The 57,671-nt window shown below is 41.7% G+C and carries 54 protein-coding genes and 1 other annotated feature (2 of these 55 cut by a window edge); of the genes, 8 read left to right on the forward strand and 46 right to left on the reverse strand.

What is annotated here, in order from left to right:
* From SLH55_RS08765 to SLH55_RS08795, 7 genes are all read right to left on the reverse strand, one after another.
* Nucleotides 1-533 carry the 5' portion of a SprT family zinc-dependent metalloprotease gene (locus SLH55_RS08765; RefSeq protein ID WP_320323222.1) on the reverse strand. It extends 175 nt beyond the left edge of the window, so only the first 533 of its 708 coding nucleotides appear in the window; the start codon lies at nt 531-533; the stop codon falls past the left edge of the window.
* Nucleotides 534-536: 3 nt separating this feature from the next.
* Nucleotides 537-1,046, reverse strand: coding sequence for a DUF1456 family protein (locus SLH55_RS08770; RefSeq protein WP_219168667.1), 510 nt, complete (start codon nt 1,044-1,046; stop codon nt 537-539).
* A 169-nt stretch (nt 1,047-1,215) separates the two neighbouring features.
* Nucleotides 1,216-2,412, reverse strand: a complete 1,197-nt coding sequence (locus SLH55_RS08775) for a HAMP domain-containing sensor histidine kinase (RefSeq protein ID WP_320323223.1) — start codon at nt 2,410-2,412, stop codon at nt 1,216-1,218.
* 184 nt (nt 2,413-2,596) lie between these two features.
* Complete coding sequence (locus SLH55_RS08780; protein ID WP_320323224.1) at nt 2,597-3,214, reverse strand: HAD family hydrolase; 618 nt, start codon at nt 3,212-3,214, stop codon at nt 2,597-2,599.
* Between the two features lie 35 nt (nt 3,215-3,249).
* Complete coding sequence (gene lepB / locus SLH55_RS08785) at nt 3,250-3,798, reverse strand: signal peptidase I (RefSeq protein WP_320323225.1); 549 nt, start codon at nt 3,796-3,798, stop codon at nt 3,250-3,252.
* A gap of 218 nt (nt 3,799-4,016) precedes the next feature.
* Nucleotides 4,017-4,907, reverse strand: a complete 891-nt coding sequence (locus tag SLH55_RS08790) for a cupin domain-containing protein (RefSeq protein ID WP_320323226.1) — start codon at nt 4,905-4,907, stop codon at nt 4,017-4,019.
* Nucleotides 4,908-5,000: 93 nt separating this feature from the next.
* The gene (locus tag SLH55_RS08795; RefSeq protein WP_320323227.1) at nt 5,001-6,302 is read right to left on the reverse strand and encodes a D-serine ammonia-lyase; all 1,302 of its coding nucleotides are present in this window, start codon (nt 6,300-6,302) and stop codon (nt 5,001-5,003) included.
* A gap of 125 nt (nt 6,303-6,427) precedes the next feature.
* Between SLH55_RS08795 and SLH55_RS08800 the strand changes: the two genes are divergently transcribed.
* Nucleotides 6,428-7,201 (forward strand): putative hydro-lyase, encoded by a 774-nt coding sequence (locus tag SLH55_RS08800; protein ID WP_320323228.1) that lies wholly within the window; start codon nt 6,428-6,430, stop codon nt 7,199-7,201.
* Between the two features lie 206 nt (nt 7,202-7,407).
* On the opposite strand, the gene SLH55_RS08805 is transcribed toward SLH55_RS08800, so the two are convergent.
* On the reverse strand, nt 7,408-14,955 hold the full coding sequence (locus tag SLH55_RS08805; protein ID WP_320323229.1) for a carboxypeptidase regulatory-like domain-containing protein: 7,548 nt from the start codon (nt 14,953-14,955) through the stop codon (nt 7,408-7,410).
* A 140-nt stretch (nt 14,956-15,095) separates the two neighbouring features.
* The gene (locus tag SLH55_RS08810; RefSeq protein ID WP_320323230.1) at nt 15,096-15,977 is read right to left on the reverse strand and encodes a TetR/AcrR family transcriptional regulator; all 882 of its coding nucleotides are present in this window, start codon (nt 15,975-15,977) and stop codon (nt 15,096-15,098) included.
* Between the two features lie 214 nt (nt 15,978-16,191).
* Between SLH55_RS08810 and SLH55_RS08815 the strand changes: the two genes are divergently transcribed.
* The 3 genes from SLH55_RS08815 (at nt 16,192) to SLH55_RS08825 (ending at nt 21,527) form a co-directional block, all read left to right on the forward strand.
* Nucleotides 16,192-19,251 carry an efflux RND transporter permease subunit gene (locus SLH55_RS08815; protein WP_320323231.1) on the forward strand — a complete coding sequence of 1,020 codons (3,060 nt, stop codon included), beginning with the start codon at nt 16,192-16,194 and terminating at the stop codon, nt 19,249-19,251.
* Between the two features lie 194 nt (nt 19,252-19,445).
* Nucleotides 19,446-20,882, forward strand: coding sequence for an MDR family MFS transporter (locus SLH55_RS08820; RefSeq protein WP_320323232.1), 1,437 nt, complete (start codon nt 19,446-19,448; stop codon nt 20,880-20,882).
* A 150-nt stretch (nt 20,883-21,032) separates the two neighbouring features.
* The gene (locus SLH55_RS08825; RefSeq protein ID WP_320323233.1) at nt 21,033-21,527 is read left to right on the forward strand and encodes a DinB family protein; all 495 of its coding nucleotides are present in this window, start codon (nt 21,033-21,035) and stop codon (nt 21,525-21,527) included.
* Between the two features lie 116 nt (nt 21,528-21,643).
* On the opposite strand, the gene SLH55_RS08830 is transcribed toward SLH55_RS08825, so the two are convergent.
* The 9 genes from SLH55_RS08830 to SLH55_RS23230 all read right to left on the reverse strand — a co-directional run bounded on the left by SLH55_RS08830 (nt 21,644) and on the right by SLH55_RS23230 (nt 30,860).
* Complete coding sequence (locus SLH55_RS08830) at nt 21,644-22,438, reverse strand: ABC transporter permease subunit (protein WP_320323234.1); 795 nt, start codon at nt 22,436-22,438, stop codon at nt 21,644-21,646.
* Between the two features lie 14 nt (nt 22,439-22,452).
* Nucleotides 22,453-23,244: an ABC transporter permease subunit gene (locus SLH55_RS08835; protein ID WP_320323235.1), complete on the reverse strand. Its 792-nt coding sequence runs from the start codon at nt 23,242-23,244 to the stop codon at nt 22,453-22,455.
* Between the two features lie 6 nt (nt 23,245-23,250).
* Nucleotides 23,251-24,135: an ATP-binding cassette domain-containing protein gene (locus SLH55_RS08840; RefSeq protein ID WP_219168684.1), complete on the reverse strand. Its 885-nt coding sequence runs from the start codon at nt 24,133-24,135 to the stop codon at nt 23,251-23,253.
* A gap of 18 nt (nt 24,136-24,153) precedes the next feature.
* Nucleotides 24,154-24,765, reverse strand: a complete 612-nt coding sequence (locus SLH55_RS08845; protein ID WP_320323294.1) for a TetR/AcrR family transcriptional regulator — start codon at nt 24,763-24,765, stop codon at nt 24,154-24,156.
* A 275-nt stretch (nt 24,766-25,040) separates the two neighbouring features.
* Nucleotides 25,041-25,394, reverse strand: coding sequence for a fluoride efflux transporter CrcB (gene crcB, locus SLH55_RS08850; protein WP_320323295.1), 354 nt, complete (start codon nt 25,392-25,394; stop codon nt 25,041-25,043).
* A gap of 5 nt (nt 25,395-25,399) precedes the next feature.
* Nucleotides 25,400-25,798 (reverse strand): fluoride efflux transporter CrcB, encoded by a 399-nt coding sequence (gene crcB, locus SLH55_RS08855; RefSeq protein ID WP_320323236.1) that lies wholly within the window; start codon nt 25,796-25,798, stop codon nt 25,400-25,402.
* 131 nt (nt 25,799-25,929) lie between these two features.
* The gene (gene mgtE, locus SLH55_RS08860; RefSeq protein ID WP_320323237.1) at nt 25,930-27,288 is read right to left on the reverse strand and encodes a magnesium transporter; all 1,359 of its coding nucleotides are present in this window, start codon (nt 27,286-27,288) and stop codon (nt 25,930-25,932) included.
* Between the two features lie 108 nt (nt 27,289-27,396).
* Nucleotides 27,397-30,561: a DEAD/DEAH box helicase gene (locus tag SLH55_RS08865; RefSeq protein ID WP_320323238.1), complete on the reverse strand. Its 3,165-nt coding sequence runs from the start codon at nt 30,559-30,561 to the stop codon at nt 27,397-27,399.
* A 218-nt stretch (nt 30,562-30,779) separates the two neighbouring features.
* The gene (locus tag SLH55_RS23230; protein ID WP_226674494.1) at nt 30,780-30,860 is read right to left on the reverse strand and encodes a putative holin-like toxin; all 81 of its coding nucleotides are present in this window, start codon (nt 30,858-30,860) and stop codon (nt 30,780-30,782) included.
* A gap of 339 nt (nt 30,861-31,199) precedes the next feature.
* Between SLH55_RS23230 and SLH55_RS08870 the strand changes: the two genes are divergently transcribed.
* Nucleotides 31,200-31,817 (forward strand): acetate uptake transporter, encoded by a 618-nt coding sequence (locus tag SLH55_RS08870; protein WP_219168689.1) that lies wholly within the window; start codon nt 31,200-31,202, stop codon nt 31,815-31,817.
* A 169-nt stretch (nt 31,818-31,986) separates the two neighbouring features.
* Nucleotides 31,987-32,694: a DUF421 domain-containing protein gene (locus SLH55_RS08875; RefSeq protein WP_320323239.1), complete on the forward strand. Its 708-nt coding sequence runs from the start codon at nt 31,987-31,989 to the stop codon at nt 32,692-32,694.
* Nucleotides 32,695-32,759: 65 nt separating this feature from the next.
* On the opposite strand, the gene SLH55_RS08880 is transcribed toward SLH55_RS08875, so the two are convergent.
* The 22 genes from SLH55_RS08880 to SLH55_RS08985 all read right to left on the reverse strand — a co-directional run bounded on the left by SLH55_RS08880 (nt 32,760) and on the right by SLH55_RS08985 (nt 51,255).
* Complete coding sequence (locus SLH55_RS08880; RefSeq protein ID WP_320323240.1) at nt 32,760-33,635, reverse strand: ferritin family protein; 876 nt, start codon at nt 33,633-33,635, stop codon at nt 32,760-32,762.
* A gap of 73 nt (nt 33,636-33,708) precedes the next feature.
* On the reverse strand, nt 33,709-34,668 hold the full coding sequence (locus SLH55_RS08885; protein ID WP_320323241.1) for a GNAT family N-acetyltransferase: 960 nt from the start codon (nt 34,666-34,668) through the stop codon (nt 33,709-33,711).
* 14 nt (nt 34,669-34,682) lie between these two features.
* Nucleotides 34,683-35,687: a serine hydrolase gene (locus tag SLH55_RS08890; RefSeq protein WP_320323242.1), complete on the reverse strand. Its 1,005-nt coding sequence runs from the start codon at nt 35,685-35,687 to the stop codon at nt 34,683-34,685.
* Nucleotides 35,688-35,756: 69 nt separating this feature from the next.
* Entirely contained in the window at nt 35,757-37,007 is a 1,251-nt protein-coding gene (gene tyrS, locus SLH55_RS08895; RefSeq protein ID WP_219169334.1) for a tyrosine--tRNA ligase, read from the reverse strand.
* Nucleotides 37,008-37,146: 139 nt separating this feature from the next.
* Nucleotides 37,147-37,357 (reverse strand) — a binding site (T-box leader).
* Between the two features lie 58 nt (nt 37,358-37,415).
* Entirely contained in the window at nt 37,416-38,072 is a 657-nt protein-coding gene (locus SLH55_RS08900) for an O-methyltransferase (RefSeq protein WP_320323243.1), read from the reverse strand.
* Nucleotides 38,073-38,135: 63 nt separating this feature from the next.
* The gene (locus SLH55_RS08905; protein ID WP_320323244.1) at nt 38,136-39,017 is read right to left on the reverse strand and encodes an SMP-30/gluconolactonase/LRE family protein; all 882 of its coding nucleotides are present in this window, start codon (nt 39,015-39,017) and stop codon (nt 38,136-38,138) included.
* A 169-nt stretch (nt 39,018-39,186) separates the two neighbouring features.
* Nucleotides 39,187-39,483, reverse strand: a complete 297-nt coding sequence (locus SLH55_RS08910) for a putative quinol monooxygenase (RefSeq protein ID WP_320323245.1) — start codon at nt 39,481-39,483, stop codon at nt 39,187-39,189.
* 24 nt (nt 39,484-39,507) lie between these two features.
* Entirely contained in the window at nt 39,508-40,143 is a 636-nt protein-coding gene (locus SLH55_RS08915; RefSeq protein ID WP_320323246.1) for a nitroreductase family protein, read from the reverse strand.
* Between the two features lie 27 nt (nt 40,144-40,170).
* Nucleotides 40,171-40,605 carry a MarR family winged helix-turn-helix transcriptional regulator gene (locus SLH55_RS08920; RefSeq protein ID WP_226673894.1) on the reverse strand — a complete coding sequence of 145 codons (435 nt, stop codon included), beginning with the start codon at nt 40,603-40,605 and terminating at the stop codon, nt 40,171-40,173.
* Nucleotides 40,606-40,754: 149 nt separating this feature from the next.
* Nucleotides 40,755-41,528, reverse strand: a complete 774-nt coding sequence (locus SLH55_RS08925) for an HAD-IIB family hydrolase (RefSeq protein ID WP_219168699.1) — start codon at nt 41,526-41,528, stop codon at nt 40,755-40,757.
* 76 nt (nt 41,529-41,604) lie between these two features.
* The gene (locus tag SLH55_RS08930; RefSeq protein WP_219168700.1) at nt 41,605-41,796 is read right to left on the reverse strand and encodes a hypothetical protein; all 192 of its coding nucleotides are present in this window, start codon (nt 41,794-41,796) and stop codon (nt 41,605-41,607) included.
* A 402-nt stretch (nt 41,797-42,198) separates the two neighbouring features.
* Nucleotides 42,199-42,660 (reverse strand): DinB family protein, encoded by a 462-nt coding sequence (locus tag SLH55_RS08935; protein ID WP_320323247.1) that lies wholly within the window; start codon nt 42,658-42,660, stop codon nt 42,199-42,201.
* A gap of 42 nt (nt 42,661-42,702) precedes the next feature.
* Nucleotides 42,703-42,987 (reverse strand): hypothetical protein, encoded by a 285-nt coding sequence (locus tag SLH55_RS08940; protein ID WP_219168702.1) that lies wholly within the window; start codon nt 42,985-42,987, stop codon nt 42,703-42,705.
* A 21-nt stretch (nt 42,988-43,008) separates the two neighbouring features.
* Nucleotides 43,009-43,443, reverse strand: coding sequence for a hypothetical protein (locus SLH55_RS08945; RefSeq protein WP_219168703.1), 435 nt, complete (start codon nt 43,441-43,443; stop codon nt 43,009-43,011).
* 33 nt (nt 43,444-43,476) lie between these two features.
* Nucleotides 43,477-43,842: a hypothetical protein gene (locus SLH55_RS08950; RefSeq protein WP_219168704.1), complete on the reverse strand. Its 366-nt coding sequence runs from the start codon at nt 43,840-43,842 to the stop codon at nt 43,477-43,479.
* Between the two features lie 77 nt (nt 43,843-43,919).
* A complete protein-coding gene (locus SLH55_RS08955) occupies nt 43,920-45,284 on the reverse strand; it encodes an NAD(FAD)-utilizing dehydrogenase (protein WP_320323248.1) in 1,365 nt (454 codons plus the stop codon).
* 15 nt (nt 45,285-45,299) lie between these two features.
* A complete protein-coding gene (locus SLH55_RS08960) occupies nt 45,300-46,148 on the reverse strand; it encodes a DUF2785 domain-containing protein (RefSeq protein WP_320323249.1) in 849 nt (282 codons plus the stop codon).
* 67 nt (nt 46,149-46,215) lie between these two features.
* Nucleotides 46,216-47,436 carry an MFS transporter gene (locus SLH55_RS08965; RefSeq protein WP_320323250.1) on the reverse strand — a complete coding sequence of 407 codons (1,221 nt, stop codon included), beginning with the start codon at nt 47,434-47,436 and terminating at the stop codon, nt 46,216-46,218.
* A gap of 16 nt (nt 47,437-47,452) precedes the next feature.
* Nucleotides 47,453-48,496, reverse strand: a complete 1,044-nt coding sequence (locus SLH55_RS08970) for a metalloregulator ArsR/SmtB family transcription factor (protein WP_320323251.1) — start codon at nt 48,494-48,496, stop codon at nt 47,453-47,455.
* Nucleotides 48,497-48,950: 454 nt separating this feature from the next.
* On the reverse strand, nt 48,951-50,021 hold the full coding sequence (rlmN, locus tag SLH55_RS08975) for a 23S rRNA (adenine(2503)-C(2))-methyltransferase RlmN (RefSeq protein ID WP_219168708.1): 1,071 nt from the start codon (nt 50,019-50,021) through the stop codon (nt 48,951-48,953).
* A 156-nt stretch (nt 50,022-50,177) separates the two neighbouring features.
* The gene (locus SLH55_RS08980) at nt 50,178-50,816 is read right to left on the reverse strand and encodes a FusB/FusC family EF-G-binding protein (RefSeq protein ID WP_219169338.1); all 639 of its coding nucleotides are present in this window, start codon (nt 50,814-50,816) and stop codon (nt 50,178-50,180) included.
* Nucleotides 50,817-50,988: 172 nt separating this feature from the next.
* Nucleotides 50,989-51,255, reverse strand: a complete 267-nt coding sequence (locus SLH55_RS08985) for a CD3324 family protein (RefSeq protein WP_219168709.1) — start codon at nt 51,253-51,255, stop codon at nt 50,989-50,991.
* A gap of 335 nt (nt 51,256-51,590) precedes the next feature.
* Here SLH55_RS08985 and SLH55_RS08990 point away from each other — a divergent pair, with 335 nt between their 5' ends.
* On the forward strand, nt 51,591-52,136 hold the full coding sequence (locus SLH55_RS08990) for a GNAT family N-acetyltransferase (protein WP_219168710.1): 546 nt from the start codon (nt 51,591-51,593) through the stop codon (nt 52,134-52,136).
* A 57-nt stretch (nt 52,137-52,193) separates the two neighbouring features.
* Here the strand turns inward: SLH55_RS08990 and SLH55_RS08995 are convergent, their stop codons facing one another.
* The 6 genes from SLH55_RS08995 to SLH55_RS09020 form a co-directional block, all read right to left on the reverse strand.
* Nucleotides 52,194-52,877 (reverse strand): serine hydrolase, encoded by a 684-nt coding sequence (locus SLH55_RS08995; protein WP_320323252.1) that lies wholly within the window; start codon nt 52,875-52,877, stop codon nt 52,194-52,196.
* Entirely contained in the window at nt 52,867-53,688 is an 822-nt protein-coding gene (locus SLH55_RS09000) for a hypothetical protein (protein WP_219168712.1), read from the reverse strand. The genes SLH55_RS08995 and SLH55_RS09000 overlap by 11 nt, the downstream gene beginning before the upstream one ends.
* Nucleotides 53,689-53,782: 94 nt before the next feature.
* Nucleotides 53,783-54,349 carry a GNAT family N-acetyltransferase gene (locus SLH55_RS09005; RefSeq protein WP_219168713.1) on the reverse strand — a complete coding sequence of 189 codons (567 nt, stop codon included), beginning with the start codon at nt 54,347-54,349 and terminating at the stop codon, nt 53,783-53,785.
* 88 nt (nt 54,350-54,437) lie between these two features.
* On the reverse strand, nt 54,438-54,560 hold the full coding sequence (locus tag SLH55_RS09010; protein WP_257475115.1) for a hypothetical protein: 123 nt from the start codon (nt 54,558-54,560) through the stop codon (nt 54,438-54,440).
* Between the two features lie 183 nt (nt 54,561-54,743).
* Nucleotides 54,744-55,484: a class I SAM-dependent methyltransferase gene (locus tag SLH55_RS09015; RefSeq protein ID WP_320323253.1), complete on the reverse strand. Its 741-nt coding sequence runs from the start codon at nt 55,482-55,484 to the stop codon at nt 54,744-54,746.
* Between the two features lie 47 nt (nt 55,485-55,531).
* Nucleotides 55,532-56,230 carry a Type 1 glutamine amidotransferase-like domain-containing protein gene (locus SLH55_RS09020; protein ID WP_320323254.1) on the reverse strand — a complete coding sequence of 233 codons (699 nt, stop codon included), beginning with the start codon at nt 56,228-56,230 and terminating at the stop codon, nt 55,532-55,534.
* 284 nt (nt 56,231-56,514) lie between these two features.
* Here SLH55_RS09020 and SLH55_RS09025 point away from each other — a divergent pair, with 284 nt between their 5' ends.
* Nucleotides 56,515-57,671 carry the 5' portion of a M4 family metallopeptidase gene (locus SLH55_RS09025; protein ID WP_320323255.1) on the forward strand. The gene runs 475 nt beyond the window's last position, so the window shows 1,157 of its 1,632 coding nt (coding positions 1-1,157); it begins with the start codon at nt 56,515-56,517; its stop codon lies off the right edge, out of view.

A 57,671-nucleotide genomic window follows, 5' to 3' on the forward strand; every position in this document is an offset into this window, starting at 1 on the left:
CAGTTAAATGAAAGCTGTCTTCTTCCATCACAAGTTCCCCAGGTCGTCTGGCTGTCCGAAATGCGAACAGCCCGGGGCTTGGTATTAAAATAAGGTTGATGATTAGAAATGCTACTCTCAACGATCGCCTTACACCTTTGGTAGTAAAAACGCTTTAACGCCTGCTTAATTTGTTCACCCTCTACTTCTTTCACTTGGACGTTAAGAATATTTCCCTTCAATGTCACATGGTCATGCTCGATATCTGGATTTTGATGAACTTCAATGGGAAAACTCCTGCCGAGATACAGGAAGGATTCTCCAGGTTGATAAGTCTTCAACTGCGGTCCATTTAAGCGTTCCTTTATTTCATTGGATTTCAAAAGGATGTTATCCCAATTTTCCTCCAGAAGACGAATGACAGATTCTTCATCTGTGCCTTTGGGAGCCAGGACTTCAAGATTGCCGTAACGGTCCAGATGTATGCCAATTGATTTCCGGTTTTTATAAGTTAATTCAAAATGAATCGTTTCGCCTGAGTGTGTATGCTTCATCTCTTAACCCCTAAATTTGATTGCTAATCCCTTTAAGAAATTGCGCGCATACCGATCTCCACACACACGATAATTCTTATGGCCTTCCCTTCGGAAAATCGCACCTAATTCTCCTTTTGTAATATGAACGTCAGCGTATTCTAAAATTTCAATCATATCCTCACTTGTTAACGATAGTGCTATCTTCACTTTTTTAAGAAGAAGATTATTTACATGTTCATAAGTGATTGCGGGTTTTTCCGGCTGTCCAGGCTTCGGTTCCTGCCTTCCTCTTTTGAACGTAATGAGTCCATTTAAAAAAGACTCGAGCATTTCATCGTCACATGGGATATGCTCATCGTTTTCTACATCTGAATCAAATTCGTCATCTTCCATCGACTTCGTGAGGACCTTCAGTACCTCTTCTTTTGACAATTCAACTCCGCCCAGATTGAAAATCTCCACCATCTCTGTATTTTTTATATCGAGAGCGTATCGCAATCGAATTAGGATATCATTATTATCAATATTCATTTTTATGCCTCCTGGGATTTTGCCCTTTACTAAATCATTAGCTTATCATTTAAAGAACAGAAAAAGAAGCTTGTATGAAACACAAATAAAAAAATCCCCCTGTAATTTTCTCTTACTGTCTCTTCCTTACTTAAAACAAAGGTCCGTCCCTCAAAAGGACAGACCTTTTTTAAGCGTGTATGAGTGGGAATAGGAGGGTTACGGTTGTTCCTTTGCCAGATTCACTTTGGAAATTTATTTCCCCGTTGTATTTCTCAACGATGTTGTAACAGATCATAAGACCTAGTCCGGTCCCTTTACTTTTTAATGAATAAAAGGGGGTGCCGAGGCTACGTATTTCTTCATCCGACATGCCCCTCCCATTATCCGAAATTCGGATGACGGCATTTCCTTTCTCTTGGTTAGCCGTTATAGATACAGATCCGGTTTCTGGAGATGCTTCGATTGCATTTTTGATGAGATTAATGAACAGCTGCTTCAATTCAATTGAATTGGCAGACACAAGACATTCCTTTTCTACATGCAGTTGTAAACTGTTATCATTTAACAACCCGTACATACTCAGTAGCTCTGTTACATCCTTAAGGACAACTTCTACGTCGACATTTTGCACCCTTCCTTCGCGATCAGGCTTGGATATGGACAAGAATTGAGAGATAACATGCTCTGCCGTATCTAACTCGTTAATCATCAGAGGGAAATTTTGTTTCGTTTTGAGTGTCTCGTCTTCTGCATAGTATTGTAGAAACCCCTTCACGACAGTAAGGGGATTCCTGATTTCATGGGCAACGGCTGCAGCCAGTTGCCCCGTCGTTTTCATGCGTTCTGCCTGTTGGACTTGTTCATAATAAACACGCTGCTTCTGCATCCTGAGATCTGTTAAGTGAAAAATGAAATAAAGGAGAATCTGACTCGCAATGAAATTCACAATGTTTCCGGTAAGGTCTTTATAGATATAAGGGTATAGCACACCTTTATCCATCCAAACGATGTAACTGAATGTAATTCCGATGAAAAGCACATTCAGCACTAACGAGAAATAAAATAGCCATTTATCAAAAAACAGAATTGAAAAAGCTGGAATGAAACAAAGCAGAACGAAATCCGACCATGTTTCCGGGTAAAGAAAAAACAACGTATAAAAAAAGCCTGTGGAGGATATCACCGTCATATATCTTATATAAGCATTCTCATAGAGGGGATACAATAGAAGGCAGGTGGATATGATGAAGACCATCGTACCATGGATCACGAATCCCATATCAATCTGATTATCGATCATAAGACCCGCTGTCATTAATAGGATGATAAACGAAATGATAAGGTAATAATACTTTTTATGCAGCCGTTCATGGAATTCTTTCATGTCTAAACTCCTAGTAGTAATCTACAATTCTCCCATTCAATGTCAGGATATTGTAACTATCTTACAAATGGTTGCGAAAGTCAATGCTCTTTCAATTGCCAAGAGGGAGCATTGCATTCTTTTGAAATAAATAAATCAAAAAAGTCAAAGAAACGACCGCGTTTCTTTGACTCTTTTACACTACTCAAAATAGGTTCATCAACTCATCGAAAGACTGTATCGAATGGTCATATGCAACGGCTGTTCCAAAACCATAGGATGCATATACAAATGGGATCCCCGCTTCTTTGGCTGCTTTTCGATCCCCTTCTGTATCTCCGATATATACTGGATCTTTCAGGTTGTTACGTTCCATAATGAGACGAATGTTCTCTCCTTTTGAAAGCCCCGTCCTGCCTGGATTTTCAAAATCGATAAAATACTTATCCAATCCGTGGTAATCATAGAAAGCCTCGATATACCCATCCTGACAATTGCTGACGATGAATAGCCTATAATTCTTGGATAGTCCCCCTAATACCTTATCGACATTTTCATATAAATTCCCTCCATGTTTACTTAAATGGGGAATTTCATGACGGGAAAGATCTTTCAATAACTGCTCACGTTCTTCCTCATCCAATTCTGGAAATAAGATTTCACCTATCTCTTTCATTTGAAGACCCATGGTCCCCTCGAGATGCTTCCGAGTAATACCATCTATACGACTACTATTCTTCAAGATTACCTTATTCCAGGCTTCAAGCACAGACTCGATCGGGTCCCAAAGAGTCCCGTCGAGGTCAAAGATGATACTGTCCATTCTTAATCCCCCTATCTTTCAGAAACCCATCGTCTTTAATGTTGTTTCTTTATTATTTTCATTTCCTTAACAGGCCAATAAACAATATTTGTCGTCCCCACTACCTCATCAATCGGGATCGAACCGATCTGACGGCTGTCCTTACTGTATCTTCTGTTATCTCCCATGACGAATAGTTCACCTTCCGGAACAGTGAGCTGCTTTACCGGCGTATCCATTAATGTGAAGTCAGGGGTGAGGGATCCAACCACTGATGTTTTTTGTTTGTCCAGGTAAGGTTCTGCATATGCTTTCCCGTTTATGTATAGTATATCGTTCTTATATTCAACCTTATCTCCTGGCAGGCCAATTACCCGTTTAATATAGTCTTCCGTTTTGGTTGCGTGAAACACGACAATATCAAAGCGTTCCGGCTCATCCATTTTATTGACGATCATACGGTCCTGGTCAAGTAAAGTTGTATTCATTGAAGCTCCCTCTACCACAATCGGGATAATGATAAAGGAACGAATAACAAATGCCAGCAGTATTCCGATAATCATAGGCTGAAGCCAACCCCATATTTTTCTTTTATTTGTCTCCATGTACGTCACCCTTCCGTATAACACTCTCCCCACCGATCTATTTTAGCATAAAATTCCTAATTTTTCGTTATATCTAAAAAAGATGTAGAATATGACATTACACATTGTAAAATATATCAATAGAATGGGCAGATTCAAAGATGAGTGTATTCAAGTGAAAAGATGCGAAATACTTTGATTTCGCATCTTCAAGAAGTTTGATAAGATAAAAGGCTACTCTATTCCTTTTCCGCGGCTACCGCATCCGCCTTTGTGACATGTACAGTTCCACGTGGATGTTGGGGTGGTGCATAGATGGAGTATAACTTGATAGGGGTATCGCCGGTATTGACGAGATTATGCCAGGTTCCTGCGGGAATCATGATAGCAAAGTCTTGTTTCACTTTTTTCTCATACGTTAAATGATCTTGACGGTCACCCATTCGGACAATCCCTTCTCCTTGTTCCAGACGGAGGAATTGATCCAGATTCGGATGGATTTCAAGACCAATATCTTCTCCTGGATTTATGCTCATCAACGTTACTTGTAAATGTTCTCCCGTCCATAATGCTGTGCGGAAAGTGTCATTATTCACAGTAGCTTCATCGATATTCAATGCATATGGTGAAGGTCCGAAATCTTTTGCCATCATACGACTTTGTTCAGCTGCTCCCAATTCACTTAACGTTCGTGCGTGCTCCCACTCATCCCTGCAAGTATTCACCAGAACCTCATATACGACCGAGTGCTGCGCCTGCATGCTGCAGAGTCGAAACTGCTCATAATCTGCAAGCTCTGCTTCATAGGCCCTTTCGAGTCCATCAAGATAAGAATGAAAAGGAATACTCTCAACTTGATAAACGGGGTGAGAGTCTGTTAATGAGGTGTATACATTCGTTAAATCCCACCAGTGCCTTTGCTCATCTTCCAGCATACGCATTAGGTAATATCGTTCTTCCTGACTCGGAGCCATATTTGCTAGTCGGTGATAAAAATCAACGGTTGTAGCCTTTTTTTGGATTCCACTCAGCAGATTGTTCACCAATTGTCCTGGAGTTCCTTCTGTTCCCGCCATGGATGATGGATAGGTATGAGGATGATAAGAATACCCGTTCGGTACATTATACACACTGGATCAATCCCTTCAGTTTTTTACCAAGATATCATATGCTTAGAAAGGATAGGTGTGCTCATGCCTAATGAACGATATAAATTACCGTCATCATTCAAGATAGCTATTCCCTGTTTCAATATACTCTTTCATAATCTGAGGGGGAACAAGATTTCCTCCAGTTGCCCAAACTAAATGAGTTGCATGCGATAACCCGACTCCAAGCGATGAAAGATGCTCCTGCACACTAGGAAGAACCGGACCAATCATTCCAGCCAATGCGGACGGCTCCAATGAAATGGATTCTGAAACATATAGTTGGGCCAGTAATTTGAATAGCGTCTCATCACTCGTTGTGAAAACACCGTTTAGCATTTTTTCAATCATCCTCCCTGCCAAGGCAGAGGGGCTTGCTACAGCTAGTCCATCTGCTTCCGTGCGATTAGTTAAACCAATATCCCGAACAGAAATCCCTTCATGCTTCCCGGTTGCAAGCCCCAGCAGCATGCATGGAGATTGCACAGGCTCGGCAAAATAACAATGAACATGTTCACCATATACTTGCTTCAATCCATAAGTAACACCTCCAGGACCACCACCCACCCCGCATGGCAAGTAAACAATCAATGGATGTTCCCCATCTACTTTTATCCCCTCGCTTTCAAACTGTTCTTTAAGTCTTAGAGCAGCGACTGAATAGCCTATAAATAAATCTTTAGAGTTTTCATCATCTATGAAGAAGCCTTTAGGATCTGATTTACTCAACCTCCTGCCCTCGGCGACGGCGTGCGAGAAATCTTTTTCATGCTCCACAACCTTGACCCCCTTCTTCCGCAAGAGATCCTTTTTCCAAAGCTTTGCATCCCTGGACATATGAACGGTTACTTTAAAACCAAGCGTTGCCCCCATCATACCGATACTCAATCCCAGATTCCCTGTAGAGCCGACAGTAATGGTGTACCGGGAATAGCACCCTTTAAATCGTTCAGATCCAAGTATTGAATAATCGTCTGATTCGTTTATCCAGCCTCTTTCGATGGCGATAGTTTCAGCGATCTTTAATACCTCGTAAATGCCGCCCCTTGCTTTGATCGATCCTGCAATAGGAAGCTCATGATCACATTTCAGGATTACCTGACCCTGTACAGGCGATCTGTAATAGTCCTCGAGTATTCTTTGCATGTTCACCAGGCGTTTTATCGGTGACTCGATGATCCCGTTTACCGTTTCGGGGAATAACGTTTTCAGTAAAGGTGCAAAACGGGCAAGTCGCTCCTCAGCATCGACAATCTCCTGATGACCGGATTTTGTCATACTATGAAAGTTCAAGGAAGGATTCCCCCAGAAAACTTCCCGACCTGATTGCAGTGCTGATAATAAATCCTTATTCAATTTTTGTATATGTTCATTCATGTGTGACGCCCCTTTCTTGACTAATTTGATGGTCGCTAGAAAGTCAAAGATTCATGTATGGAATATATGATAAAATAGATGATATTCTTCAGAAAATTATAACAGATAAAGGAGATCCTGATTTTATGTTACCTACCAATTTTAGAGCAAACATTCGATCCGGAAAGCATCAAACCCATACTTCAGGGTTCTGTCAAAATTATGTACAAGCAAATCTGGTAATCCTTCCGAAAGAATACGCTTTTGACTTTTTACTATTCACCATGCGTAATCAGAAATCCTGTCCGGTCGTCGAAGTGATGGAGGCAGGACAATTTCAATCCAAGTATGCCAAGGATTCAGACATCCGAACAGACATCCCTATGTATCACATCTATGAACATGGTGATCTTGTCGGAAAGAATTTGAATATTAAAGAAGTGTGGAGAGATGATTTTGTCAGCTTTCTCATCGGTTGCAGTTTCACATTTGAAAGTCAGCTGATCAGAGGGGGCATCCCCCTTCGCCATATTGAGGAAAACAAAAATGTGGCCATGTATACAACGAATATCGAGACAGAAAAAGCGGGGGTATTTGACGGACCCATGGTTGTTTCTATGAGACCCGTCCCCGATTCACTCGTGCAGAAAGCAACAGAGATCACCTCATTATTCCCTAAAATGCATGGGGGACCCGTCCATATCGGTGATCCTGAAAAAATCGGCATCCAGGATATCACCAAACCCGATTTTGGAGACTACGTGGGAATCAAAGAGGGGGAAACGCCAATGTTCTGGGCCTGTGGCGTAACCCCTCAGGCAGTGGCGAAGCACGCCAACATCCCATTTATGATCACCCACTCCCCAGGCTGTATGTTCGTTACAGATTGGAAAAACGAAGACTATCTTCATGAGGGTTAATAAATGAGGAACGGACCTTGCATATGCAAGGTCCGTCCCTCTCTATTATGCATTTTCTCGTACCTTGACCGGGCAAGCTGGGAATCTTCGACTGCCATCCATATCGCCTAAGCATTTACCCATACCTGACATTGCACATAACCAGTTACGACGCCTGTTGCCTAAAATAAATAAGGTGCCCTCTCTCGGAGAACACCTTATTCCTCTTAACACATATCGTCTTCTTCTTCAACATGCTCTATCACGGTTCTTGGTGCGCAGAATGTTCCAAGCACTTCAAGAACAACAGGATACAGTACTTCAATTTCCAAGCAAGCAATGAATTGGATTTGGAGTTTGTCCCGTGTGAGTATTCCTGCCTTTTCCCGGCATTTTACATCAAAGATGGAACAATGGATATTACTTCCATCCATGCCTTTAGGTAAGCAAACCGCAACTTCCTTATCAAAGAAGATGGGTACTTCCATCACACAGGAATCGTCTTCATTATTCGGAGATCCAATTGATACAAGTAAAACAGCTTCTCCACGTATCTCGACATAGCCGGGTATCCCTACTTCATATGAAATGAGAGAGCAATCTACAGGCTTGACCTGACATTGAATGCTTATTCCCTCTCCTCTTGCAAGTAATTCATCCACCAGTTCCCTGCATTCCCCAGATAAACCGAGGTCAAGAGTTGAATGATGGGTGGCAATGACCCAATCATATACTTTTTCTACCGCTATACATTCTGGCCTTAAATTTGAAGGCGGTGGAGGGATGATATTTCCCAGTTGGACATTCAGCTGCAGGGCCTCTCCTTCTTCTATAACGATGGTTACTTCTTTAACCGGATAACCTGAAGATGTGAATCTGATAACGTACGTACCAGGTGGTAACCCAGTCAAGATATAGAATCCATTCGGATCGGTTAACGTGGAACGGATCGGGACTTGTGAACCAATTGGGAAGATTTGCACGAGAACTTGAGAAATAGGTTGCCCCGTTCGAATATCTGTCACTGTCCCGCTGACACTTGCCGGATTGTCTTCTAATTGGAAGTCGAGGTTGGTTGTATTTCCCCTGATGAGTGTGACCACTTGTGATTGACTTTGGTAACCTGACGCTCTAACGATGACAACGACTGTTCCTCCGGGCAACCCTGATATCGAGTAGTTACCATTAATATCTGTAAGTGTTGTACCCAACAGTCTTCCATCAGGAGTGAAAACTTGGATGAGGGCATTTACAATGGCCGTTTGTGTATTCGCATCCCGCACATTTCCACTTATCGTTGCCGGGTTGGGTTCCAGTGCCACATTGAGTGTCGCCGTTTCATTCTGGCTTAGGGTAATCATGACGTTCTGACTGACATAACCGTCCGCAGAGAAGATAACATTATAATCTCCAGGTGCAATACCTGTAAGAATATAATTCCCGTCCTGATCTGTCAATGTAGAGGCAACGACAATGCCGCTTCCACTGATGACCGTAATCACACCCGCGCTTTGGATAGGGTCTCCTGTATTCGAATCGGTCACACGACCTCTAATGGCAGCAGGCTGACGGCCGAGGCCCACATTTAACGTCCTGGTTTCTCCATTGTTCAGGAATATCCTGAATACTTCACTTGCATATCCATCTGCCGAGAAGACCACCCGATATTCCCTTGGGTCTAGTCCAGTAAACTCATACTCTCCAGATCCATTTGTGAGAACAGAAGCAACCGGAATCGATGTTCCGATCCTGAAGACTTGGACCAGGGCGGATTGTATAGGCTGATTATTGACTTCATCCCGTACTGTCCCCCTTAGTGTTGCGATTTGGTTTGATAAGCTGAAATTCAGGTTTTCCGTTTCACCAGGAGATAATGTGACAATAGCGATCTGATCTCCGAAACCATCTGCACTTGCAATGACGGTGTACTGACCTTGAGTTAAACCTGAGATTGTATAAAAACCATTGTCATCTGTAAGAGTACTGATAATAAACACTCCGTCAGAATTAAATACTCTGACTAACGCTCCCTGGATGCCTGTAGTCGTTTGTGTATTCAATACGAAACCTGTAATTCCAGCCGGATTTGGATCCAAATCGACATTTACTGTTTCTATCTCATTCGGAGCAAGTATGACAGGAACGACTTCGCTTGCATAGCCGTCTGCAGTAATCACGACATTGTAACTGCCCACAGGTAAATTTCCTAATGAATACATACCATCACTCGAAGTAATGATGCTTCCTACAACAATGTCTGTATTCGGTATGACTACTTTTACAAGAGCACCGCTTATCGGAACCTGTGTAGCAGAATCCCTTACCGTACCCTCGACCGTTGCAGGGAACGGGATAAGTGCGATATTCAGCTCCTCACTTTCACCTGGAGATAAGAACACTGTATTGACACTGATTGCATAGTCTTGAAGTTGAGCCTTTATATCAAAAGTACCTTGAGGAAGGCCCTCAATTAAATAATCTCCATTTTCATCTGTGAGGACTCGCCTTACCAGAATATCTGTTCCACTGATATAAGCTTCAATGATGACACCTGTCAGAGGAGACCCTGTGATTGCGTCTATGACCGTTCCACTGAGTGTGGCTGGATTCGCCAATAGGTTAAAGTCCAGCACTGTGGTGTTATTCGGCTGTATATTCACCTGTTGAATCAAGGATTGATATCCAGTATTGATAGCTGATACGGTATAGCTTCCTTCTGTCAAACCAGTGATGAAATACATTCCATCTAGAGTAGTTTGAACAGTAGCTACCACTGTTCCCTGGTTATTAATGACCCTTACTAAAGTGTCCGATAATGGTTGCAAAGTCTGTGCATCCCTTACTGTGCCCGTTAAAGAGCCTGGATTTGGGGTAAGAAGAATCTCTACATTGGTTACGCCGCCACTCATTACTTCTGCTGACACAGCGTTGGATCCAAAATCTGGACTGCTTCCTACTAACACATATACTCTTGGGGACAGGGTGGTTGTCTGAAAGAATCCATCCGAATCCGTGATTGTAGTGAAGATAACGGGACCCGTTCCGGAAAGTTCCCTAACTACCACCGTGGCTCCGACTATAGGATCCAGGGTAACCGAATCCCTTACATACCCTTGGACGATCCCTGGATTCGGGCTTAATGCGAAGCTCAGGAAGCTCGTTTGATTGGAGGTGACAATGGCTCCCGCCGTCTCAGGACCAAAGTCAGTTGCATTTGCAATGACAGTATATACTCCATGTGTTACTCCAGAAAAAGTATATTCCCCATTTTGATTAGAAAGAGTAGCTTGGACAAGTACATTTGTAAAATCATAGAGCTGGATGACTGCGTTAGGAATGGCTTCTCCATTTGCAAGATTTGAAATAAAACCCTGAATTTGTCCAGGATTTGGAGCAAGGCTCAATCCGGCAAACAGGATATCGCCAGGTCCCCCGATGACCGATTTGGTATCTCTCCCAAATGATGAGGCATCTGCTGTAATATTCAGTGTCCCTATCGGCAACGAGTAAAATGTTACATACCCGTTCACATCTGTAATTCCGGTTGCAATCACAATGTTATTGGAGTGCCGAATTGTGACTGTGGTTCCTTCAATCGGAGTTGGGGTATTTTCAATGACGACTTGCACCGTCAGCGTGACGGGATTTGCAGCTAATACATTGGTAACAATAGTGGTTTGATTTGATTGCACAATGGCAGATACGGTAGACGATGAGTAATTCGGAGCAGTTGCGGTTATGAAATATGTGCCAGGTGCAAGGGAAGAAATTGAATACGTTCCATCAGAGTTTGCTAAGAAGCTTACAACCAGTACATTATTTTCATTGAATACAGAGACTTGAATCCCATTCCCCGTAATCGGATTTCCGTTGGTATCTTCCACATTCCCGGTTATGCTTCCCGGGTTTTCCCCTAACTCCAGGTCGGCTCGTGTAGCTGAATCGCTTAGAACAATGGCGCCGATTTGCTCCGTAGTGAAATTCATCTTTGAAGCGGAAACGATATACGATCCTGGTGCCAAGCCACTGACCGAATAGTTTCCGAATACTGAAGTAGTTGTGGTTGCTACCGGGATTTGGGAAATGCCGTCAATAATGACTACCGTAGCCCCGGAAATCGCAACGCCTGTCGTAATGTTTGTAATCTGTCCATTGATGATGCCAGGATTAGGGATCAAAGAAATATTTACTCCGGTTAAAACTTCTCCGACACCAAGGTTTATCCCAGTGATGACCTGTCCGAAGCCCGGCGAGTTGACCACCACATTGAAAGATCCACTTGGAAGATTACCGACAATATATTGACCTGATGAATCTGTGAATCCGGAACCAATCAAAATATTATTTTGATCGAAAATCTGTACGATTGCGTTCACAATCGGGTTTCCAAGATTATCGGTTACGATCCCGGATACAGAACCTGGGTTGGGAACAAGAGTCAAATCCACTGTTGACGTCTGGTTTGCGAGGACCGACACCCCTGCCTGAGCAGTTGAATAGCTCGGGGCTGATGCCAACACTGTGTATGTGCCAGGTGTCAAATTGTTAAATGAGAACGTACCATCCTGGTTGGTCACAACTGAATCAATCAGTACATTATTTACATCCCTTAATTGGACGATCGTGTTTGAAGCCAGGGGACTGACCGTACCTGTGATAAAGCCTGGATCAGGATTTAACACGACCGATACAGGTGTCGTTTGACCGGAAGATACGAGAGCGCCGACCATCCCGTTTTGAAAATTATTCGCCATCACGTTCACAGTATAATTATCAGGCGCAAGCCCTTCCACCATGAAGACTCCATCCATATCTGTGAGCACGGACGTAATTAAGTTTCCTGAACTGTTCACAATACTGACAACCGCACCTGAAATAGGATTGCTTCCAATACTGTCGACCACAGTACCTGTAATCTGTCCTGGATCAGGCTGAAGTGCGATGCTCCCATCTGATGTTTGATTGGACGATACCTGAACGGTTGCCGCATTCGTCTGAAAATCAGGTGCTGAAACCACAATGGTGTAGACTGCAGGGGCTAATCCATTTACAACATATTGCCCATTCTCATCTGTTAAAACCGATGCTATCACAGTACCACTTGAATCCAAGATTCTCACCTGTACATTTGCACCGATGACCGGCGTTCCGGTTTGCGCATTTGTTATAATTCCAGATACCGATCCGGGATCTGATGCCAGGTTAAAGTTCAGTATTGATGTCGAGTTAGATGAAATCGTAACCCCTTGAGTGGCAGCTTGAAAATTGGAAGCTGCTGCTACTACTGAATAATTTCCCGGAGCTAAATTAGGAACCGTATAGGATCCGTCCGGTGCCGTGACCGCTGTAGCTACAATGATTCCCGTACCAGTACTGATTTGTACCGTTACACTTCCCCCAGGTATCGGAACATTATTCGTGTCCCTTACAAACCCGGTCAGGGTACCCGGATATTCATTTAGGGTTACGTTAACAGTGGTTGTTTGACCATTTACGATCATTGCTGCGACAGATTCCGTTGTATAGTTTGGCGCACTGACCACAACTGTATAGCTTCCTGGAGGCAGTCCTGACACCATGTAGTTCCCAGTTGAATCGGTGATGACTGATCCGATTTGAATATTATTCTGGAAAATCGTCACCGTTGCTCCGGCAATGGCGACAGCATTTGGATCCTGAACGATACCTGCCAGGGCACCAGCCAGTCTGTTTAACGATGCATCGACCGTTGTAATAGCATTGGACATCACAACACCCCCGAGGGTTTGACTCCCATAGCCATTAGCTGTAAAGATAAGTGAATACGATCCCGGCAGTAGACTGCTAAAAGAATATTGACCACTTCCATTCGTCGTCGTGCTCGCCACAACAACATTTTGGCTATTTACAGCTTGAACAGAAGCACCTGAAATAACCAGCATGGTTTCACCGTCTCTTACCGTACCTTGAATAGAACCTGGGTTCGGCTCAAGGAAGATGTTTGTGATGGTTGTATTTCCTGCGGTGACGGTTGAAGCTACGGCCGTTGTACTAAAGTTGGTGGCAAATGACCTCACCTGATAATTTCCAGGGGCTAAATTATTGAAGCTGTATTGCCCGCTTCCATTAGCAGAAGTGCTCGTAATGGGTACCCCATTCGAATCCAATAATTCAACAGTTGCAAGTGGGATGGCCGCATTATTGGTGGAATTACGGACAGTACCTGAAATCGAACCGGGATTTGCGACCAGTGTGAAATTGACCACAGATGCCTGATTCGGCTCTGTCATGACGGATTTGGTTTGCGATTGAAACCCTGATGCAATAACAGTGATATTGTAAAGACCAGGAGTAACATTAACGAAAGAATAATTTCCGGCAACATTTGTGGTTGTAGTAGCTACTACAGTACCGGAGTTATTTAGAAGTTGTACGGTGGCATTGTTTATGGCGCCTCCATTTGATACATTTCCAGAAATGGTACTCGGCTGAGGAACGAGTGCAATATTCGAAGTAGTGGATGTCCCCCCTACAGCTGTTACATTAGCTGTTCCTGTCACATAGTTCGTTCTGACAGCCTGTACAGTATAGTTGTCTGGCACTACATTCGTAAACGTATAAAATCCACTTGCATTCGATTGGGTGGTTGCAATTAAGCTCATGCCCTGGAAGAGTGATACCGTTGTATTCGGAAGGACCAACCCGGTGGATTGATCAGTGATCGTTCCATTGATAGTGGCGGTTTGTTGGACGTTGATGGTGACGACGGACGTGTTGGACTGAATAGCGTTACCAGAGGAAGAATCAAACCCTGTAGCTTGTACTCTGTCTAAATTACGTGAACCACTGGTAGTAAATGCACCATTCAATGTGAAGGTTAAGGTTGCGGCACTTCCAGGATTCAGGTTTCCAACGTTCCATGTCAACAATTTAGTGGCTGGATTATACGAGGTTAAACCTTGTGAAGTTGTGTTGACGACAAATGAATTGACTTGATCAGGACCGATGATGTCATCAAGAAAGACTGAGGTAGCTTGTGATTTTCCGGTATTTGTTACGGTTACTGTACCTGTCCAAGTTGCCTGCTGACCCAGGACAACGGTTTGAGGTCCGGAATTCCTCACTTTGTTCGTAGCGAGTTTCGCCCTGATGTCCGCTTGATCTGGAGTGACGGGATCAGTAAAGGCGTTAGCGAAAGAAAACCCTTCACTTGTCCTTAATGAATCCTTGTTGTAATTGTTTGCATTTGCAGACGAAAAGTAAATGGCACGAATGGCTGATGATGCATTGATACCCAAGAAAGAGAAAACTGTGCTCGCCGGGAGGAACCAATCCAGGAAAAAATCCTGATCTCCGCCGATGCTGGAATCGGCAGGTGTTACCCTGGCAAAGTCAAAATTGGTAATCGGCTGGGCAAAGTTCGGGTTTCCCCCTCCCGTCCCTTCAGCAGGGTCATTCCAGGAATTGACCAATTTAACCGTATTTTGAATTAAACTCACTCGATTATTCAACCCATCAACGTTGAATAACCAATCATACGTTCCTGCAACACCTGATGTGTTAATTAAAACCCCCCATGCAAAATTCCTAAAGCCTGTTAATTGATTGTTTCTAGGATCCCCATCCAATCTTAATCGAAAATAAATATTCGTCCCATCATATGCGAAGAATCCTGCCGGGAAAGTTGAATTCCCTACAATGTCCGTCGATACGGGGCTTTCATCTCCTAGAACGTCAAATAAAGGTGATCCTCCTACTAATACCGGGGTATATTGCGCATTACTGGGAAATGCCACATGAAACCCTCCTTTAAATGATATTGTCTTTAATATGGTATTTAAAGCGAAGGAAATATGACTTACCAAATGTCTAGTAAACTAGTAATCCAACGAATTTTTTTCAGTGCTTTCATGTGGAACATAAAAAAACCCCTTCCCTATTTAACGGGAAGGAGCTGCTTTTCTAATTCTTCAGCTTCTACTTTAATATTCTTTTCTTCCATTAACAATCTGAAAAGCCCTTTAATGATCAACTCGTCTGGATCGGTTTCACGGCATTGCTCTGAAATCCGGTTCGCTATGTTCATGAGGTAGGTAACTTGAGTTGCACTCAGTTCCTTGATTTTGTCATACAACGCCTTCCACGCATTCTCCCTTTTCTCAAAGGAAATGAAGGCTCCTTCCTTGTCCATACTGACAGTAAAAGGCTTCATCAGATCATCATCCAATAATGGAGAGCTGTGCCCATTTAGAAAATCATTTGCGAGGAGGGTAATCTGTCTGACGATATGTGTACCGAGGATTTCCGGCTCGAGGGAATCATCCTGTGAAATCATCAACATCATATAAGAAGAATAGATTGATTGAGTCATCCACATCAGGTCCCATTTGTAAGGCGTGATGCCTTCACCATACACTTCCAACAGATTACTTTCGAGCCAACTGAACAGCCTCCCTCTCATCCTGTGCTCCATGGCCGCCAGTTTTTCACTATTCTTGGCAGTCTCACCTCTCATGTGCATTTTCATATAGGATTTGTACTCCAATATCCCTTCAAATTGCACTTGAAATTGTTTGGCGAATCGTTTAAATGGAGGCAAGTTCCCTTCCAGCCCCACAACGAATGCCCGCTCAAATACGAGTTGCTGATAATGTTCATATATCGATATGATTAGATCTTCTTTTGATTGAAAAATTGTGTAAAGGGACCCCTTTGATATACCTACACTATCGGCAATCTGCTGCATGGACGTCTGATTGTATCCATGTTGAGCAAAAAGGTCCACCGCTGATTCGAGTATTGCGTTTCTTTTATCCATTTCCTACACCTCTATATCCGAAGAAAAACATCCACACTCCCATTTTAACCATACAAAGCAAAAAATAGAAGAGCATTCATTCTTGACTACATAAAAATTTTAGGTAAAATGACTATTGAGTCAACTATTAAAATAACTGTCATATCAATACTTTGTTGTTCTACAAATAAATTGAATGACCCACAAGTCAAATCTTTTTAAGGAGGATTCATCCATGTTAAAAGCCATTCTAAACCGTTCGAAAATCGTGTTAATATTCGTCATATTATTTGTCATCATCGGGATATTCACATTTATCCAATTACCCCAAAGGGAGATTCCCGAAACAAGTGTCAACATCGGCACAGTAACGACCGTCTACCCTGGTGCAACGGTTGACTCAGTTGAGAGGAGCATAACCAACCCCATTGAGTCATCTCTACAATCAATTGACGGCATAAAGGAGATCAACTCCTCTTCAGCAGCAGGTTTCTCTACCATCATTGTAGAGGTTGAAGACGGCAAAGACAAAAAGGAAGTGTTCGGCGATGTGCGCCAAGCCGTCTCAGATGCTTCAACATCCTTCCCTGAAGAGGCGTTTGATCCTGAAGTAAATGAATCCACCGTCAAAATGCCTATCGTTTCGTACAACTTAACCAGTGATAATAAGGAATCACTTCTCAAAATGGATGATGAAGTTACCAGATGGAAAGAAGAAGTCGAGGATTTATCAGGGGTCTCAAGCGTTACAGTGAAAGGCCTTCCTGAAGAAGAAATCGTAATCGAACTTAAGCAGGAAGAACTGAAAACCTCTGGCCTCAATCCTTCAGCCATCATGAGTGCCATTAATGATGAATATTATCCAACACCTCTTGGAAAGCAGGATATGGATAATGAAGTGGTGCAACTAACTGTCGACCACTTTACAACTATAGATGAAATGAACGAACTCTTCGTTGGAAAGAACCTTCAGGGGGAATCGATTTTCCTTAAAGACATTGCCAATATAAAGGTAGCTCCCGAAGAAATTAAAGACATTGTAACCTTTGAAGGCAAACCTTCTGTTTCATTCACTGCATTCGTCCAGCCGGGCGAAGACATTCCATCGGTTGATGAAAGAGTGAGTGATAAAGTGGAGGAACTGTCAGAATCCCTTCCGTCTGATGTGAAGCTTGTACCCTACTATTCCCAAGCTTCCACCGTAACCAATATATTTGATGGATTATTTAAGTCCCTTGCCATTTCCGTTGTTGCGGTCATTTTGACTACAGCCCTTGGACTGACGGTTTCTGGTGCATTTGTTGTCGCACTTGCTGTTCCGATCTCCGTGCTTATGGGATTGATTCCCCTACCATTTGCAGGAGTGGATTTAAATCAGATTTCCGTTATAGGGGCCATCATTGCTCTCGGTATCCTGGTTGATGACTCGATTGTGGTGAACGACAATATTCAACGCCGATATAAACTTGGTGATGGAGCATTGATGGGTGCCATAACCGGAGTGAAAGAGATCTGGGTGTCAATTGTCACTTCCTCTCTTGCCATTGTGTTTACATTCCTGCCTCTCATTTTCTTGTCAGGTGGAAACGGTGCATTCATCAGAGCATTACCGACTGTCTTGATTACAACGATCATTGCTTCTACACTCGTTGCCCTGATCTTCGTTCCGATTATGAGATACTCACTATATAGTAAGACGAAGAAAAAGGTATCTGATGCTCCAGGATTACTGGGTAAACCATTGAATAAAATCGCCGATTATTATGCAGATACTATTTTAACGAAGTTTTCTAAAAGACCATTTGTCGTATCAGCCATCGGCCTTGTATTTACGACTGCCATATTTGGTTTGATAGCCCTGACACCATTTGAATTCTTCCCATCAGCCGATCGGGAAGAGGTAACAGTTGATGTCACCTTGCCTATTGGAACAACGATTGAAGAAACATCCACTACTCTTCATGAAATAGAAGAGCTCTTAAAAACGGATGATGGCGTCTATGAAACTTCAGCGTTCGCAGGTACAGGACTCCCGAATCTATTCAATAGTTCTTTATCTAATTCCGGACAGAACACAGGGCAACTGGTAGCAAGAGTCGATCGTAAGAACCAGACTGCCCAAGGGTTGATCGATGATTGGACGGACAAATTACGAAAAAAATATCCTGAAGCAAAGATATTCATGGAAACAATCCAGCAAGGCCCACCTGCAGGAGCTCCTGTAACGGTTACTGTGTCAGGTCCTGATATTACTCAATTAATACAGCTTAGAGATGTCATTTCGACTAAAATAGATGCTTTGGATACTGATTTGGTCGTTGATAATGTAGGAGATATGGAACCAACGATAGAATATGTTCCAAACCGCGAAAAACTAGAAGAATATGGAATAGCTGTTAATGATGTTAGCCAACAGCTCCGATTAGCTACAGAAGGCATACCAATGAAGGCATTTGACAATGGAGTAACAAAGCGCGATATGACTCTCCTTTTAGAAAGTAAAGATGGAGAAGTCGATCTTCAATCAATGGAAGTTCCTGCACAAACAACAAGTCCTGCAGGTCCGCCTAAACTGATCTCCCTTGATGAGTTGGTGACTCCTGAGAAGAAAGAAGAACTTCAACTTATCCCTCACAAGGATGGAGAACGGGCCATAACGATTCGTGCCTTCCCAAGGGACGAGGAGAATTATAAAGAAAATGTAAAGGAAATTGTAAAAGATGTCCGGAATGACCTTGATGACCAAGACTATTCCATCACGTTAGGTGGGGAAAACGAAGCGCAGAATGATTTCTTTGCAGAAATCACCATATTGTTTATCATTGTCATATTCTTGGTGTATCTATTGATTGCCCTTCAATTCAATTCTTTATCTCTTCCATTCCTTGTCCTGGTTGCTGTATATCTGGCGATAGCAGGTGCAATCCTTGGATTGTTTGTAACCCAGACACCTATCAGCTTCCTAGCCGTGATGGGGATGGTCTCTCTGACTGGAATCGTCGTAAGGAATTCCGTTGTGTTAATTGAATTTATTGAGCAAGGACTTAAGAATGGCATGAGTGTGAAAGAAGCGGTTATTGAATCTGGTCGTACACGATTGCGTCCTATTCTTCTCACAGCCCTCACCTCTATTGTGGCACTTATTCCAGTTGCAGTAAGCGGTGATGCCTTATTTACTCCGCTAGCCGTAACGATAATATCGGGTATTCTTTTTTCAGCTATATTAACGCTGATCATTGTCCCGATGATGTATCTTGTCTTTAACCGATTCAGAAGAAGAAATGTTGAAGCTTAAAACGAATTAGCCCGAGGGGAGACATGGTCTCCCCTTATTTTAATGATTAAACAAATCCTATAATGGAAAAATTATAGGAATCCTTACTTTTGTCACTAAGTATCAAGTGACAGATGAATTTTGTTCTTGTGATATTTTCCTGCATCAAGCATGATAGATACGTGCTAGATTTTTTATATTTTTGGAGGGACTTCATGACTACTATTAATTCAAAAGCGATCCTCATAACCTTTATGATAGGTGCTTTTTTCGCTATATTAAATGAGACTCTGTTAAATATCGCCCTGACGGAATTAATGCAGGTATTTAACGTAGATGCTCCTACAGTTCAATGGCTTGCGACAGGATTCATGCTGGTTATGGGTGTGTTGATGCCCATCTCTGCCCTGTTGATCCAGTGGTTCACTACACGACAAATGTTCATCGGGGTCATGAGCGTATTTCTTCTTGGGACCATCATCGCAGCATGCGCCATAAATTTCCCCATGCTCCTTACTGGAAGAATGATACAGGCAGTAGGTACAGGATTACTGATCCCAGTTATCATGAATGCCCTGCTGCTTCTCTACCGACCGGAAGTGCGCGGTAAAATCATGGGTACATTCGGATTGGTCATCATGTTCGCTCCGGCTATCGGACCCACTCTATCTGGCGTTATCGTTGATTTCCTTGGGTGGAGATGGTTGTTCATCACCGTCCTTCCATTTGCTGTGTTTTCTATTTTATTTGCACTGAAATATCTACAAAACGTTGGCGAAGTGACTCGACCTGGTGTCGATGTGTATTCGATCATCCTTTCATCCATAGGAATTGGAGGAATCGTTTACGGATTCAGTGCTGCAGGTGAAGAAGAAGCAGTATTCACTTCTGTTAAGATCATTGTGATCATTGCCGTTTCTGTCATAAGCGTCGTTCTCTTTGTACTGCGCCAATTAAAGCTTAAAGAACCTCTCCTTGATGTTCGCGTATTCCAATATAAAAGCTATACAAGAGGTGTGACGATTTTCGTCATCGTCATCATGGCCATGTTCGCTTCGGAAATCGTGATGCCGATGTATCTTCAGGGACCTCTGGGATATTCAGCAAAAGCAGCTGGGCTGCTGTTACTCCCTGGCGCACTATTGAATGGCCTAATGTCTCCAACGATGGGTTCGTTATTCGATAAATACGGACCTAGAAAACTGATCATCCCAGGGACATTAACCTTGGTGGGAGTCATGATATTCTTTAGTTTCATCAACCCTGCGACACCTATTTGGCTTTTTGTTCTCGTCTACATCATTCTGATGCTATCTATCTCAGCCATCATGATGCCTGCCCAGACAAACGGTTTAAATGAGCTGCCCAAGCACCTCTACCCACACGGGACCGCCATTGCCAATACGTTACAGCCCGTTGCAGGTGCCCTCGGTGTCTCCATCTTTGTCAGCATCATGACTCAAAGTCAGGCAGGGTATATCGAAGGGCAGTCAGGTGTGATAACTGAACGTATTTTTCATAATGCCATGACCTATGGGGTTCATCATGCCTATTGGTTTGCACTTGTCTTGGCGGCGATCGCATTCTTCATTTCATTATTTATACGTAAAGCGATTGCACCGGATTTTGAAAAAACCGAACTGGAGAATTAACCGAATACATTTATCGAACGGAAAGCTAAGTGCACACTTGAGCTTTCCGTTTTTTTTTACAAGAAAAAGGGACTCGAAAGGGCTATTGCTGTACGTCACTCTTTCCCAGGAGTAGAATGGTCTTTAGAGAAGATTAGAGGAGGACTTGTCATGGAGAAAGAGATTAAAACCATAGAAGATATTCGTTCTGAAGTACTGAATAGTGTAAATCATTTAACCGATGAGCAATTAAACGAAGAATTGGAAGCCGGTCGTTGGACGATCATGCAAGTGTTGGATCATCTTTATTTGATGGAAAGATCCCTTACGAAAACGATTCAATTGACGTTAGAAAAAGGTGAAGAGCAAGAGGTGGAATCAAAGCCGGTTCACTTTACGGTCGATCGGTCTACCAAAGTAGACGCTCCCCCGTTTGTCGTTCCAACAGATGAGAAGATGACCCTGCAAGAAATGAAAGGTAAACTGGCAGCTTCACGTAAAGATCTTCTTGCGTTCCTAGAAACAACCAGCAAGGAAGAATTGCAACGAAAAGCATATCCTCATCCCATCTTCGGTCATATACGGTTAGATGAATGGATTCCATTTATCGGATATCATGAAAAAAGGCATCTAGAGCAAATTGAAGATTTGAAGAAAAAATTATAGTATCACTCAAGGAAGGATCTGTTCACAAGTAACAGATCCTTTCTTCTTCACGCAGTAGATGAAAAAAATCAGACAAAACAAAAAGCCCATCCAAATGAAATTGAATGAGCGGACCTTTAAACGTTCAAATCACGTTTATTATAAAAAACAAATGTAGAAAATGCTAAAATTGCAATCAGTACAAGTGAAATACCTACAAATAAGAACTCCAATCCTCCCCCATACATTACATTCTTTGCTTCAAAATATTTGAATGGAGTGAAGTATTTCAAGCCTTCGATTTTTTCACTCAAGTCGATGGCAAAAGAAAGGATAAAGGTGAATAACAATACTCCCGTCGAGAATGACGCTGCTTTAGCTGGTTGTTTACTGTAAGAGGCTATAGCTGTTCCGATCACTAAGAAGAGTACTTGCAAAATGAACATTCCTGCCATGGTGATTCCTATATCCCCTACTATAGGAGTCTCACTGTAATGACCCACAAACAACAGGGAGGATATCCCGGCAATCAAGGTTAGTATCCCGACCTGAGTCAGGGCAGCCAATAGCTTGATTCCTATGATATTCTTTCTCTTGAGTGGTTTGACAAATAGAAACTCAACGGTTTTATCCCTCTCTTCCTTGGAGATAATCGTTGCACCAATCATGGCTGCATGAATGGTTGCCATTAACAGAATATAAAGAAAGAGCACCCCATAATATCCGCTGGCCGTTGACAGGTCCAGCGTACCGAATCCTAGAAATGCTTGCAAAGATTTAGGCATTCCAGCCATCAAATCATTCATGGATTGACCAGAAGAAGAATAACCTGCATATTTCCCCATGCCTGATCCAATCAAAGCGATCATCCCTATGCACCAGATGATGAGGGACTTTCGATGTGCCTTTAGTTCTCTCACATATACGTTCATACTTTCCCCTCCTCCTACACCGTATGAATATCCTTCTTATTATAAATAAAGAGACTCGTAATCAAGGAAACAACAATTAAAATCAGTCCCAGGATCAGGAATGTCCATTCATAACTCTCGTGATCCATAATATACGTGTAATCGAAGTACTTAAATGGGGTGAAATAACGAGTTGCTTCTTCCGCCGCTCCCACCATCCCCACTAAAAAGAAAGCGAATACCACACCTAAAGAAACCGAAATGACCGATTTCACTTTTGAAAATACGACCGCAATGATCATGCCAATTGCAAACATGATCAATTGAGTGAATAAGAGTGTAAGAGAAATCAAGAAGAAAACAACCAGACTGAACTCCTCCACCTTGACAATATTGGCAACAGTGATGGCCGAAATCATATAAACGATATTCGTGAGCAGTATTGAAGTCAGAGCTGCCAGGACTTTAGAAGAAAGGATTTTCATGCGTGTGACGGGCTTGGTAAAAAGAAAATCAGCAGTCTTTTCCCTGATTTCTTTTGAACCGATCGAAATACCAAGATTCATGGCTTGAATGGCACCGCATAATGTAATGTACAAAAAGATATAAGAATAAAAGCCGTTAAGAGACCCAATCGTGTCGACTTGAATCCCCAATGCTTTTCGAACACCTTCCGGAAATCCTTCCAGAAGCTTTTTAAATTGGTCTATTTCTCTAGATATGGACGGGAACATGGACATGAATAAAATCAACAGGGCGATGAGTGCTAAGGTCCATATCAGAGTGGACTTCCGATAAGCCTTCAGTTCATAAAGGAAGATATTCATAAAGAATCAAGCCTCCTTTTCATAATAATGCATAAAGATTTCTTCTAAGTCAGGCTCCTCGATCCAGAGATTCGTAATATCAATATTGGCAATCTTCTTCATGACAGTGTTTATATCTCCCCTAAAGAGGAAGCTTACATGATTGTCTTTCATTTCCAGGTTATTTACACCCTCAAGTTCAAAGTAAGAAGGATCTATTTCAACGTTGATTTCAATTTTGAACTTTTTATGATTGTTTTCTTTTAATGTGCTGATCTTCTCAACCTGAACAATCTTTCCTTCTTTAATAATCGCCACTCTATCACATAGACGCTGAACTTCACTCAGAATATGGGATGAAAATAGGATGGTCGCTCCTTTTTCGTTTTCAGCTTTAAGCAGCTCAAAGAATTTTTGCTGCATTAGGGGATCAAGTCCTGATGTAGGTTCATCCAAAATAATCAGTTTCGGCTCATGCAATAGTCCTTGAATGATTCCCACCTTCTTTTTATTACCAAGTGAGAGATCGTCAATCCTCTTCGTTAAATCCAGGTTTAACACTTCAGCCAATTCGTTGATCCTTTTCGAGCAATCCTTTTTATAGAAGCTTGCAGAATACTTCAGGAGATCCATTACTTTCATATTGTCATAGTAAAATACTTCAGATGGCAGGTATCCAACTTCCTTCGCAATTTCAGGCGCATATTCGATACAGTCTTTTCCAAAAATGGTTGCACTCCCGCTTGTCGGATGAATGAGTGATAGAAGTGTGCGGATTGTCGTTGACTTACCGGCTCCATTGGGTCCGATAAAACCAAAGATCTCCCCTTTTTCGACGTGAAAACTGATATCAGCAATCCCCCTCGATTTCCCATACGTTTTAGTCAGTGAATGAATTTCAATCACATTCATCTTTTATCCTCCCTTTTTCTATTTGTAAAATGAGGTCTTCAACAATTGGATATAAGCGTCGATCTCATCCAGAACTTCCTGCTGATTGATTTTATCTACCGAGAGTGACTTCGCTTTTTTCTGTTGTTGGTTGGCGATGCCTTCAAAAGTCCAATAAATGATTTGAATCGATTTTTTTACATCGATTCCATCTTTGAATTTTGATGTATCGATATTAGAAAATAATGTCGCAAAACTACTCTGAACCATCTTTTCTTTATATTTCTCAATATCGTCTTTTACCTCTGGAGCTTCTTCTGAAAAGGCACTGGTAAGGAAATTGATCAAATCAGGATATACAGAAAATAGTTCAAATTTTATCAATGTAACTGAGCGGATCGTAACGAATATATCATGCTCATTCCAGTCGACCTTATCGTAAATTTTGTCTGTGAATAATTCTGAAAGGTATTCGTACAGAGAGATGTACAATTCCTTCTTACTCTTAAAATAATGAAAAAGGATTCCCTTGGATATTTTTGCTTCCTTCACGATGGCATTCGTAGAAGCTTTCTCATAACCGTTCTCGGAAAATACCCGTGTTGCTGCGTTAATGATTCGATCTTCCTTCTCAGAATCAATGTTTAACATTTTAAACAAACTTTTACACTCTCCTATAATAAGGATTTCATTGACCAACATGGTCAACTTCATTCTACTCTTTTTGACCACTATGGTCAATATTATTTTTCTATAATGGTTCTTGATACTATGCTGAACAAAACTCCATCATATTCATTCTCCTTAATGAAACAAACCGCAATAATCCAAGTGAAGATAGATGAATGATAAAAGCTCAGGTTCGCCCTGAGCTTTTATGTATGTTCTATTTGATTGCGGTTGCAACTAATGCTTATGAATTATTATTATCTACCTGCTATCATTCCGAAAAAAGCGAATAAAATGCCAAAAGTATAACTAATTACAAGATAAGAAATAAGAGGTTTCCATCTTTTTTGAACAAAAAGTTGGATGTTTTCCAGTTTAAAAGTCGAAAATGTTGTGAAAGAACCTAGAAATCCTGTTCCCAGTAACAAAACACCATTTTCGCTGATACCGACTCCCATTACATAACCCAGTAGAAATGATCCAAGCAGATTTACACTTAATGTGGCATATGGAAAATCAAACATACTGTACTTTTTAAATATACGGCTGATCCAGAAGCGGGCAATGGCTCCAAAGAACGCACCGAATGCCACCAACATTCCATTTACGATCATCTTTAAGCCCCCTTCTGCTTGTACTGGGTGAATTTATCCGTTCCTATTTTATAGCCCGCCCATGACATGATCAAGCCACCGGACGCACTACCGACTAAATAAAGGAGTGCCATAAAAAAGTGTGAATGGGAAAGAAGATTAACGGTTTCCACACTGAATGTGGAGAACGTAGTGAAAGATCCGATCAACCCCGTTCCAATGGCAGTTGCTAACATCGGTTGAAGCTTCTTTATCCGAAATAAATAGGTGGTCAACAACCCCAATGTAAAGCTCCCGATCATATTTGCCAAAAAAGTCCCCAACGGGAACGTATGGTTCCACCAATCCCCGGTAAATATTCCTATATAGTATCGTAACAAAGCCCCCACCATTCCGGCAGCCCCAACGAATATGTAAACCATGTTTCCACCTCATAAGATCTTATTGTTAATGAAAGAGACTCCCGCCTATACGAATGCATCAGTAGGAGCCATCTACTTTATAGTAGAAAAGCAAACTTGATGCGCAATAAGCGTATTTCACGCCGATTATCTTACATTAATTTCGTTATAAACATTGTGGCAATCCCAAAATAGATAAGGAGGGAAAGAATATCATTGATCGTGGTAATCAAGGGACCTGAAGCTACCGCAGGATCGACGTTGAACTTATACAGAATAAGCGGGATGATGGTTCCTGCCAATGTCCCGATGATCAAAGTGATCAGTAAAGAACTTCCCACCACAAACCCCAGGACCATATTTCCCAACCATATAAATGCGATTAGAGCAATCATGACCGCACAAGTGACACCGATGATGATACCAACCCATAATTCACGGAAGATCAGCTGCACGACTTGTTTCGCATCAAGGTCGTGGGAAACAAGTCCCCTGACGACTACAGCCAGTGATTGAGTGCCTGTATTTCCTGTCATACCCGCAATCATGGGCATGAAAAAGGTGAGGGCCACCACTTGTTCCAGCGTTGCAGAGAATCTGTCTATGATACTTCCTGAAACAAGACCAATGAATAATAACAAAATGAGCCAAGGGAGACGGCGATAGGCAGCCACGAATGGTTTGGTCGTAAAGTCGATGGACTTCCCAGAGGCAGACAGTTTTTCGATATCTTCATTAGCTTCTTGAATGACGACATCAATGATATCATCGACGGTTATGACTCCAACGAGTCTGCCATCTTCTTCAATGACTGGAAGCGTGATGAAGTCGTAACGGCTGATCAATTTTGCCACTTCTTCCTGGTCGGTGTGCACATCCACTTTTACAACCCGGCTGTACATGATATCTTCTATTTTATCGAATAACTCACTAAGTAATAAATCCTTATAGGAAATGACCCCTATCAGTTTTTTATCTTCGTCAATGACATACAGATAGTTTAGATATTCGGCCAATTCAGCAAAATGCTTGAGCTTATCCACCGCTTCGCGAACACTGTAATGTTTAGGAATCCAGACATAGCGGTTGTTCATGATACGACCGGCCGTTTCCGGCTGATAGGTCATGAGATTCTGGACCACCTGTGATTCTGCCTGGTTCATCTCAGACAAGATTTCCTCTATCTTTTCAGGTTCCAAGTCTGTCAGTAACGTCGCCAGATTGTCATTTTCCATCAAATCGAGGACCTTAGTAGACTTTTCGATCCCCAATTTTTCCAATACGATTAACTGATCTTCCCTTCCAATCTCCTGGATGAATTCCGTTAATTGTTCCAGTGGTAAATACAATAGAAATTTATTACGATGCTTGGATGGAATATGTAAATATTGATGAGCTATATCATAAGGCTGCAGCTCTTCAATGATATTTAAGAAAACGTCTTTCTTACCATCTTTCAAGCTTTGGATAATGGCAAGAGTGATTTCATTTTCCGTAATGGCTAATGTCATATGCTTACTCCTTATGATGATTTCTCTTTAAATGTGCGCAATAGGGAGATACCCGATGGAGTAGCTTCCCCCTGATAGTATCTCCTAAAGCATGTATAAATTCTACTACTATTCCACTCTTTGCTCATCTATAGATAATATTTCCTTTAATTCATCCTCGGTTAAGGTTTGTACGACGTTTTCATTCGGACTCATGACTTCCTGGATCAAATGGCGTTTTTTATCCTGAAGCTCGTTCATCTTCTCCTCGATTGTTCCTTTGGCAATGAGCTTGATCACCTGCACCGTATTTTTCTGTCCCATCCGGTGTGCACGATCCGCTGCCTGTTCTTCTACGGCGGGATTCCACCACGTATCGTAGAGAATGACCGTATCGGCACTTGTTAAATTCAGCCCCGTTCCCCCTGCCTTTAAAGATATGAGAAAAACGTTCCGCTCACCATGATTGAATCGATCACACATCATGATCCTATCTTCAGATGGAGTGTTTCCATTTAAATAGAAGTAGGACTGTCCTTTCCCTGAAAGCTCGCTTGCCACCATTTCAAGCATTTTTGTGAATTGTGAAAACACCAGGACGCGTCTTCCTGATAATCTGGATTCCTCAAGCAAGTCCATGAGATGCATGAATTTCCCTGAGGTACCTTGATAGCCATCTACAAATAACCCCGGGTGGCAGCAGATTTGCCTCAACCTGGTCAAGCCTGCGAGAATCTTTATTTTGTTCTTTCTTAACGTATTTTTATCCAAATGCTTCATTGTGTCATGCCTCAGCTTCGCGAGATAGGCCGCGTACAGCTCTTTCTGCTGAGGAAGCAGCTCTATGGATTCGATGAATTCCTCTTTGCCGGGAAGCTCAGCCAAAACATCCTCTTTTAATCTGCGAAGAACAAACGGTCTGATTCTCTTCGAAATGTCTTTTTTTGTCAGGCGGCTGTAATCCTTTAGGCCACGGAATAAGTCAGGAAAAACAACGTGGAATATGGACCAAAGCTCCTCAAGGGAGTTCTCCACAGGGGTTCCCGTCAATGCAAAGCGATTTTCAGCTTGTATCCTCTTAACGCTTCTGGCTGTTTTGGTGACTGGATTTTTAAATGCTTGTGCTTCATCGAAAAAGACAGTATGGAATTTTTGAAGTTCAAACCATTTACTGTCGCTGCGAAGTAAAGGATAAGATGTAATAATCACATCAACATCCTTCATTTCCTTTTGTTTTTTCCTTCGTTCCACTTGGTTCCCATCCAGGATGAGAGTCTGTATGTCGGGAGCAAATTTCACACATTCTTTTTTCCAGTTATAGGTAAGGGATGAAGGACACACTATGAGAACTGGGAACTTCCTAGATCTGATATCATCAAGTTCAGAAAGGATAAAGGTAATACTCTGTACCGTTTTTCCCAGCCCCATGTCATCTGCCAAAATCCCTCCCATTCCATAATGGGAAAGAGTCTTCATCCAGCGATAGCCGGTTTTCTGGTAACCTCTCAGCAGTGAATCCATAGAAGAAGGAATTGAAATCTTTCTACTATCGGGATCCATGAGGTGCCGGAAGCATTCTTTAAAGGAGTTTTCCATAATGAATGTTTGTACTCCATCTACAGAATCGAGCAAATCCAGACTTTGATACAGTGGGAGCTCCAGCCCCTTCGCAAGATCATTCTTCTCGGCTTGTGAGGTATTAAGGAACCGCTGGATTTCTTGGAATTCCTTTGATTCAAGTGACAGCAGTGAACCGTTTTTCAGCCTGTAATATTTCCTTTTTTCTTCCAATGCTTCGAGAATTCCCATCACCTGATTGTCTGGTATACCATCCATTTCAAATGAAAATTCCAACCAGTTCATTCGTTCCTTTTTCACTTTCACCCGGATTTTCGGCGTATGATTGCCTTTGGATACCCTATTCCTGACAGCGGTGGTGGCAAAGATTTGAACATGTTGCTGGATCTTCGTCACCCCATAGGTTAAGAATTCATACTCTAAATCCTCATTATGTAAAAAGTATCCCCCTTCTGTTTTCCCGAACGAAAACTCCTCCATCCATTCGAGGATTCGGTCTTCCTTCTCCACATCACGGATGATAAGTGATCCTGAAGGAGTCTCCCTATTTTCAAGAGGATGAATGACCACTCCGTCATAATGAAATTCAAGTCCCGCTAATAGACGATTTTTAACCCGGTCGAGATACAATTTCGCCACAAGGGGGGCCGTATCCAACCTCCGGGCTATGTCTTCTGAAAGTTTCACCACACCTAATTTCTTTAGACCTACAGCAACTTTATCGAGGAAAAAGCCAATCTGTGATTGGGGAATCGGGATGTATTCGTTTCCTGATCTATTCAGGAGTCTCTTTAATTCAGTAAGTCGTTTAACGTCCATGCTTTCAAGCTGTGTAACTGCCCCATCATGTATGACCACTTGATACTGATTCAAGATGATCATGTTCCTTAGTCCTGAAATACCTAATTGGAAACCGCCCCCTTCATCCAGCGTAAAGTCGAATATTAACGGAAGAGGGAGTGCCCTTTCCATGATTTCCACCAAGCCCCCATCACTTTGGAGTATTTTCACATTTTCACTTCTTAGCAAAAGTGGTAATAGCTGCTCCCAGGACGATGGAGGAATAATCAAACTGTCGTAACTGTCATTTGATGCATTTGTTGATAAGGTCACAAGATGTTGAATGACAGCATCCGTTGCATTTTCAAAGCAATGAAACTCTTGATTGAATAGTAAGGAGTCTGAAATATGAAACGGTTTCCCTTCGTTTAAGCTATAGAGAAAAGGACGGACCCCATGCACCTTAATATTCTGTATGGTGATGTCGATTGCGATCACCTCTTCCCCGCTCAGAAGGATTAGTGGCCGAATAAGGAATTCACATTGCAGGACCTGTCTGTTTTCAAAATGACGCAGCTTACCCGTTTTTCGAAAGGAATCTTCTTGAAAAAGGGTGAAAAAGTCCTCAGTGATGCTATCCTCAGAAGGTCTTGTGCTTTTCTGCTGATGTTGAATCGCCATAAAGACAGCTGCAATATGTTGACAGTCTTTATCAAATGATGCAAGCTTTGGACAACTGCATTCAGCTTCAATTTCACCCCCTGCATCCTCTTGAATGGTAACGTGGAAATCTTCTTCCCCCATGACTGTCGCTTTATAATAGTCGTTTGTCGATTCTTCTATTTTCACTTTATTCGATCGGTAATACGCTTCTCCCCGTTTGTAAGAAACGGTACCGCATCGATCTTTAATGAGTTTTTGGTGTATAACGTTCAAAATACCTGTTCCTTCCATGAGTATCTTCAGGTTTGGTTAAACCCCTGTTCACACTTATCATAACAACAAAGCGGGAAATTAGAAATAATGAGACGGTATTACTATTTTAATAGAAACGTATAATTCCGGGATGATCGTCATAAAATAAAGGGAATGGAATCCTACAGAAAAAAACCGCACTATGAGGCCAGTCATAGTACGGAAAATATCCTAGTTCTCTACTTTTCAATATGATTCAATAACGAAAGGATGAAGCTTCCTGCTTGGAACATAAGCATGAAAATATAGTATTGCTCCATTATTTCCACCTCCTTTCGGGAGAATTATTTGTCCCCATTTGATATGTATGTAGGATTCACTCAATTCATGCGTTTTTTTGTTGTGAATTGCATGTGCCTTGGAAATACAAAAATCCCGTGTGGTCTTTTGAGAGATCACACGGGATTTTTGGCTATTTTCACATACGGAATAATGAAATATCCTGGGAGATTTTTATCTACGAAACATAAAATGCCATATGCTACACAACAGCAGAACGATAAATTTATGAAAGTTTCGCTTACATCATTTTTTCTATTGCATACCGTGACTTTTCCATGTAAATTAGTCAAGTATGTTTAATAGGAGGTATCATCAACATGAATCACACACAAAACACCCAACGGGTTCAAATGGCGACAGCCGATCCATCCGCTCTCGGACTTTTCGGACTGGCTATGGTTACCCTTGTAGCTTCTTCGGCAAAATTAGGCTGGACAGACGGCGTTTCGTTCATATTACCTTGGGCCATTTTCCTTGGAGGAATTGCTCAACTGATGGCAAGCTTCGGGGATGCCAAGCACAATAACACGTTTGGAATGACAGCATTCGGGGCATTCGGACTATTCTGGCTTGGAGTCGGTACGTCCTGGTTGATTTCATTCGGGGTATTCGGAGAACAAGCAGCAGCCGCGGTCGATCCTGAACAGCTGGGGATCGCGTATATCGGGTATTTGATATTCAGCATTTTCATGACGGTAGGCGCCATGGAAACGCATAAGGTCTTATTTATTATATTTGTACTGATTGATTTCTTGTTTATTGGATTATCCCTTTCAACTCTGGGAATCGCTCCTGAGGCTACCCACAAATTGGCAGCCATCTCTGAGTTATTCATCGCTCTTTTCAGCTTTTATGGTTCAGCTGCCAGTGTATTGAATACTCACTTCGGGAAAGAAACGCTCCCAGTTGGAAAACCATTCGGTATATTTAAATAAAGAAGAACTGGGCGACATAAAATCGCCCAGTTCTTCTTTTTCTGTTACCTTTTCAAATTTTTCTGTTACCTTTTCAAAATTGGGGTGAATCCTGTTAAAGAATAAACAGATAACAGATCAACTATTTGTCCATACTAAAATATAGATTACATAGAAAAGGGTGTTAAGTATGGAAGGGGTACTTATATCCATATTGAGGACGCTGCTCAGCTTTATATTGTTGATTCTCGTGACCTTAATAATAGGTAAACATATTAACTCGCATAAGACCCATTATAGTTTTGCCTTATCCATTACGATTGGTTCTCTGATTGCAAATATGGGATTCAATACCCATCTTCATTTCACTGAAATGTTCGGTTCCTTTATGGCCCTCGTGATTTCATTCTATCTCCTGCTGATCACAACATCTCAAAGCAGGAGGGTACGAAGATGGATTTCAGGAACTCCAACGGTTATGATCGAGAAAGGGAAAGTGCTTGAACATAATATGAAGAAAATGAAATTCACCTTGGATGATTTAAATCAACAAATGCGTGAAAAAGGAGTATTTGACATTTCTGAGGTTGAATATGCTCTATTGGAAGTTAGCGGGCAAATCTCAGTAAAAAAGAAAGATTCTTTCCAGCACGTTACTAAAATGGATCTTCAACTATCCGATCCGACTTCCACACCGCTTCCAATTGAACTGATCATGAACGGAAAGATCATCAAAAAAAACCTCACCCCTAAATTCAGTGAAGCGTGGTTGAATAAGGAATGCCGCTACAGAGGACTATCACTTAGAGAAATATATTACGGGGTTGTCAGCAGCGATGGTACTCTCTTTATCGACTTGTTTCACGACCACATCCACTCCCCTATTGATATCGAGTAAGTGAATTTCGCCTGGGACGCACTCTTTTATCTTGCCAACCCTCTCTCAAACGCAGCTAGATGATTCTATGATGCATTCCTCAGCTGTGTGAAAACAAAACCTACATCCTCTGGAAGTGAATAAGCCAGAAATGTATCATACATTGAAATATTATCGATTTCCCCCTGAACCCCTGCTCCGTAAGCATCTTTAATCGAATCCGGTGTCGTCACGTAAGATTGGGACTGATCCTGTGGCAACGGGATTCCATATCGCTGAAATAATGTCTGGAGTGCTGCGATATGGCGGAGCTCCGCTTCTTTAATCCTCATAAATGTTGAAACATTTCCAAATTTCTGTATAATCCGATCATATCTAGCCTGTGCAAGATACTCGTCCTGCATGGCATAAACGAGCATTTGAGGAACCGTAAGTGTCGAGGCGGCAAGTGCTCCCTTTGCTCCATAATTCCCTTGACGCGAAGCGTATCCTCTTCCTTTATTCTTCATTATATAATACAGAAACCAAACAGCGTGATTCTGCTCATCTTCTGCCGCTCGTGAAAATGTTTCCTTTATATAGGAATCCTGAACTCCATCTCGAATGCCATGATAAAAATCAACCGTTTCCTGCTCATCCTTGAAGCCAAATTGAAGTCCTCTTTTATATCCATCCGGACAACCTTCCTGCAAAATCGGACTGGGCTCTACTCCTGTCAAATTTGCATAGATCGCGCTGAATGCTTTAAAATGACGTTTTTCATCTTTTCTGATTTCCAGGATTCGAAGTCTTTCTTCCTCAGTGGGAGCAAGATCTGCAAGCTTTTTATAACAGGCTATCGCACTGTACTCACCATTGATAGCTTTTTGAAGCTCATCCACTAAGGAGTGACTTTCGGTCACACGTGAGTGTCCATTCAGATTAAACGGTTTGAATTGCCGGTAATAATGATATGGATTCATATTAAACTTCACCTCTTTTTTTCCAGTCAATACTAAGATATGACTACTCGAAAAATAGGTGTTTGTATCATTTTCACTTTTTCATTCTTTGTGCGTAAGCCTCCAATAAGTCCTTCACCAAGATCCCATCAATCATCATACCGGATGTATCACAGTCAGAAATGTCAACATTTTTTAAATTACAGTTTTGAAACTTCGACTTTTTAAGGTCACATCGCTCAAATCTCAATGGTTCACCTGCATCCCCAAGATGTGTGTCATGAATATGAACGCCGCCCAGAGCTACATGAGCTATTTCGCTATGTGAAAGATTGAGGTCAGCCAATAGTGCTCGTTGAAAGTTGATATTTTGAAAACGGGATTCTGTAAGATTACAATTGCTAAACTGCACCCCCATCATTCTGCTGTTGCTGAATGTAGATAAACTCCCGTTAATTCCGTAAAATTCGGTCTTCTCCAAACTGCAATGTTCCACATGTGTGTCAGCGAGATCAACGTCTTTTAAACTACTATCCACTATTGTTACTTCTCTTTGAATAACTGGAGGACCCGTTTCTACATTCATTTTTTTCTCATAGCAGTATTCATCATGGGATTCGAATATCTTTTGAAAACCCAAATTTTCATAGAAGGTGTGATTGCTCAGTTGCAGGCTCGACGTCTCAAGTTCCCACGACACCACATGTGGATAATTTCCTTCCATGATTTTCAATACTTGAGATCCAATTCCTCTCCCTTGATATAAAGGATCAATGAATATCCGGTCGATCCGTCCACGGCGTTTGCCTGCGACGGTAACGATCAGTCCACCCACGATGGTATCTTCATAGAAGACCTTGTAATAATCCAATTCCCTTATCATATACGTATTCATTTCGATGGAATCATAGCCCGGGGGCTGGATATTGTAATCAATGATTCCGGTTTGATTTTGAAACCATTTTACTCTCTCTGCATCAAACACCTTTTTTTGGACAGCAGTAAGGACAGAAGCGTCCTCGATATTTGCAGGATCTATTTTCACTGTACTCATTGTCATGCCCCTTTTTAACTGTATATATAGTTTTCTATCAACTTATAAATCTCAAATGCACCTGAACCTTTATTTGATAATACTGCTACTTTTAGATCTTTTTCCATGTAATGGGCAGAATGAAAACTCACCCCTGGATCATAGCCCATCACATGATGCTTATCGGGTAGGTTCAACCACATTCCATAACCGTAGTCCACACCTTCCTTCACATTTACATGCGGTTCAGTTATTCTCACAGTATTCTCATTTTTCAAAAGCTTATCGGACAAGAGAGCTTCCCAAAACGAGATCATATCTGGACCCGTCACATATGCTCCTCCATCTGCCCCGCCCTGGATGGGAATGGAATAGATATTCGTTCTCCAGGAGTTTTCACTTTCTTCAATGTAGCCGTTGGCCGTATTACCCGGTAACCGATCAAGGCGAAAATACCCGGAAGCGTTCATAGATGCCGGCGTGAAAATGTTTTTCACGATGTACTCTTGAACCGTCAACCCTGAAAGATTCTCGATAACCAATCCAAGTATGATATAACCGGCATTATTATAATGAAACGTCTCACCAGGATGAGATTTCATAGGTGAATCCTGAAAGAAAGGTAAAAAATCCTCTCCTTTCTGAATGAGATACATGGGCGTTTCCTTCCATAAATCCTCGAAGTCATTCATCACTTCTTCATCAAAATAATCTGGAATCCCGGATGTATGTGTCAACAAGTGTTGGATGGTAACACGATCATCGAAATGTGGAAATGAAATGGACAGGCATTCTTTTATCGGTGTATGAAAACTCAGAATCCCCTTTTCTACAAGCTGACAGATTGCCACTGCCGTAAACAATTTACACCCGGACGCAATACCGTATCGAGTATCTATATTGTTTTCACGTCGTGCACTGCGATCAGAATATCCAAATGCAGAGGCTACGAGAACTTCCCCATTTTTCTTTACCATTACCGTCCCTGAAAAATCACTTTTTTCTGCATGTTCTTGAATTATGGTTGATAATTGTTTCATATCTTCCTTCGCTCCTTAATAGTCAATGGGGCCATCTAGAATTGTTTATCTGGCAAGGGGTATCATGCTTTAATGCACCAATTTCAAACGCTTGAATTTTCTCTTTCCCACTTGCACAACCATCCCATCTGCAATTGTGATTTCCTCCTGCACATTCAGCACCTTTTCCCCGTCGACCCTGATTCCCCCATTTTGGATCATCCGGCGGGCTTCACTTTTTGAACTTTGCATTTGTAAGGAAACTAGTAGATCGACGATGGATATTTTCCCTTCACCATGCCATTCTTTTACCGGAATATCACCGGGAATTTCCCCTTTTTGGAAAACCTCCTTGAATTGTTTCTCAGCTTGTTCTGCAGACTCTTTACCGTGATACATTCTCACAATCGTTTTCCCTAAAAGAATTTTGGCATCCATCGGGTGCAGGGAGCCCTCACTTATTTCATTGGCGACCTTTTCCTTCTCTTCTATTGATAGATCTGTTATGAGATTAAAGTATTTAACTATTAACTCATCAGGAATCGACATCGTCTTGCCGAACATTTGATTGGGATCTTCATCGATTCCAATGTAATTATGTTTGGATTTTGACATTTTCTCCACTCCGTCTAGACCTTCAAGTAAAGGAAGCAAAATGACAACCTGTTTTTCCTGGCTATAATGTTCCTGAAGATGCCTTCCCATCAGTACATTAAACTGCTGGTCCGTCCCTCCTAGCTCTATATCGCTTTCAAGTGCGACGGAATCATATCCCTGCATCAAAGGATAAAAAAGCTCATGAAGCGAGATTGGCTTCCCTTCGGATAACCTGTTGGAGAAATCATTTCGTTCAATCAACCTCGCGACCGTGATCTTTGAAGATAAATGAATGACAGCTTCTAGATCAAGGGCTGACAGCCAGCTTGAATTATAATGGAGCTCCACCTTCTCTTTGTCGAGAACTTTGCCGAACTGTTTAAAGTAGGTCTCTGCATTTCTCTTAACTTCTTCATTTGTCAGTTGCTTTCTTGCAACTGACTTCCCGGTCGGATCCCCGATTTTCCCCGTGAAATCCCCGATAATAAGCTGAACGATATGCCCGTTTTCCTGAAACTGTCTTAATTTATTCAAAACAACCGTGTGACCGATGTGAACATCAGGGGCAGTAGGATCCAGACCCAGCTTGATTTTTAACGGCTTACCGGTTGAAATTGACTTCACCAGTTTCTGTTTTAACTCTGCTTCTGGAATGATTTCATGCACTCCATTTCTATATTGAGCCAGCTGCCTTTCAACTTCGAGCTGCTGAACTTCTGATAGGGATTTCCATTTGTGATCCATCATCAATTCTCCTTTTTTGGCTGATTTCGTACTCTCTGTAACATTCTTCTCATCGCTTCGCTGAAGTTTTATGTGTTCGCCGATAAAACAATGAATCACTTCTCAATACTCCCTAAACAAAAAAACCACGCCCCTTATAAAAAGGGACGTGGTTAACGCGGTACCACCCTAATTGAAGATTACTCTTCCACTCTGTACGGATAACGGCCCGTCCGTTCTCTGCTACTCTATCTGTTCACAAAGAATGTTCAAGGAAGTAATTCATGCTTATCTATGTACTGATTTTCACCAGACATCAGTTCTCTGCGACAGGGAGATAAGTCACTACTGAATCCCATCATTACATGTATGATTTAGAATTTTCATTTATTTTACAGGATAATTCAGGAAAAAACAATAATAATTTATTTATCCCTTCACGATCCCCATCACAAATCCATCATACCCCTTTGATCCAACGGTCTGAACGACCGTCGAATCGATCCGTTCTTCATTGGATAACAGTTCTACAAATGTTCGTACTCCCTGAACACTATCATCTTCACTGGCTTCATCAATGACTCTTCCTCCACGAACGACATTATCCGTGATGATGACCGTCCCGGGCTGCGACAATCGAAGTGCCCATTTTAAATAATTGGAGTTGTTTTGCTTATCTGCATCAATGAAGATGAAATCAAATGTACCCTGAAGTGTTGGCAGTGTGTCCAGAGCAGCTCCAACTTTGATTTCCACTTTGTCTTTCAAGCCGGCATTCCGAATATTTTGTCCTGCTACTTTTGCATGTTTTTCACTATACTCCAATGTCACAATCCGGCCGTCCTCCGGCAGGGACCTGGCAAGCCAAATGGTGCTGTACCCACCGAGTGTTCCAATTTCCAAGATTCTTTTTGCCCCTTGAAGTTGCGCCAGTAGGGAAAGGAATTTCCCCTGATTTGGAGAAACATCGATTGCAGGAAGCTCGGCTTCGCTATTTGCCTGCAATACAGACTCCATGATTTCATCGGTTTTGTGAAGTTTTTCTGAATAATATTGATCTACTTTTGTCCAAGTATCTGTTGACATTTGATTACTCACTCCTAAATTTATTTACATAATATCATTATGTATAACTGGTACTATTTCTCATCATATTGATGACTCATCAAACCTAAAATTCTTTATTCCTTTAACATTCGTCTTCAATGAAAAAAACCCTCCAGCATAGGGATAATCACACAACTGTTCCTCTGTCATTCTCGTTCTCGCCGATGTGATGTACAGTTCGTCAAGATTGGGTCCACCGAAGGCACAAGAGGTCACATTCACTGCGGGAACCGGAATAAATTCTAGCTGTTTGCCCTTATATGGATCCCATCTTGATATCCCATTTCCTCCCCAATGGGCGATCCACAGCATTCCTTCTTCATCGATCGTCATACCATCAGGCAATCCTGTACTCTCAGGAAATTGTACGACTACCTCTGGACATTCAATTTCACCCGAATCTACAAAATACCGATATCTGACCACTTGCTTCGTAGGGGTATCAATAAAGTACATATACCGGTGATCAGGTGACCACGCGAGGCCATTTGATGTACCCACGTTTCCGACCTTTTTTGTTATTTGTAAAGTAGAGTCGACAACGTATAAAGCCCCATTCCCTTTAACCCCTGTTTGATCAGTCGTTCCCGCCCAAAAGCGGCCGGAAGGATCACACTTCCCATCATTGAACCTGTTTTCCTTCAGGTGACTTTCAGGGTCCACGACTTTTTCTAAGATACCCGTCTCCCAATCATAAAAATGGATGCCGTGTTGAAGTCCAAGGATCAATCGTCCTCTATTGGTCTGAGAAAGACAGCCTACGAATTGATCCAATTGCACCTCTTCCAACTCATCATTCAAAGTATGTAGGCGAAAAATTTTCTTTTCCATAATATCTACCCACAGGAGCATCTTTCGTTCATGGTCCCAACAAGGACTTTCCCCCAGAGTATTTCGTGCATCTACTCTTAATTTGACTGACATAAAAAAATCCTCTCTATACAAGGTCTCTACATATGTAATTCTAGTTAAATAATGTAAATCCCTTTAAATGAACCTACATTTTCCCTGTTGCTCTTTTTTCCCATCTTCCTTAAACCTTTCTCATTTCAAATGAAAAAGCACCCAGCCGATGCCGGGTGCTTTCAAAAAGTTATTTCTCGATTTTATTACCTTCATAAATCTTTACATCAAGTGGGGCTGCTAAATATTCAGGAGCCCTTCCTACAAATGATGTGAAATGTACACTTGCATTATGGCTCTCAACGGCTGATGAGTCCTTCCATACTTCAACCATTGTGTAGACATGTTCTCTTTCAGTATCTTTCATTAAATCGTATGAGATATTACCTGCTTCTGCTCTGGATGCAGCGACTAGCGGGCGGATTTCTTCTAAAAATGCCTGTTCCTGGATAGGGTTGATCTTAAATTCAGCGTGAATGATAATCATACTGATTCTCCTCTTCTCGTACTATTATTTCCATTCTGTGATGGATTCAACTGGTAAACGAACTGATTTGTAGCCTGCATCTGCCGCTTTCCCGATTGAAATCAGCATAACCGGGTAGTAACGTTCTTTATCCATGCCATAGGCTTCAGCAATTTGGTCTTTTTCGTAACCACCTATCGGATTTGTATCATATCCGTGAGCGCGTGCAGCAAGCATCAGCTGCATAGATACCAAACCTGCATCGATGAGGTTCATCTCCCTGAACTGATCGACCGGCATCGTTTCGAGTAAACCTTTAATGGCAGGAAGCTGTCTGTCTCTTACTTCTGCAGGCATATACCCCTCTTCGACTGCCTTATTATAGATTTCATCTGCATAGTCAAGGCTGTTCATATCGACAAATACTGCAATAACGGCAGAAGAAGTCTTGACTTGTGTTTGATTGAACTTTGCAAGTGGAGCAAGTGCTGCCTTTCCTTCTTCGCTGTCAATGACAAGAAAACGCCAAGGCTGCAGATTGACGGATGAAGGGGCAAGGGTTGCCTCTGTAAGGATTTCAGTCATTTCTTCTTTGCTGATTTTCACTGACGGATCATAGTTACGGATGGAACGACGACCTGTGATGATTTCGTTAAAGTCATTGATTTTTGTTGTATTCATGATGCATTCTCCTTCTTGTATGATTTCTTAAGATTCAATGTCCTGTACATTATCTTGGATACGATTTAGCATGTCCGAAAGAATTGAACGTTCTTCTTCTGTAAAAGTCTTGAAGACCTTAGAGATGAAAATCTCTTTCTCTTCCCGGTAAGCTTGAATCTTCAGCCTTCCTTCTTCTGTCAGGCGGACAAAGGTGAAACGGTTGTCAGCGGGATTTTTACGCCGCGAAACCATTCCTTTTCCTTCAAGCTGTTTTAAATGCCTGGTAACAGCCGCACTATCGATATTCACTTCACGTTGAAGTGCCGTCTGGCTGATTTCTTCTACTTCAAACAGCCTGTGCAACAGGTCCAAACGCGATTGACTGATTCCAGTACACCGCTCAAATTTCGGACTCATTTGCTTATATATATCATTGAGTTGAATGATGATCTTCTCTTCTTCACGACACGAGTTGGACAAAGCATCCTCCTCCTTATAGATAATTGACAGGTCAATTGTTGACCCGTCAATTAATATAATATATTTAAATATAATAGTCAATCAAATAGGTTTGTGTATTAAAAAAAGCCGGCTTAAAGAGATACGATCCTTTAACCAGCTTTCTTGCTTCATTCCTTGACTTCAATATACTTAAACGACAATTCTTTCAATTTCTTAATGATCTCCTCTTCATAATCACCTGTAAAGGGGATATGTTCATCGGCATAGTCAGATAGCCCTTCATGGTAGCCCACCATCACTGCATGCTTCGCTTTCCTGAACATACTAACGTCATTGGCATCATTTCCAAATGCAATAAAATCCTCTTCAGAAACTCCAAATGTTGAAAGAGCACTCCATTTATGTATATTGGCAGGGCTGAGATCCACTACCTTTTCATTCGTATGGGTATTCACAACGATATCCAGGGACTTCAAATCTATCAACATATCTTGAAAATTAGTTGATGTTAACAACAATATCTTCACAATCGAATTCAGTGATTCAACCGGAAGGGAACTGGCAAGATTGGCTGGATCCAAAAAATCCAGGATAGGGTGATTGTTAGGACCTGTATAAGCATAATCCCACTCACTATCGATTAAATACGTCGCTTCATATTGGTCTATAAGCTCATGAATCTTCGCAAGGTCGTTTGGATGAAAGGATGTTGAATGTATGACTTCTCCATGTTGATAGAGAAGAGATCCGTTACCGCCTATTAATGGATAAGAATGCAATCTCACATCCAGGACGGGAAGCATATCGCGAATCGGCCGTGCAGATGCAAAAAATAGTTCGTGACCACTCGATTTCAAATCCAGCAAGGATTGAACAATTCTTTTAGAAACAGGCTCACCTTTAAAGCAAATTGTACCGTCTAAGTCAAACACAAATTTCATGATAAACACCCTCTCTCAATATGTATGATTTTACCATAGGAAAGAGGATTTAGTAATCATTTTCAATAGCTACTAGTTACTCCTTTGGCAAGTCCAACGCTTGATAGGCGGCCTGATACTTTCCACCTTCTGCAACTTCTGAATGATACAGTGCTTTAAGAGCAAACGTCCTCTCTAAATTCATTTCTTCCATCAATACTTTCAGGCGTGACTGCAATTCTTTATTATCCCTAACCAACAGTTTCATTTGTGATTTCACATATCTCATAATGTTGTATTTCCCCTTTTCTCATTAAACAATTCATCAAGTATACCACCGATGGCCACCGTTCTAAAGTGGTTTCTTTCTTAAAGGCTGTTTTCGTAAATATTGTTGCTTTTGGATGTAGCGAGTGGCGGTTGATTTCCGCTACAGGTGCTCGCTTTCCGCGGGGCTGGCGGTGAGCCTCCTCGGCTACGCCTGCGGGGTCTCACCTGTCCAGCGTTTCCCGCAGGAGTCAAGCACCTTCCGCTCCAATCAACAGACGAAAAGTTTGACTATCACAAAAGAAATGTGGAGATTGCGTATGCCACTGCTTTTTCATTCGTTGCAGTGACTGATTTTCATATAATAGTCCTTTACTCTTTTTACACGCTGTTCAATTCGTCTTTTTCTTGTTAATATAAAACCTCATCTAAAAATATAATCACTGGACACAGGTTTTTTCCCGATTTCCCTTGCCCACACGGATAACTGACCGATGTGATGGATTTCATGGGCCACTACATGCTGCAGAACCTTTTTGTAGGTGAAACTGTAGGTTCTTCCAGATCTTGTTTTCATATTGAATTCTTTCTTGTCGTAGGCTGGGATCCATAAGGAGAGAAATTGTTCAGTTTGTTGCCGGGTGTTTTCTGAAAAGCAAATGACTTCGTCTAATGTTGAGACGGTATGTACGTCCTTCATCAGCACGGGTTTCCCCTGCAGCTGATTCATCCAAATCTGTTCACAATCCACCACATGATAAAGGTTCTTTAGAATACTTCCCATTCCGCCTTTCCGCTCTTTCAGCAATTCTTCATTCTCGATTTCCCTGCACCAATCAAACCAGTCTCTCCTTACTTCCCAATTATAAGAAAAAAGTTCTATCATTCTCTCATCTATCCCTTCATTTCATTATGTGATTTAATACCGCTATTCCATGAACAATCCAACCACAATGATCCGTAACCCATTCAATGCACAAAAGGTCCCATAAATCAGCATTGTCATTCCCGTTCCAAAACCATAGGGATCAAATGGGCTTACAGATAAACCCGTTACAAGCATGATCAAAGGACTGAGAAGGAAACATGTGACCCCCGCCCATATCCGCTTCTTTTTACTGCTTCCTGAAACCTTCACGACTAAAAAATTGGTGAATAGCAAAATCGTCACAAGCATCATTACCAAAAGAAACAATATGCCCCAATCACTCATACCAATATCTCCTTCTTATCTCTAACTATAAGCAACCCAAAAGGAAAGTCCCCAACTCAATACGAGGAACAAGAGACTGGCAATGAAGTAGGGACTCTTATTCGAAGAGCTTGCGGATTCATATTCATACTTGAACTGATTATTCGTGATAAACTTAGCAAAAGTACCTGCCTGATTGAATTGTGCCTTTTTCGAGATGTTTGTCACCCACCCAAGTGCAAAGAAACAGAGACTGGAAATGAAGGCCGTATCCATCAAACTCCAATTTTTTAATGAGCTGACCATTATGGTAGAACTCAACATCAACGTAAACAGAATCAATACGACCGTAAGGAATAAGAATCTTGCAGGTATGATTCTTTCTAATTGTTTACTGAATTGATCGATGAAGAATGCTATCCCCGTCCCGATGATTAGGATGATGATCGTTAGTAAAACATTAAAATAGTAATACAATTTATTGACCTCCATTCATAAATAGTTAACCTCCTAAAACGAAAAGAAGAAGAAGATAGCATCGATGACTCCCAAACATAAAAGAGTGATGAGTATAGACGTTTTCTTCCAGTATCTTTTAAAGTACAAAAATAGCAAGGTGAAATATAAGAATCCTGCAGTGAAAAGGAATACAAAGAATTCCCTCGTCGACTTTCTATCAACATGGACTCCCTTCACATGAACCCATTGCAACTGTTGGTTGATATCCAGTGGGACCGTGAAGAACATCAGTCCGAATCCAATCAGCATAAACGCTCCCAGTAAATTTAGAAGGGAATACATACTCAACTGTTTTTTTGTATGATGATCTATAATCGTTTCATAATCAACATCGCTCTTTTCAACTCTTAATTCCATAAAAAAATCCTTTCTGCCTGTTCTTTCCTACTACTACGAAAGAACAAACAGAAAGGTTTCAAACAATACTAAATTTGTCATTTTTTAGCAATATCTTGTCCCAAATATCTGCCTAAATATATCCCACTCGAAGCTGCCTGAGATAAAGAATGGGACTCTCCAGAGCAATCACCAATCAAAAACAAATCAGGGACTTCCGTTTCAAAGTTCATGTCCGTCGGTAATTTAGGCTCATAGAACTTCGCATCCATGCCGTACAGGAGTGTATCAGGATGCACCTTCTCACCAATAAGCTCTTCCAAGCAAGCCATAAACTCAAGAAGCGCCTTCCCATACAGATCAGGAACCTCTTCCCGTACATTCCCACATTCCCCGTCGAGGGACGGACCTACAAGATTCCCTTCCAACGAAGTTGACTTTCTATGTAACTGAAAATCTTCCAGCCTTTGAACGACAATCCTCTCCCGTCCTTGATTGATGCTTCCAATAATACTCAATGCATATTCCATGGCTTCATCATGGGAAGGGAAATATTGAGGCACGAATAAGCTGAAATTTAAATTCGCACTCGGGCTTTCCTTCTCACGTTCATTTTGTCCATCCGGCATCACAACCCCATGCTGATGTTTACGGATGATCCTCCCACGGGGATTCATACAATACGTGGTTGCACTGAAGGAATCTCTTTCAATCTTCAACTTCGTTTCAAACGTATCCTGCAATATCGACTGCAGCTGATCCCCTTTCATCTCTACACGAATCCCCAGATCCAGACGGGTTTCTCCAGGATGAAGTCCAAGAGATGCGGCTTGTTTTTTCAACCACGAGCTGCCGCTCATCCCGGTTCCGATCACTACTTTTCCAGTGGTGAATTCACCTTTATCGGTTTGGATCCGAAAGCCTGATTCATGTATTGATACCCTATCAACGTGCGTTTCAAAATGGAAATGAACCCTGTTTTTCAGAAACTCATATATCTTTTGGAACACTTCATTCGCCAGAATTGTCCCAAGATGTCGAACCTCCGTTGATAGTGCCCGTAAGCCTGATTGTACGGCCTTATTCGAAAGATCCTTATTTTTTGTACTGTAAATAGGTCTGATGCCGCCACCAAATTCACAGAGGATCTTGTCCACTTCCTTCATTAAGTCAAGGGTATGCTGCTTTCCGATCTTCCTGCCAAGCTCTCCTCCGAAATCATTCGTATAATTGAACTTCCCTTCTGATTTACCGAGGCCGGCAAAGCCGATATATTTACTGCATAGACCCACACAGGTGCACTCTCTACCGGCATCTAATCCACACACCCGCTCACTCAGTTCCTTGCCAACATCGATCATATGGATGGTGAGATGCTCATTTTGGTTCATCAAGGTGTAAGCGAGAAACACACTGCTCACACCTGCTCCTATGATGGTGATGTCATGATGATTTGATTGCATCCTCCGCTCCTCCTTTTAGTTGAATACGTGCCTATGCCACTTTTGCAGCACGGTACCAATATGGTCCCTTGATTTGCTCCCGGTATCTTTCCATTTCAGACGGAAATAACAGGTTTGCATGAATTGTTGGACAGTCATTTGCTCTCTGTAAAAGGATAGGGAATATCCATTTTCCGTGTAACGTTCATTTACAGAACCGGACAAGTTCATCAGCCATGTATGCAGCTCTTCATCAGTCAACCCTTTTTCGACCAGTGCCTCAATGGCTGAACATAAGCGTCCATCCTCGTTATCTACATAAGTTGCTTCTTTGAATATGCATGATTTGACGATATCAAGACTTCTCTGATGAAGCTCCCCTGGAAATTGGGGGTGTCTGATGACTTCCGTTAAATAATCGGCTCCGTGTGCAATGCTATGGGCCCATCCCTTCCTTTGGACATAACCCCGGGTATCGACTTCTGCCTCTAAATAATGAAAACAGGCATGAATTGCTTCCTGGACTTTTTCAGAGGGTAAAAATGGCCGTTCACGGTCTTTAGCCAAAAGTAATGCCAGTACTAAAGATGAAAATGCCCGTGTGAAGACCGAATCATCTTCCTTTTTTCCGATTTCATTAAATAAGTGACTTTCGTCTATACAAATATCAAATAGAAATAACATTTGCTCTTGGGATAGGTGGTTTCCTTCCATCAATCTGTAAAAGCTTGTATAAATCAACGAATCCCTTAATTCTCCATCGATGGAACCAATGTGGTGGACCATATCTTTTAATAATGCATCCATGTCCCAGTCTTTTATGGAGTCTGGACATGTGAAATCGATTCTCCTCATTTTCTCTTTTAAATGTTCTTCCGTTATCATATCCGAATTCTCCCCGCAATAAATCTATTTCTATCCTACCATAAAACACTTTGAGAGGTCCGTCCCTCTATTTATCTATTAAACTATGCTGCAAATACGGAATGGAGGAGAGAGTGGAGATGGCACCTGCCAGCATGATTGTATAGTGTGTCCCGATGGATTCTGCCAATAGTCCCGCCAGGAATGCGGCAAGGGGCATGAATACCCACGTCATGAGACGGCATGTGGCCTGCACTCTTCCCAACAGGTGATCTGGCGTCAGTGTTTGCCTTATGGTAATGATGCACGGGCTCATCATCGATGCACAGAACGTCCCGACTGCATTCATGATGACAAGCCCTGTATAAGATTCCATCCAACCGAAACAAAGGATCGATAGTCCTCCGATCATAGAAGAACCAAATAATATGCTGCGATAAGAGAACCGCTTCCGGAACAGGCTCGACGTCACCGCACCCAAAATAGCGCCTACTCCTCCCATTGATAATAACCATCCTATCGAAACCGTGTTCAATTGGATGGAATCCTTAAGGTGAAACACCAATAGTGTAAGGAATAAAGTAGTTCCGAACACAGAAGCTACCATGGCGAGGTTGGTATACAAAATCGGTTTGGTCTTTACGACGTATACAAACCCTTCCCAGATCCCTCCCCAAATCGAAATCACTGGAACCTTCTTCTCCTTCATCCGCAGACTTGCAATGGCAAGGAAAGACAGCAGGAAGCTGACGCTGTTAACCATCAAGGCGTAGCCTGGATTAAAGAAGGAAATAATCAATCCTCCCAGCCCCGGGGCGATAAACACCGCTAAATTGAAAATCCCTGAATTCACGGAATTTACAGCCTGAAGGTCTTCTCCCCTGACAAGTCCGGGTATCGAGGCAAATTGAGATGTATTATATATTTGACTCAATAGTCCAATACCGAACACCGCAGGGTAGATCATCCACATTTCCAGAATTCCCAGTATGAAGAGAACCCCGATCACACCGACAAGTAAGCATCGCCCTAAATCACATAGTAGAAGCAAGTGCTTACGGTTAAACCGATCAGACAGTATCCCTGCAAATGGCTGCAGTAAAATCGGCAGCCTCTCAAGAGCGGCCACGATTCCCATGCTGACAGGTGATCCGGTGATACTCAGTACCATTAGAGGAATGGCGATTAAATAGATCTGGTCCCCGAAAAATGAAATCAAATTCCCACCCATGAATCTGAAAACGGAATAGTTTTTCTTTAAAGGCGGTAGTTCATGCATTTGATTAATACTGACCGACGGTTCTCCCAAGTTACTTCCTCCCCCTTTAGTCCATTAGATAGTGCATCAATTCTTTTGACAGCGATTCTACAGCGTTCTCTTTCAAGCGGTATTTTCCATCCTGGATGTCGACAAGCCTGGCTGATCTGAGGATTTTCAAATGATGATGGACGGTGGATTTCCCCATGCTCAGTTCATTCGTGATTTCCTGCAAGGTGCGTTCTGATCGTTTTAACAATTTCACCATCCTGAGGCGCGCATCATCCCCGAGGGCTTTATGCTTCTGTACAAGAAAATAGTCTGGCATATCCTTATCGTCAGGGTAGATACTTTCATTGGCTACAGGGTAATAAAACACTTTGACTCCTTCTACATCTCCTTCAACATTCCAAGGACGGTAAATGGATTGTGGAATGAGTAGGACTGTGTGGACTGCAGGCTCCGGCAAATAGGTGATGCCGCCTGTCGCCCATTCCACTAAAGCTTCGGGATTGAGCTTTTCACTCATCTCTTTCTTCGACTTTCTATCCCTTGTTAATATTCCGGACAGTGTCTCTTGTTCAGGTAGAATCACTTCTTCATACCAGCGGGTCATCACACTCTTTACGTGCCTCTTAAGGTTGTGGACATTCGTCGTGCAGATGAATTCAATATAACCTGGATAATATGGGTTATCATCACTTTCTTGTTTCAATCTGTTCCGTGATGCTACATCACCTTTAGAAGCGAGCATGCGAAATTCCTGCAACTTCATTCCTATATAAGGAATGCAATGGTATTTGAATTTTTCATCTTCCAATTCATCCACATTGGTAATGAACTCATCCAAGGATCGGAATTCTTTTTGATGCAATAGTAGGAGCAAGGATTTCCAGGTATTATTCTTTTCTACATACTCCAAGTCTTGAATCAGAGAACGGGATAAAGATTTTTTTAACTTGTCCCATGATTCTTTGGTTTTTTCTAACGTTTCAATGAGCCTGGTATTGGTTATTGCCGCAATCCCCAAAGCACATTCCCATAGAAGGGAAGCTTCCATTTTCACTTCGTATGTTTCTCTTTTCCGACTGGTCATATGGAGCACATCCATATTGATCCACCCCTTTTCCAAAAATTTCTTCTTAATGAATATTCTATAATTACCGAACGGTGAATTCAATATAAATCGAACAAAAAAAATCAAATGAGTTAATTCTTATAAAAAAATCGTTGAAGATACTTTTCTTTCTGATGATGGAGCAAAAATATTGTTTTTCACTAGCTTTTAAGGACAAAAAGGGTTTAAAGATGCATTTCTAAATGGGGAGTGAGGTTGTTCATTACCGGAATTGCGTCATTTTCTGTCTTGATTGCGTCATAATTTACTTTATTGCATCATTTTGGATGTCGATTGCGTCATTATCACAAGAATTGCGTCAAATCCTTTGTAAATTGCGTCTTTTTGAAAATTATGGAAATTCCAGCCCTCTCTCCGCCCCGATCTACTGCACAGCAAAAAAGCACACAAATCCCATACAGGAATTCATGTGCTTCAATTAAAAGTGTTATGATTTAACTTTATCTTTCTTGATCTGCTTACTTCTCAGCTGACCGCATGCAGCATCGATATCCGTTCCCTGCTCCACGCGCACTCCACAGTTGATACCATGCTCCAGCAGGGTACCATAGAATTCAACAATTGCTTCTTTAGTACTTCTTTGATACTGGTTGTGTTCGTCGACCGGATTATAAGGAATCAAGTTCACGTATGAAAGGTGACGCTTATTCTTCAGAAGCTTCGCCAGCTGAAGTGCCTCTTCCTTATGATCATTCACATCACTTAAGAGGATATACTCAAATGTGATTCGACGATTGGTCTTCTCTAGATAATAATCAATCGCAGGCATGAGTTTCTCTAAAGGATATGCACGATTGATCTTCATGATCCTTGTACGCAATTCGTTGTTTGGCGCATGAAGGGAAACAGCCAAATTAATTTGGATGTTTTCATCAGCAAACTTGTAAATCTTATCTGCCAGTCCACTTGTTGATACGGTAATATGACGCGCTCCGATGGAAAGACCTTTCTGGTCATTTACAACTCGGAAGAAGTCCATCATATTATCATAGTTATCGAACGGCTCACCGATTCCCATAACGACGATATGACTGACACGTTCGCCGTTCCCTGCTTCATCCAGGTGATGTTGAACATTCATGATCTGTTCCACAATTTCACCACTTGATAAGTCGCGATTCTTCTTTAACAGTCCACTTGCACAGAATGTACAACCGATGTTACAACCTACCTGTGTTGTGACACACACACTCAATCCATAGTTGAAACGCATCAAGACGGTTTCAATCAGGTTCCCATCCTCAAGCTTGAATAAGAATTTAATGGTACCATCCTTTGATTCCTGCTTGATTTCCTGTGTGAGTGTATGGAGATAGAAGTGATCTTCAAGAAGTTGAACACAATCAGCGTTCAGGTTCTTCATATCAGCAAAGTTTGTCACACGTTTCTTATATAACCAATCCCATACTTGAGCTGCACGGAATTTCTTTTGACCGTTCTCTACGAGCCAAGACGTTAATTGATCTAATGTTAATCCATATATGGATTTCTTTTCCATTTAAAACCCTCATTTCGAAACTCTACAATTTTCTACTTATCTATACTACTTAAAGTATGGGAATGTTTCAAGGGATTTATAAGTGTTGAGAAGAATTGGAATTCCGTAATATAGTATAACATTAGAAAAATACACCTTTTGTTTACCTCTTTTGTCTTAATGATTGATCCGAAGAATGAAATCGTCCAATTTTTCTTTGTTTTTCAGCTTGTCATTGCACTCATCACTGTCCTGGCATATATAATTCCCTTTTTTAACAAAAGTACCTTGAGCAGATCCCTTGGATTCTGACATGTAAAACCCAATACTAGAAAAGGTGTTACAAATGGTGCAGATCCCTTTTTTACTGCTGTTTTTAAACGTTCCTCTAAATCCTTTTAATTCCCCGTTGTATTCTGCAATCATATATTTTCGTTCCTGACCGTAATCATTCCAGCCTAAATAGGAGATGTCCCGGAAATCAATATCTTCCCAGTCAGGTGTCTTCAATTTTTTAACCTTGGGAAATAACTTTCTTACTGCATGATCATTCACTGTCGGAAAGGGGATCACATATGACTTTAATCCGATTAAATAATCTTCAGCATGTTCTGTATCACGGATATCTTCTATTGGTTTAAGCACCGTTTGCTGTGAAGGCGAAAGTTTATCAAACAGATTTGTCACTTTGTCCTGCACAAGTCCCTTTAAAGCTTGTAAGACACTCAAGTCATTCACGGTTGCATATCCATTGATCAGCACTTGTGTTTGATAAGAAATAAAATTATATTGATCATTCCGAATAAATGGTTCCATCATAATCGCTCCTAAATACCTGTGTTTTATATACCCTGCACTCTTCGATAAACTCGGGTCAATCATTCCTGCTACAGGGTGTTCCCTTATACTATATACCTTTACAGATCATCAGGGTATGTATAGTTTCATTTAGAATTGATCATTACACAGAAAAAAAGCACTGATTCTCTCAGCACTTTTTGTATACGATTTTCTTGATTGTTTCACTTGAAAGGTAATGGTCATCAGCCAATTCATGAATTGACTTTCCATTCCGGAAAGCTGTTCTGATTTCAGCATTTCTTTCATCCATGACCCTTCTAGTACCGGAACGGCTCCCCCACTTAAGGTGCTCTGATTTCGGTTTTGGTATATAGATTGTTTCCCCCTGTACGTATTTCTGGATCTCGCTCACTAACGATGGAGGCAGCACATTATCTGCTTTTACATATTTCATTTCAGTCAGCTCCTTATTTTCTTGTGAATTCAGTCAATAAGGTGCAAAGCCGACTTACTAGAAACGATCTTTCATGGCGATTACATCATATTCCGCCCCATGCAAAGTATCGCCTTTCTAATAATAGGCTTTGCATGAGACGCTCGGGACTCTGGTATGTTTGTATTCACTACCATGTCACCACCTCCCTATAAGAATATTTTCTTCTATTATAAGAGAATTCCTGTTTCTAAGCATTATCTTACAAGGATACACTTTTATTTTTAAAAAATATTGAATTTAGAAGCACTCTAATATGGTATAATCTTCTAAATCTTACTAAGGAGTTGTTTAGCATGTTTTCTTTTACCGTAGATCAAGAGATCTCGATCGAGCTATTTCAACAGCACCATAAAAATGAGCTATACGAACTGATTGATTCAAACAGGGATCATCTTCGCAGATGGCTTCTATGGGTGGATAAACGGCAATCACCAGAGGACTTGGAGCCGATCATTCCAATATGGATTCGAAAATACGCAGATAACGATGGATTTGATGCCGGTATTCGGTATCAAGGAAGATTAGTCGGTATGATCGGGCTTCATTATATCGATTGGAAAAGCAGGAGTACAAGTATCGGATACCTTCTTTCCCGAGAGGCTGAAGGAAATGGGATCATCACCCGCGCCGTTTCCTCACTACTACACTATCTATTTATCGAAATGGATTTAAACAGGGTGGAAATTCAATGTGCCATCAACAATAAGAAGAGCATGGGGATCCCGGAACGATTGGGATTCACAAAAGAAGGAATCACCCGGGATGGTCAATGGTTATATGATCATTATGAAGACATCTTGACATATAGTCTGTTGAAAAGGGATTGGAAGGCGTCTTGATAGATTACATATTAACAAACAACCAGCTTCTTCTAGTTAAAGCTGGTTGTTTAGTGTTCACCTTATACTGTACCCTTTATTGATGCACGTCTCTACCGCCTCTCCGATCTTCCTCATGAATTTCTCCAACTCAGTCCACTCGACTGAAGGATCCTGACAGTGAAGCAGTCCGATGACAATGAATTGCAAGTCATCTGTCTTTATGATCCCAATGTCATTACATACACCTTCTAATCCACCCGTCATGTGGAACCAAGGCAATGAAAAACGAAACCCATCTGGATCCTCCTGATTTTTCATTCCTTTAAGAATGGCCTCCCTGTGATCAGGTTTTGAGCTTTCGTGGAGTAAAAGATCCATCATTTGAAACAAACCCTTTGGAGTTCCGATATTATTCACTTTATCTCTATTTTGGTCAGATACTTTACATTCAACATTTAAACGTGCAAGAGATTCATTCAGGTACTGTTCCGGGAGTTCCTCAATCAAATTCATGTAAGACTCGTGGCTATGTTCACAGACTGCTAAATACAGATCTTCGTTTACTACTGAATAGTTACTCCTTGAAACCAGTATGGAGGTAATCCATTTTGCAACGCTTGCCAATGGAAACCACTCATCCTCATTTATGGTAACCGTCTCCTTACTGTTCGTATCATACAGGTAAAAACCGAATAGCGTATTGGCTGGAACTTGTTCAGTGATTAGTCTCTTTAATTTCTCAGTTTCTCTAAGATTCAAACCATACACCTTCCAAAGCCTTCACGTATCTCTCGGCAGATTTCTGCACTCTCTCATGGGCATTTTCCTTCACAACCCGGTGGAACGCATTATATAAACGGTCAAATTTCAAGTCTTTGACCACATCCGCCATCTCGCTCACTTTTCTCGCAGGTAGTGGGATAAGATTTGGATAGCTGTACATGAAGCTTACCCATTCCCTGTCTGCGACAACCTGGATGATATCCCCTGTAAGGAGAATACCTTTGTTGTCGAAACCTTCCTTCCATTGAAGTACGGCACCGCCTTTGAAGTGTCCGCCAAGGCGGTGAATGGAAAGACCATTATGCAATTGCAAGGAATCACCGGACCAATATACAATCCGTTCACTTTCCCTCATCACCCACTCCCGGTCATCCTCGTGGATATAGATGGGAACGTCAAAAACTTCCGCCCATTCCACCTGTGTGGAATAATAATGGGGATGGGACAATGCTATGGCGTCCAAACCTCCAAGTCTAGTAATTTCACTGATCGTCTCTTCGTCAAGATAAGAAATGCAGTCCCATAAAAGGTTGAACCCGTCTTCCTGAACAAGATAAGCTGTCTGGCCAATGGCGAATTCAGGTGTTGTCTTCACACTATATAATCCTGACTCCTCAAGTCTTATCGTATTCCGGAAAGAATCCCTCTTCATATTGTCAAGGGTGGTCCAGGTTTGACCAGCAGGACCTACGTACTGTCTTTCTTCTTCACAAATCAGGCAATGTTCAGGTACGTCCATTGATTCTTTGTACTGTACACCGCATGTATCACATATGTATCTCTGCATACAAAAACCCCCGGGTAAATTTATTAGTAGTACTTACTATCATTCTATCAAAATACCCCTCACTTGAAAATTTTTCCTCAACGAATGGACGCTGCTATTCTGCCGCAATCTTCCCATATACACACGTATCCGTTAACCGCTTTCCATCAACGGAAAGATCTTCATTTCTCAGGGTCCCTTCCAATTCGTATCCGAGTCTTTCAGGTACGGCCCTGCTTTTATGATTTGTGGACTCACATCTTATTTCCACCCTTTTTCCACCGAGCTCGGTTAATGCAAATTCCGTTAATTTTCCGACTGCCTCTGCCATATAACCGTTGCCACTCATCTTTGTATCGATCCAATACCCGATTTCAAATTTCGGAACACTCCAGTCGATGTTGTGAAATCCAGTTGATCCGACAAACTCATCGGTGTTTTTTAAAAATATCAGGTATCTCAGACTTTCTCTAGTAAGAAATTTCGCATGTGCTTCACGTGTGTTGGACTCGGTGTCTTCCACCTCCGGGTTACATAGGGCAAACCCCAGCCACGGCTGTAATTCAGACAAGGATGCTTTAATTGAAGCATTAACCGTACTGCCATCTCCAGGACGTGGCATTCTTAACGTTAATCTTTCAGTTTCAATCATTGTTGGTATATCCAGTAATACTGGGTTCATTTCTAAACACTCCCTTAATAAAAAAATAAAAACCCCCGCTCTCAAGAAATGAATCTTGAGGACGAGAGTATCGTGGTACCACCTCAGTTTACCGGCATGTCACCATACCGACCTTAACGGATAACGTGTATCCGGACCCTGTAACGGGAGTTCCCGTTGCAATGGCTGCCTGCAGCAGCTTCACGCACAGCTCCGAGCCTTTTATCATCATTACCGTGATGTCCCCTTTCCACCGTCAGGGCTCTCTGTTCATCACTTCTATAACAATGAATTTCTCTTCAACGCTTAATTGGTAATATTTTAAATTATTGAAATTATAAGGGAATGGTTCTCTTCCTGTCAATACTCTATATTGGTCTATTCAATGATGGATTCATTTATTTCTTCTATTTATTCAACTGTTCTTATGGGCACTCACGATAAGAAACGATGGCCTTCTTTCTTCATTTTTTAAACCAGGCATCAATTCAATGCCTTCAGGAGTCGGCAGGGGCTCAAGCAGTTTTTCCAATGTAAACCCCTGTTGTATCAAACCATTTACCAACGTTGGTATCGTGCGGTGGTACTTGATCACACCGTCCACATACCAATGCTGCTCCCGTTTCCCTTCATGCCGGTAGTGATCAAGTGCCCAGTGCAGCCGTTCCCCATCAGCATCTTCCCACCAATTCTTCATGTCTTTACGGGCAGTCACGATGGGGTGCTCTATAGAGTATACCAACCTTCCACCCCGTACCAAAAAAGTGGCGAGCTTCTGAATGAGTGATTCGTAGTCTTCGATATAATGAAGTGCCAATGAGCTAACAATCAATTCAAAGGGCTCTCCCGTAAATGACAGATCCTCTATGGGGCTGCATACGTATGTTATCTTTTTATCTGGATGATCTTTTAATGCTCGTGATATCATGTTTTGAGAAATATCCACCCCGACGACAGAAGATGCTCCTTTTTCAATACAGTATTTCGATAAACCTCCTGTCCCGCATCCGAGATCCATTATTCGTTTTCCCGATAGGTCCTGAAGTTCTTCTTTCATGGCAGGCTGTTCAAGAAAATCATTATATGTTCGCCCTGAATCCCGCAGATTCATATACCCTTCAAAAAATACGGGATCATTATAAATGTTTTGTTTCATTTTTCATCCTTCTTTCTCTACTGATCGTTTCTGAAACACAACAGATCTTAATCAGGAAGGTTTACAGCGAGGAGGAAATCACCACCCGGCTCGAACGCTTCCTTGTTCATGGTTGAATCAAAAACAAAGGCAGGTTGAGTACCCAACACTTTGATTCTGCCATTCTCAACTCGTAAGCCAGTCTCTTCACTCAGGGCTATGACAGGTTTACGATATGTATTTATGAACCGATGAATCAGAGGCTCCTGTTCGCCACCATAGTGACACCATATAGAATAATCATCCAGATAAGATAAACCTCTTCTGCCCTTCAAGAGAACTGCATTTTCATCCATATGTTCACACGTTGAGATATCACTTCCCATTACAATGGCACCGGCACTCCCACCATAAATCAGTCCACCTCCCTCTTTGAAGGCGGTCAATAAAGTGTGAAATCCTTCCTGAAGAATGGAATGCATCAAGTTGAACGTATTTCCACCGCCTATATAGACACCTGAAAACTCCTTAAGGTCCTTGAGTGACTTCCCTCTTAGATCCCCCCACATCGTTATGTCAGTTATTCCGAACGGTGCGAATACACTATGCACCCATTGATAGCAATCCTTGTATGAAATTTTAGTGGGATCCATCGCTATCGGAAGATATAGCAACGGCTTTCCTCCGTCCAATTCACCTGCGAACACCCGATCGATCTCCCGTGTCTGCTCTTTACCCCCACCACCTGAAAGATACAATACACTCAACTCATTTCCCCCTTCCAATTGGAGGGACGGACTTCCAAAAGCCAATCCCTAATAATGTTAATTATAGCAATAAATAGTGTTCAAACGAATATATCTTCTAAAACTGGAGGTCCGTCCCTCTCTGTTTAAAAAAAGACGGTTCCTTCATGAAAATTTTCTTGGTTTGTCTGATTTTTGGGCGATTTATACCTGAAAATAGTCCCGCATTTTCTCAATACCGCCCTCTACTTTCTTGTGATACTCTTAAGTTGACTGAATTATTAGATAAAAGAGGAGGAATTGAAATGAAAAAGAAAAAGATCGTAAGTATGGGACTATCCGTCGGAATTCTTTCGGGGATGTTGGCTTCAGGTGCCCTTGCTGCTCCGTCTAACAATGCTCATTTCCAGATGAACAAAAAAGCAGGCACACCTGAATTTGTGTCTGGCCTATTATCCGCTCCTTCTGGAAAAGATGCGGAAGCTATTGTCCTTTCTTTCGTGGAACAAAACAAATCTGCATTCAAGCTTTCAAACAAAAAAGCGGTTGAGCAGTTCAAGGTACTTTCTGTTGAAAAAGACAGCTTGGAAAATACAGTCGTCCGCATTCAACAAACGTATCAGGATATTCCTGTTTGGGGATCAACTCAGTCAGCAGTCGTGCAGGATAATGGGGTTCTCCAGGCATTTTCCGGTTCAATGGTGGCAGACCTTGAAGAAAAAATGTCATCCTCAAAAAAGAAAATAAACGCGAAGAAGGCATTAAAGCTTGCTAAGGAGGATCTAAGACAAAATCCAAGATTAGAAAAAGAAGCGAAACCGGAGTTAGTCGTTTATGCTGATGGTGACAAGGCTTCATTGGCATACTTTATTAATTTAAATTACCTAGAGCCGTCTCCGGGTAACTGGAATTACTTTATAGACGCCGAAACCGGCAATATCCTGAATAAATATAATGACATGCATGAAGTCAGCGGGACGAATCAAGTAGGGACCGGGAAAGGTGTCCTGGGAGATTCAAAACCCCTAAATACGACTCTTTCAAGCGGAAAGTACTATCTACAGGATAATACTAGGGGATCTGGTATTTTTACATACAACATGAATAACCGTACTTTCTTTCCGCAATTTTTCTTACCGGGCACCCTTTGGTCGGATAGCGATAATGTGTTGAATGCCACGTACGATGCACCTGCTGTTGACGCACATTATTTTGCAGGGGTCACGTATGATTATTATAAAGAACATTTCAATCGCAATTCCTACGATAATCAAGGTGCTAAATTAGTTTCATCCGTTCATTACAGCAGCGGATACAACAACGCCTTCTGGAACGGTTCACAGATGGTATATGGTGACGGTGATGGCACTACCTTTGTTCCGCTCTCAGGTGGGATCGACGTCGTGGCCCATGAGCTCACACATGCTGTTACTGATTTCTCTTCAGACCTCGTTTATCAGAA

Origin of the sequence: Rossellomorea sp. YZS02, from assembly GCF_033963925.1 — a bacterium.
In the GTDB taxonomy this organism is placed as follows: domain Bacteria; phylum Bacillota; class Bacilli; order Bacillales; family Bacillaceae_B; genus Rossellomorea.

Excerpts from the sequence above, each read along its gene's own strand:
- SLH55_RS08770 (WP_219168667.1), bottom strand. The coding sequence starts at position 1,046 with ATGAATATTGATAATAATGATATCCTAATTCGATTGCGATACGCTCTC.
- SLH55_RS08775 (WP_320323223.1), bottom strand. The coding sequence starts at position 2,412 with ATGAAAGAATTCCATGAACGGCTGCATAAAAAGTATTATTACCTTATC.
- SLH55_RS08780 (WP_320323224.1), bottom strand. The coding sequence starts at position 3,214 with ATGGACAGTATCATCTTTGACCTCGACGGGACTCTTTGGGACCCGATC.
- lepB (WP_320323225.1), bottom strand. The coding sequence starts at position 3,798 with ATGGAGACAAATAAAAGAAAAATATGGGGTTGGCTTCAGCCTATGATT.
- SLH55_RS08795 (WP_320323227.1), bottom strand. The coding sequence starts at position 6,302 with ATGAATGAACATATACAAAAATTGAATAAGGATTTATTATCAGCACTG.
- SLH55_RS08800 (WP_320323228.1), top strand. The coding sequence starts at position 6,428 with ATGTTACCTACCAATTTTAGAGCAAACATTCGATCCGGAAAGCATCAA.
- SLH55_RS08810 (WP_320323230.1), bottom strand. The coding sequence starts at position 15,977 with ATGGATAAAAGAAACGCAATACTCGAATCAGCGGTGGACCTTTTTGCT.
- SLH55_RS08815 (WP_320323231.1), top strand. The coding sequence starts at position 16,192 with ATGTTAAAAGCCATTCTAAACCGTTCGAAAATCGTGTTAATATTCGTC.
- SLH55_RS08820 (WP_320323232.1), top strand. The coding sequence starts at position 19,446 with ATGACTACTATTAATTCAAAAGCGATCCTCATAACCTTTATGATAGGT.
- SLH55_RS08825 (WP_320323233.1), top strand. The coding sequence starts at position 21,033 with ATGGAGAAAGAGATTAAAACCATAGAAGATATTCGTTCTGAAGTACTG.
- SLH55_RS08830 (WP_320323234.1), bottom strand. The coding sequence starts at position 22,438 with ATGAACGTATATGTGAGAGAACTAAAGGCACATCGAAAGTCCCTCATC.
- SLH55_RS08835 (WP_320323235.1), bottom strand. The coding sequence starts at position 23,244 with ATGAATATCTTCCTTTATGAACTGAAGGCTTATCGGAAGTCCACTCTG.
- SLH55_RS08840 (WP_219168684.1), bottom strand. The coding sequence starts at position 24,135 with ATGAATGTGATTGAAATTCATTCACTGACTAAAACGTATGGGAAATCG.
- SLH55_RS08845 (WP_320323294.1), bottom strand. The coding sequence starts at position 24,765 with ATGTTAAACATTGATTCTGAGAAGGAAGATCGAATCATTAACGCAGCA.
- crcB (WP_320323236.1), bottom strand. The coding sequence starts at position 25,798 with ATGGTTTACATATTCGTTGGGGCTGCCGGAATGGTGGGGGCTTTGTTA.
- mgtE (WP_320323237.1), bottom strand. The coding sequence starts at position 27,288 with ATGACATTAGCCATTACGGAAAATGAAATCACTCTTGCCATTATCCAA.
- SLH55_RS23230 (WP_226674494.1), bottom strand. The coding sequence starts at position 30,860 with ATGGAGCAATACTATATTTTCATGCTTATGTTCCAAGCAGGAAGCTTC.
- SLH55_RS08870 (WP_219168689.1), top strand. The coding sequence starts at position 31,200 with ATGAATCACACACAAAACACCCAACGGGTTCAAATGGCGACAGCCGAT.
- SLH55_RS08875 (WP_320323239.1), top strand. The coding sequence starts at position 31,987 with ATGGAAGGGGTACTTATATCCATATTGAGGACGCTGCTCAGCTTTATA.
- SLH55_RS08880 (WP_320323240.1), bottom strand. The coding sequence starts at position 33,635 with ATGAATCCATATCATTATTACCGGCAATTCAAACCGTTTAATCTGAAT.
- SLH55_RS08885 (WP_320323241.1), bottom strand. The coding sequence starts at position 34,668 with ATGAGTACAGTGAAAATAGATCCTGCAAATATCGAGGACGCTTCTGTC.
- SLH55_RS08890 (WP_320323242.1), bottom strand. The coding sequence starts at position 35,687 with ATGAAACAATTATCAACCATAATTCAAGAACATGCAGAAAAAAGTGAT.
- tyrS (WP_219169334.1), bottom strand. The coding sequence starts at position 37,007 with ATGGATCACAAATGGAAATCCCTATCAGAAGTTCAGCAGCTCGAAGTT.
- SLH55_RS08900 (WP_320323243.1), bottom strand. The coding sequence starts at position 38,072 with ATGTCAACAGATACTTGGACAAAAGTAGATCAATATTATTCAGAAAAA.
- SLH55_RS08905 (WP_320323244.1), bottom strand. The coding sequence starts at position 39,017 with ATGTCAGTCAAATTAAGAGTAGATGCACGAAATACTCTGGGGGAAAGT.
- SLH55_RS08910 (WP_320323245.1), bottom strand. The coding sequence starts at position 39,483 with ATGATTATCATTCACGCTGAATTTAAGATCAACCCTATCCAGGAACAG.
- SLH55_RS08915 (WP_320323246.1), bottom strand. The coding sequence starts at position 40,143 with ATGAATACAACAAAAATCAATGACTTTAACGAAATCATCACAGGTCGT.
- SLH55_RS08925 (WP_219168699.1), bottom strand. The coding sequence starts at position 41,528 with ATGAAATTTGTGTTTGACTTAGACGGTACAATTTGCTTTAAAGGTGAG.
- SLH55_RS08930 (WP_219168700.1), bottom strand. The coding sequence starts at position 41,796 with ATGAGATATGTGAAATCACAAATGAAACTGTTGGTTAGGGATAATAAA.
- SLH55_RS08935 (WP_320323247.1), bottom strand. The coding sequence starts at position 42,660 with ATGATAGAACTTTTTTCTTATAATTGGGAAGTAAGGAGAGACTGGTTT.
- SLH55_RS08940 (WP_219168702.1), bottom strand. The coding sequence starts at position 42,987 with ATGAGTGATTGGGGCATATTGTTTCTTTTGGTAATGATGCTTGTGACG.
- SLH55_RS08950 (WP_219168704.1), bottom strand. The coding sequence starts at position 43,842 with ATGGAATTAAGAGTTGAAAAGAGCGATGTTGATTATGAAACGATTATA.
- SLH55_RS08955 (WP_320323248.1), bottom strand. The coding sequence starts at position 45,284 with ATGCAATCAAATCATCATGACATCACCATCATAGGAGCAGGTGTGAGC.
- SLH55_RS08960 (WP_320323249.1), bottom strand. The coding sequence starts at position 46,148 with ATGATAACGGAAGAACATTTAAAAGAGAAAATGAGGAGAATCGATTTC.
- SLH55_RS08970 (WP_320323251.1), bottom strand. The coding sequence starts at position 48,496 with ATGGATGTGCTCCATATGACCAGTCGGAAAAGAGAAACATACGAAGTG.
- rlmN (WP_219168708.1), bottom strand. The coding sequence starts at position 50,021 with ATGGAAAAGAAATCCATATATGGATTAACATTAGATCAATTAACGTCT.
- SLH55_RS08980 (WP_219169338.1), bottom strand. The coding sequence starts at position 50,816 with ATGGAACCATTTATTCGGAATGATCAATATAATTTTATTTCTTATCAA.
- SLH55_RS08985 (WP_219168709.1), bottom strand. The coding sequence starts at position 51,255 with ATGAAATATGTAAAAGCAGATAATGTGCTGCCTCCATCGTTAGTGAGC.
- SLH55_RS08990 (WP_219168710.1), top strand. The coding sequence starts at position 51,591 with ATGTTTTCTTTTACCGTAGATCAAGAGATCTCGATCGAGCTATTTCAA.
- SLH55_RS09000 (WP_219168712.1), bottom strand. The coding sequence starts at position 53,688 with ATGCAGAGATACATATGTGATACATGCGGTGTACAGTACAAAGAATCA.
- SLH55_RS09005 (WP_219168713.1), bottom strand. The coding sequence starts at position 54,349 with ATGAACCCAGTATTACTGGATATACCAACAATGATTGAAACTGAAAGA.
- SLH55_RS09010 (WP_257475115.1), bottom strand. The coding sequence starts at position 54,560 with ATGATGATAAAAGGCTCGGAGCTGTGCGTGAAGCTGCTGCAGGCAGCC.
- SLH55_RS09015 (WP_320323253.1), bottom strand. The coding sequence starts at position 55,484 with ATGAAACAAAACATTTATAATGATCCCGTATTTTTTGAAGGGTATATG.